Raw genomic sequence first — 53,854 nt, 5'->3', positions numbered from 1 at the left:
ACGCCGTTCTTCACCAACTACCGTCCGCAGTTCTACTTCCGCACGACCGACGTGACGGGCGTGGTGAAGCTGCCGGAAGGTACGGAAATGGTCATGCCGGGCGATAACGTCTCGATGGAAGTCGAGCTGATCGTGCCGATCGCCATGGAAGAAAAGCTTCGCTTTGCTATCCGCGAAGGCGGCCGTACAGTCGGCGCCGGCGTGGTTGCCAGCATCATTAAGTAAATAATACGGGGACGACGGAGCGGGCGCTCCAAAAACGGAGCGCCTCTTCTATTGGGAGTTTGATATGGCAGGCCAAACCATTCGCATCCGGCTGAAGGCGTTCGACCACCGCGTGCTCGACGCCTCCACGAAGGAGATTGTCAATACCGCGAAGCGGACGGGCGCGGATGTGCACGGGCCGATCCCGCTCCCGACACGCATCGAGCGGTACACGGTGAACCGCTCGCCGCACATCGACAAGAAGAGCCGCGAGCAGTTCGAAATGCGCACCCACAAGCGCCTGATCGACATCGTCGATCCGACTCCGCAGACGGTTGATGCGCTCATGAAGCTCGACCTCGCGGCGGGCGTGGATGTTGAGATCAAGCTTTAGCGCGTGTCGCTGAAGGTTTTATGACGCTGCGCCCCGTTTGCGGGGAATTCGGGCCGGGCCCGCGCGGCACGTTGGATGCGCCGGCCGCAGGAGCGGATGGCGGGAGTTGAACAAAGGATTCAGCCGCTTTCGATAGCGGCGAAGGAAACTGAGGCAGACCGATGCGATCGGGATTGTTGGCACAGAAGGTTGGCATGACGCGAATCTTCACCGAAGCGGGCGAGCATGTGCCCGTAACGGTGTTGAAGCTCGATCAATGCCAGGTGATCGCGCACCGGACGCAGGAAGCGAACGGTTACACGGCGATTCAGGTCGGCGCGGGGTCGCGGAAGGTCAAGAACGTGACGCGCGCAGAGCGCGGCCATTTCGCAAAGGCTCAGGTTGAGCCGAAGGCGAAGGTGGTCGAGTTCCGCGTGACGCCGGAAAATGTCATCGAGATCGGCGCTGAGCTGACCGCAGACCATTTTCTGGAAGGTCAGTTCGTCGACGTGATCGGCACGAGCATCGGCAAGGGCTTCGCGGGCGCCATGAAGCGCTGGAACTTCGGCGGCTTGCGCGCGACTCACGGTGTTTCGATCTCGCACCGCTCTCATGGTTCTACCGGTAACCGTCAGGATCCGGGCAAGACCTTCGCGGGCAAGAAGATGGCCGGCCACATGGGCGTCGACCGCGTCACCACGCAAAATCTGCAGGTGGTGAAGACGGACGTCGAGCGCGGCCTTCTGCTCATCCGCGGCGCCGTTCCCGGCGCAAAGGGCGGCTGGGTTCTCGTGAAGGACGCCGTGAAGAAGCCTCTTCCGAAGGACGCCCCCAAGCCGGGTGCGTTCCGCAAAGCCAACAACGACACCGCGGCTGCGGGAGCGGGGGCATAAATGAAGGCGGAAGTCATCACCCTTGACGCTTCCAATGCGGGAAGCGTGGAATTGGACGACGCAGTGTTTGCGCTGGAGCCTCGCGCGGACATCCTGCAACGCATGGTCCGTTATCAGCTGTCGAAGCGCCAGGCCGGTACGCACAAGGCCAAGGCGCGCAGCGAAGTGAACGGTCCGAACAAGAAGATCTACAAGCAGAAGGGCACCGGTCAGGCCCGTCACGGCAACGACAAGCCGCCGCAGTTCCGCGGTGGCGGTCGCTCCGCAGGCCCGGTTCCGCGCAGCCATGCGCACGATCTGCCGAAAAAGGTCCGCGCGCTCGCTCTGAAGCACGCGCTCTCGACCAAGGCGAAGGCGGATGCGCTCGTCGTCCTCGACAAGGCGGAAGTAGCCGAGCCGAAGACCGCGCAGCTTCGCGGCAAGTTCGCCGGTCTTGGCCTGTCGAACGCGCTCATCATCGATGGCGCCGCGCTGCAGGACAATTTCGCGCTCGCCGCGCGCAACATCCCGAACGTGGATGTGCTGCCGGTTCAGGGCATCAACGTGTACGACATTTTGCGTCGGGATAAGCTCGTGCTGACCCGCGCGGCGCTCGAAGCGCTGGAGGAGCGGTTCAAATGAGGGAAGAAGAACTCTACGACGTGATCCGCTCGCCGATCATCACCGAGAAGTCCACGCTGGTTTCCGAAAACAATCAGGTGGTGTTCAAGGTAGCGATCGACGCGACGAAGCCGGACATCAAGGAGGCCATCGAGCGCCTCTTCAATGTCAACGTCGTTGCCGTCAACACCCTGATCCGCAAGGGCAAGGTGAAGCGGTTCAAGGGCGTCAAGGGCCAGCAGAGCGATTTCAAGAAAGCGATCGTGACCCTGAAAGAGGGCCAATCGATCGACATTACGACAACGCTGTAAGGCAGACTTCGGTAAGGGCGCATTCGCCATGGCATTAAAGACATTCAACCCCATAACGCCGGGTCTTCGCCAGCTCGTCCTGGTCGACCGTTCCCAGCTGTGGAAGGGCAAGCCGGTGAAGGCGCTGACCGAGGGGCGCGCCGAGAGCGCCGGTCGGAACGTGCACGGTCGCATCACTTCGCGGCGTCGCGGCGGCGGCCACAAGCGTAATTATCGCATCGTGGACTTCAAGCGGCGCAAGTTCGACGTCGTCGCGACGGTCGAGCGGCTCGAATACGACCCGAACCGCACGGCGTTCATCGCGCTGATCAAGTACGAAGACGGCGAGCTGGCCTACATCCTGGCCCCGCAGCGCCTGAACGTCGGCGACAAGGTCGTTTCCGGCAAGAAGGTCGACGTGAAGCCGGGCAACGCGATGCCGCTGGCCAACATGCCGATCGGCACGATCATCCACAATGTCGAGCTGAAGCTCGGCAAGGGTGGCCAGATCGCGCGCTCCGCCGGGTGCTACGCTCAGCTCGTCGGCCGCGACCAGGGTATGGCTATCCTTCGCCTCAACTCCGGCGAGATGCGCATGGTTCAGGCGGATTGCATGGCGACCGTCGGTGCCGTCTCGAACCCCGACAATTCGAACCAGAATTTGGGCAAGGCGGGCCGCAACCGCTGGCTCGGCAAGCGCCCGAGCGTTCGCGGTGTCGCCATGAACCCGATCGACCATCCGCACGGCGGTGGTGAAGGCCGCACCTCCGGTGGCCGTCATCCCGTCACCCCGTGGGGCAAGGGCACCAAGGGCAATCGTACCCGTAAGAACATTCGCACGGATAAGTTTATCGTCCGCGCCCGCCACGTGAAGAAGAAGTAGAGGCCGCGATGACACGCTCAGTCTGGAAAGGGCCGTTTGTCGACGGCTATGTGATCGCCAAGGCGGATGCCGCCCGCGATAAGAAATCCAACGCGCCGATCAAGATCTGGAGCCGGCGTTCGACGATCCTGCCGCAGTTTGTCGGCCTGACCTTCGCCGTTCACAATGGCCAGAAGCATATCCCGGTGCTCGTCTCCGAGGACATGGTCGGCCACAAGTTCGGCGAGTTCGCGCCCACGCGCACCTATTACGGCCACTCCGCCGACAAGAAGGCGAAGAAGAGGTAGCCATGTCGAAACCGAAAACAGAGCGGCGGATCAAGGATAACGAGGCCCAGGCGGTCGCGCGTTCGCTTCGCGTGAGCCCGCAGAAGCTGAACCTCGTCGCCCAACTCATTCGCGGCAAGAAGGTGGACAAGGCTCTCGCAGACCTCACCTTCTCGCGCAAGCGCATCGCGCAGGACGTGAAGAAGACGCTTCAGTCGGCCATCGCGAATGCTGAGAACAACCACAATCTCGACGTCGATCAGCTCATCGTCGCCGAAGCCTATGTGGGCAAGAACCTCGTGCTGAAGCGCTTTCATGCCCGCGCCCGCGGCCGCATGGGGCGCATCGAGAAGCCGTTTTCGCAACTCACCGTGGTTGTGAGAGAAGTTCAGGAGCAGGCCTAATGGGGCAGAAAGTCAACCCGATCGGGCTGCGGCTCGGCATTAACCGCACCTGGGACAGCCGGTGGTATGCGGACAAGGGCGAATACGGCAAGCTTCTGCATGAAGACTTCCGAATCCGCGAGTTCATCATGAAGCAGCGCCGTCAGGCGGGCATTTCGAAGGTCGTCATCGAGCGGCCGCACAAGAAGTGCCGCGTTACGGTGCACACCGCTCGCCCGGGCATCCTGATCGGCAAGAAGGGCGCGGATATCGAGAAGCTTCGCGGCCAGCTTGCGAAGTTCACCACGTCCGAGGTGTATCTGAACATCGTCGAAGTTCGGAAGCCCGAGCTTGACGCGACGCTCGCTGCGGAGGGTATCGCCCAGCAGCTCGAACGCCGCGTTGCGTTCCGCCGCGCCATGAAGCGCGCGACGCAGTCGGCGCTTCGCCTCGGCGCTCAAGGCGTGCGCATCTACGTTTCGGGCCGTCTCGGCGGCGCTGAAATCGCGCGTATGGAATGGTATCTCGACGGTCGCGTTCCGCTGCATACGCTGCGCGCCGACATCGACTACGGTACGGCCGTTGCAGAGACCGCTTATGGCGTGATCGGCGTGAAGGTCTGGATCTTCAAGGGCGAGATCCTTGAGCATGATCCGATGGCTCAGGAGCGTCGGTCCATGGAAAGCCAGGAGAGCGGCGGTCCGGGCGGCGGGCGTCCGGAAGGGCGCGGACCGCGTCGTGACCGCGGTGATCGGGAACGCGGCGGACGCGATCGCGACCGCTAAACGGAAAAGACATAAGACCCGCAGCCTTGTTGGCGCGGCTTTGGATCATGGTGTGAGCGATGCTGCAACCGAAGAAAACAAAGTTCAGGAAGGCTTTCAAAGGCCGGATGAATGGCAATGCCAAAGGCGGCACCTCGCTTAACTTTGGCAGCTACGGCCTGAAGGCTCTGGAACCGGAACGCGTGACGGCACGGCAGATCGAGGCGGCTCGCCGCGCGATCACCCGCCAGATGAAGCGCGCGGGGCGTGTCTGGATCCGCGTGTTCCCGGACCTGCCGGTTTCTAAGAAGCCGACCGAAGTTCGTATGGGTAAGGGCAAGGGCTCGCCGGAATTCTGGGCGGCGCGCGTCAAGCCGGGCAAGATCATGTTCGAGATCGATGGTGTCGGCGAGGAAACCGCTCGCGAGGCTCTGCGTCTCGGCGCGGCGAAGCTGCCGATCCGCACCCGCGTGGTTGTGCGTCTCGGCGAAATCGCGGCTGTGAAGGAATAAGGCGGCCATGAAACTCGAAGACATTCGCAAATTCACGCTGGACCAGCTTGAAGACGAACTCATCAAGCTCAAGCGCGAGCAGTTCAACCTTCGCTTTCAGAAGGCGTCGTCGCAGTTGAACAACACGGCGCGCGTCAGAGACGTCCGGCGCACCATTGCGCGAATCAAGACGGTCGAGCGCGAGAAGCGCGTCGCCGAAGCGCAAAGTTAAGGAAGAAGAAAATGCCGAAGCGCGTTTTGCAGGGTGTGGTGGTCTCGGACAAGAACGACAAGACCGTTGTCGTGCAGGTCGAGCGCCGTCTAACGCACCCGGTTCTGAAGAAGACAGTGCGCCTGACGAAGAAGTATCACGCGCATGACGAGAACAACACCTTCCATGAGGGCGACGTGGTTCGCATTCAGGAAAGTGCTCCGATTTCGAAGAACAAGCGGTGGGTCGTCCTCGATCCGGCGACATCCGGGCCATCGTCTGAGTGATTGAACGCGGGGCAGGCCAAGAGCTTCCTCGTCTGAAAGGTGAACTGCAATGATACAGATGCAAACTAATCTGGATGTCGCCGACAACAGCGGCGCGCGCCGGGTCATGTGCATCAAGGTGCTCGGCGGCTCGATGCGTCGGACAGCCACGATCGGCGACGTCATCGTCGTCAGCGTGAAGGAAGCCATCCCGAAGGGCCGCGTGAAAAAGGGCCAGGTGATGAAGGCGGTGATCGTGCGCACGTCGTTTCCGGTGCGCCGTCCCGACGGCAGCGTGATCCGTTTCGACTCGAACGCGGCCGTTCTCATCAACAATCAGCGCGAGCCGATTGGTACGCGCATCTTCGGACCGGTGCCGCGCGAACTCCGCGCCAAGCAGCATATGAAAATCATCTCGCTTGCGCCTGAGGTGCTGTAATGACGCAGCCTAAGCTGAAAATCAAAAAGGGCGACAAGGTCGTCGTTCTGGCCGGGCGCGACAAGGGCAAGCGCGGCGAGGTCGTGAAGGTTTTCCCGACCGAAAATCGCGCCGTCGTCCAGGGCGTGAACGTCGTGCAGCGTCACCAGAAGCAGTCGGCAGCGCAGGAAGGCGGTATCGTCGCCAAGGAAGCGCCGATCCACATCTCGAATATCGCGCTGGAAGATCCGAAGGACGGATCGGCTACGCGCGTCGGTTTCAAAATCCTGGAAGACGGGCGCAAGGTGCGAGTTGCCAAGCGCTCGGGCGAGACGATCGATGACTAAGCAAGCGGAAGCCACGAACGGGTACGTGCCCCGGCTCAAGACACGCTACGTCGAGGTCGCGCGTCCGGCCCTGATGGAACAGTTCAAGTACTCCAACCCGATGCGGGTTCCGGAGATTACCAAGGTCGTGCTCAACATGGGCATCGGCGAGGCGACGGCAGACCGCAAGAAGGTCGAGCAGGCGCTGCGCGACATGACGCTTATCGCGGGCCAGAAGCCGGTGATGACCAAGTCGCGCAAGTCCATTGCGGGCTTCAAGCTGCGCGAAAACATGGCGATCGGCGTCAAGGTGACGCTTCGCAAGGCGCGCATGTACGAGTTCCTCGACAGGCTCGTCACCATCGCGCTGCCCCGCGTCAAGGACTTTCGCGGTCTGAATGCGAAGAGCTTCGACGGGCGCGGCAACTATGCGCTTGGCGTCAAGGAGCACATCATTTTCCCGGAAATCGACTACGACAAGGTCGAGCAGATCTGGGGCATGGACATCATCGTGTGCACCACGGCCGAGACGGACGACGAGGCTCGCGCACTCCTGAAACAATTCAACTTCCCGTTCCGGCAGTAGGGCGAGGGAGGAGCACTATGGCTAAGACAGGCATGATCGAGCGCAACAACAAGCGTCGGCGCATAGCAGCGCGCGATGCTGAGAAGCGCTTGGAGCTGAAGGCGATTGCGAACGACAAGAATCTGCCGATCGAGGAGCGCTTCGCGGCCCGCCTCAAGCTTGCGCAGCTTCCGCGGAACGGTTCGCCGACCCGCATCCGCAATCGCTGCGAGGTGACGGGACGTCCGCGCGGTTTCTACCGCAAGCTGAAGATGTCGCGTATTTCGCTGCGTGAACTGGGCAATCAGGGACTTATCCCCGGTTTGGTGAAGTCGAGCTGGTAGGGATCACAGAGCAATGACGGTTTCCGATCCACTGGGCGATATGCTGACGCGGATTCGCAATGCGCAGATGCGTAGCAGGCCCAAAGTCTCGACCCCTGCGTCGAAGCTGCGCGCGCGCGTCCTCGACGTTCTTCGGGAAGAAGGCTATATCCGCGGCTACGCCGAAATCGAGTACGGCGGTGGCAAGACAGAATTCGAGATCGAGCTGAAATATTATGATGGCGCTCCCGTCATTCGTGATATCAAGCGCGTTTCGACCCCTGGCCGCCGCGTCTATTCGAGCGTGCAGGATTTGCCGACCATCGCGAATGGTCTCGGCGTTGCGATCCTCTCCACACCGAAAGGCGTGATGTCGGATACGCGAGCCCGGGCCGAGAATGTCGGCGGCGAAATTTTGTGCAGCGTGTTCTAAGCGAAGGCTGGAGCACGACAGCGAAGTTTTCTGAACGGCCGGCGAGACCCTGATAGGCGGTCTTGGCCGGAGCAGCAGGAAGAAGAAGAAGGTTTTGGACGATGTCCCGAATTGGCAAGAAGCCGGTCCCCGTCCCGAAGAACGTGACGGCGACGGTTGAAGGACAGACAGTGACGGTGAAGGGGCCGAAAGGTCAGCTTTCGCTCACGCTCGTCGATGACGTCGAGGTGAAGCTGGAAGACGGTGCTATTTCCGTCAAGCCCAGAACCGACTCCAAGCGTGCCCGCTCTATGTGGGGCATGTCGCGCTCGCTCGTGGAAAACCTCGTGGTCGGCACGACGAATGGTTTCACCCGTACGCTCGAAATCACGGGCGTCGGTTATCGTGCCGCGCTTGACGGCAAGGCGCTGAAGCTTCAGCTCGGCTACAGCCACGATGTGCTGTATCCCGTGCCGGAGGGCATCAGCATCGCCGTCCCGAAGCCGACCGAGATTACCATCACCGGCATCGAGAAAGACAAGGTCGGCCAGGTAGCGGCTGAAATTCGCGGTTTCCGCGGTCCCGAGCCTTACAAGGGCAAGGGCGTTCGCTATCAGGGCGAGTACATTCAGCGCAAAGAAGGCAAGAAGAAGTAGGGACGAACGATGGCCTCTCCGCTCTCCAGTTACGATCGCCGCAAGGCTCGCGTTCGTCGCAGCCTGCGCCGGGCGCAGGGCGACCGTCCTCGCCTGTCCGTGTTCCGTTCGTCGAAGAATATCTACGCTCAGATCATCGACGACACCAAGGGGCACACACTTGCTTCGGCTTCGAGCCTCGACGCCGAGTTCAAGAGCAGCCTGTCGAAAGGCACCGATGTCGCCGCGGCTGCGGCCGTTGGCAAGCTCGTCGCCGAACGCGCGATCAAGGCCGGCATCAAGGATGTCGTCTTCGATCGCGGCGGCTACATGTATCACGGCCGCGTAAAGGCGCTCGCAGACGCCGCTCGCGAAGCTGGGTTGAACTTCTAATATACGCCTCGGGCCTTCCGGTCTGAGACAAATGAAAGGGTACGCTCGTGGCTCGTGATCCACGTGAAAGAGGCAAGGAACGGGACCGCGATGATCGCGACAGCGAATTCGTGGACAAGCTCGTTCATATCAACCGCGTCGCCAAGGTGGTGAAGGGCGGTCGTCGCTTCGGTTTTGCAGCACTCGTCGTCGTCGGCGACCAGAAGGGCCGGGTCGGCTTCGGGCATGGCAAGGCGCGCGAAGTGCCGGATGCCATCAAGAAGGCGACCGACTCCGCGAAGCGCAACCTCATCCGCGTTCCGTTGCGCGAAGGCCGCACGTTGCATCACGACGTGCACGGTCATCACGGCGCGGGCAAGGTGTTCCTCCGCGCGGCGCCTCCCGGCACCGGCATCATCGCGGGCGGCCCGATGCGCGCCGTCTTCGAGACGCTCGGCGTGCAGGACGTCGTGGCGAAGTCGATCGGCACTTCGAACCCGTACAACATGGTTCGCGCGACGTTCGATGCGCTGAAGCATGAAGACAGCCCGCGCGGTGTCGCGGCGCGTCGCGGCAAGAAGGTGAGCGAGATCGTCACCCGTCGTCGTGACGGCGCGGAAGGCCAGGCCTCCGCTCAGGCTGAGGCGTAAGGGAGGCGATCATGGCGGAAGCGAAGAAGACGCTCACCATCGAGCAGATCGGCAGCCCGATCCGCAGGCCGTTCGACCAGCGCGAGACGCTGGTGGGCCTCGGCCTGAACAAGATGCACCGCCGCAAGGTCGTGGCCGATAATCCGGCCATCCGCGGCATGATCAACAAGGTTTCGCATCTCGTGCGCATCGTTGAAGAAAACGGTGTGCCGGTGGACGCAAAAAAGCGATAAGGGAAGCGCAACGCGCCGACCGGAGACGGAATTATGAAGCTGAACGAGTTGAGAGATAATCCTGGCGCCACGAAGGACCGCATCCGCGTCGGTCGCGGCATCGGCTCCGGCAAGGGCAAGACGGGCGGCCGCGGCGTCAAGGGTCAGAAGGCGCGCTCGGGCGTGGCCATCAAGGGCTTTGAAGGCGGCCAGATGCCCATCCACATGCGTCTGCCGAAGCGGGGCTTCAACAACCCGTTCCGCCTCGAATTCGCGCACATCAACCTCGACCGCGTTCAGGAAGCCATCGACGCCGGGAAGCTCGATGCCTCGAAGGTGATCGACGCCGAGGCACTCGTCCAGAGCGGCGCGCTTCGTCGCGAGCGCGATGGCGTTCGGCTTCTTGCGCGCGGTGAAGTGAAGTCGAAGCTGACCTTCAAGGTCGCCAAGGCTTCCGAAGCGGCGGTGAAGGCGGTCGAAGCTGCGGGCGGATCGGTGGAAATCACCCTGCCGCGCGAGGATCGTCTCGCCGGTGACGGCAAGCGTGCCGTGCGTCGCCGCGAGGCGCTGGCCAAGCGCGAAGCCCGCGCTCCCAAGGCAGACTGATTTGGCCGCGCTACGTTCCACGACACCGGATCGTTCGCACGGCTCTGTGAGCTTAAACAGTGACGAATTAACGAGCTAAACTCGCGCAGACGCTCCGGGCGCCCCCGCGCCCCAAGCGCCGCAACCGGAGTCGCAGTCATGGTTTCCGCAGCGGAACAACTCGCCGCTAACCTCAAATTTTCGACGTTTGCAAAGGCCGGTGAACTCAAGCAGCGGCTTTTGTTCACGCTCGGCGCCCTGCTGATCTATCGGCTCGGCACGTTCATTCCGCTGCCCGGTATCGACACAGCGCTTCTTGCGAAACTGTTCGAAAGCGCCCCGAACACCGTCTTCGGGATGCTGAACGTGTTTTCGGGCGGCGCTCTTTCCCGTTCCGCGATCTTCCTCCTGAACATCATGCCGTACATCACGGCATCGATTATCATTCAGCTGCTGACGTCGGTTATTCCGACGCTTGAAGCGCTGAAGAAGGAAGGCGAGTCCGGCCGCAAGCAGATCAACCAGTATACGCGATACCTTACGGTCGTAATTGCGACGGTACAGGCGACGCTGACCGCGCAGGGGCTCAACAGCTCGGCGCTCGAACCCGGCTGGTTCTTCCAGTTGACGACCGTCGTTTCGCTCGTCGGCGGCACGATGTTCCTCGTGTGGCTCGGCGAACAGATTACGGCGCGTGGCATCGGCAATGGTGCGTCGCTGATCATCTTCGCCGGTATCGTGGCCGAAATGCCCACGGCGCTCTATCGCATCCTCGAACAGGGCCGCAGCGGCGTGCTTTCACCGGCGGTCATCCTCGGGCTGTTCGTCATGATGGTCGCGGTCATTACGGTCGTCGTCTTCTTCGAACGGGCGCAGCGTCGGCTGACGATCCAGTATCCGAAGCGGCAAGTCGGCAACCGCATGTTCCAGGGCGACAGCTCGCATCTGCCGCTGAAGCTGAATGCATCCGGCGTGATCCCGCCCATCTTCGCGTCCACGCTGCTTTATCTGCCCGCGACGATCGAGCAGATCGTCGGAAAGTCCTCCGAGACGCTGAACCAGGTGCTTACCTTGTTCGGGCCGGGGCAGCCTTTGCACATCCTGTTCTATGTGGCTTTGATCGTCTTCTTCTGCTTCTTCTACACGCCGATCGTCATCAATCCGAAGGATACGGCCGAAAACCTCAAGAAGTATGGCGGGTTCATCCCCGGCATCCGTCCGGGCCAGCGAACGGCGGAATACATCGACTATGTGATGACTCGCATCACGCTCGTCGGCGCTGCCTATGTCTCGGCGGTGTGCATCCTGCCTGAAATCCTGTCCTATCAGATGCAGGCGCCCTTCTACTTTGGCGGCACTTCGCTTCTCATCGTTGTCAGTGTTACGATGGATACGGTTGCGCAGGTGCAGAGCCATCTGCTGGCACATCAATACGAGGGCCTCATCAAGAAGGCGAAGCTTAGGGGAGCGAAACGTCGATGAACATCATTTTGCTTGGCCCTCCCGGTTCCGGCAAAGGCACGCAGTCGAAGTATCTGGAAGATAATTTCGGCCTCAAGCAGCTGTCGTCGGGAGACATGCTTCGGGCGGCCGTGGCGAACGGCACCGAAGTCGGCAAGCTGGCGAAATCCTATATGGAGAGCGGCCAGCTCGTGCCGGACGAGGTCGTGATGGGCGTCGTCTTCGAGACACTTGAGAATTTCCCCGCCGACAAGCCGGGCTTCATTCTCGACGGTTTCCCACGGACGAATCAGCAGGCCGAGGAACTCGACGCGTTTCTCACGAAGCACGGCAAGACCATCGGCGCCGTGATCCTTGTGGATGTGCCGGACGACCTGCTCGTCAAGCGCATCGCGGGGCGCTTCACCTGCGGGAGCTGCGGCGAGGTCTACAACGACTTCTTTCGTCTGCCGAAGGCCGAGAACACCTGCGACCGTTGCGGCGGCACGGCGTTCAAGCGGCGCTCTGACGACAAGCCGGAAACGGTGAAGGAGCGTCTTGAGGTCTACCACACCCAGACGAAGCCGCTGGTCGACTTCTACAAGGCGCAGGGAAAGCTCAAGACGGTGAATGGCGACGCGCCCATCGAAACGGTGACGCGTCAGATGAATGACATCCTGGGGGCGGCGGGCTGATGCCTTCGCGCATCAATTCGGGGCGCAAGATCGTTCGCAGACTTTCTTGCGCATTCGCGTCTGGACTTATTAGCAAAGGGTGACTATATTGGCGCCCTTGGCTCATGATCTGCGGTGGTCTGGAGGTTTTTGCCTCACAGGCGCCGTTGTCTTATTTTCGGTATGAGCGGACACCCGCTCGAACTTAGCAACACGACGAGGACCACGTGGCACGTATCGCGGGTGTGAACATCCCTTCCAATAAGCGCGTTGAAATCGGCCTTCGCTACATCCATGGCATCGGCCCGAAATTCGCGAAGGAAATCTGTGACAAGGTCAGCATCCCGGTGGAACGCCGGGTCAACGAGCTGAGCGACGCGGAGATCCTGCAAATCCGTGAGGTCATCGACCGCGATTACGTCGTCGAGGGCGATCTGCGTCGCGAAGTTGCGATGAACATCAAGCGGCTGATGGATTTGGGCTGCTATCGCGGCCTTCGGCATCGTCGCGGCCTGCCGGTGCGCGGTCAGCGGACGCATACGAACGCGCGCACGCGGAAAGGTCCGGCCAAGCCCATCGCCGGTAAAAAGAAGTAAGGGCTGGCTTTGAAGGTGGCGCGGTCCGCGCTCGGCGTCTCGCCGGATCTGTGGATCGCGCTGTAGCTTCGATTTTTTGGGACTGGGACGATGGCGAAGGAAAAAGCGCGCGTCAAACGCCGCGAGAAGAAAAATATTGCATCGGGCGTTGCGCATGTGAATGCGAGCTTCAACAACACGATGATCACGATCACGGACGCGCAAGGCAATGCGATTTCGTGGTCTTCGTCGGGCGCGATGGGATTCAAGGGTTCGCGCAAGTCGACGCCCTACGCAGCGCAGGTGGCCGCCGAAGACGCGGGCCGCAAGGCTCAGGAACACGGCATGCGTACCATCGAGATCGAGGTCAGCGGCCCCGGTTCGGGACGTGAGTCGGCCCTTCGCGCGCTCCAGGCTTGCGGGTTCCAGGTGACGTCGATCCGCGACGTGACGCCGATCCCGCACAACGGGTGCCGCCCGCGCAAGCGTCGCCGCGTATAAAGATCGCCGTTCCGGTCATCCGGGCAGGGCGACCGTTATTTTCGATTTCCGTCGCGCCGCCGCTTCGGCGGGCGCGACGCGAGGCTAGGGCAGGTCTCGCCTGAGTTGAGCGGGCGCGGGGTACCTCGCGCCTGATGCCGCCGTATAAGGAATGAAACGTGCTTAACAAGAATTGGCAGGATCTCATCAAGCCGGGCAAGATCAACGTGATCCCCGGGGCGAATCCGAAATACGTGGCTTCCATCGTCGCGGAGCCGCTTGAGCGCGGTTTCGGCCTGACGCTCGGTAACGCGCTGCGCCGCGTTCTGCTGTCGTCGCTTCAGGGCGGCGCGGTCACGACGATTCACATCGACGGCGTGCTGCACGAATTTTCGTCCATTCCGGGCGTTCGCGAGGATGTCACGGACATCGTGCTGAACGTCAAGGAGATCGCCCTTCGCATCCACTCCGAGGGCGTCAAGCGGATGGTGCTGCGCAAGGAGGGGCCCGGCGTGGCTCGCGCGCGCGACATCGATGCCGGTCCGGACGTTGAAATCCTTAATCCCGATCTCGTTCTCTGCACGCTCGACGAGGGCGCAACGGTTCGGATGGAGCTGACTGCGGCCATCGGCAAGGGCTACGTGCCCGCCGAGCGCAATCGCCCCGACGACGCGCCGATCGGCCTCATTCCGGTCGACAGCCTTTACAGCCCGGTCAAGAAGGTCTCGTACCGCATCGCCAACACGCGCGAAGGTCAGATCCTCGACTATGACAAGCTGACGCTCGACGTCGAAACGAATGGCGCCGTTTCTCCGGAAGACGCGGTGGCGCTCGCGGCACGCATCATTCAGGATCAGCTGTCGATCTTCGTGAATTTCGAAGAGCCGCGCAAGGAAGTCGCCGAGGAGCGTATCCCGCAACTCGAATTCAACGCGGCGTTGCTCAAGAAGGTCGACGAACTCGAGCTTTCGGTGCGTTCGGCGAACTGCCTGAAGAACGACAATATCGTCTACATCGGCGATCTCATCCAGAAGACCGAAGCGGAGATGTTGCGCACGCCGAATTTCGGGCGTAAGTCTCTGAACGAAATCAAAGAGGTGCTTGCCGGCATGGGGCTGCATCTCGGCATGGAAGTCCCGAACTGGCCGCCGGAGAACATCGAAGAACTGGCGAAGCGCTTCGAGGACCATTACTAACAGACCAATCAGACCGCGGGGCGCAGTCCGGCGCGGCGAAGTTTTGAGGACGAGACAATGCGTCACCGTAGATCCGGTCGTAAATTCAATCGTACGGCGAGCCACCGTCAGGCCATGTTCGCCAATATGGCGGCTGCTCTCATCAAGCATGAGCAGATCGTGACCACCCTGCCGAAGGCGAAGGATCTGCGCGGCGTCGTGGAAGCGCTTATCACGCTTGCGAAGCGCGGCGACCTTCACGCCCGCCGCGTCGCCGCCTCTCGGCTTCGCGACGAGACGCAGGTGGCGAAGCTCTTCGCCACGCTCGCTCCGCGCTACGCGGACCGTCCGGGCGGCTATACACGCGTTCTCAAGGCGGGCTTCCGCTATGGCGACAATGCCCCGCTCGCGGTCATCGAGCTTGTGGATCGCGACGTCAACGCCAAGGGACTGGACTCCGGTCCCGTTCAGGACGCCGAGGACGAAGCCGAAGCGGCGTAAGCTTCGCGCGGCTTGTCGCGGAAGCTCGGCGATCGGGCCGAGCTTGAAAGCACCTCGATCAAATGAAATTCCGGGCCGCGCTGTGAAGCGCGGCTTTTTTGTTTCGCGCCTTTACACAGCAGGCAGGCGGGCGCCCGGGAAATGGGTGCAGCCATGGGGACGGTCCAAGCGTGCCGGACGCGCGCCCCGACCGAGCGAGGCGGGGGTGCGTAACCGTCGAGGCGCTCCGGCGATCCGTGTGCGGACTTCGTGCCACTTTCGCAAAATCAGATACATTTTGGCGACACAGAGCCCACGATCTTTCATCACGGATCGGTTATCTTCGGCGCGGCCATCGGCGCGGCGAGCGAATTCGCCCGCCAATCATTATCTTGTGAAGAGAAGCTGGGGCAGGAAACAGTCTCGCGCGGGAGGGAGAACTCCGAGTGGAGCACATCGAAGCCGATATACTGATACTGGGCGCGGGGGGAGCCGGCCTGCGTGCGGCAATCGCAGCCGCCGAAGCCGCGCCGGGTTTGTCGATTGCGCTGGTGTCGAAGGTCTATCCGATGCGTAGCCACACCGTCGCCGCGGAAGGCGGCTCGGCTGGCGTGCTGCAGGATACCGACAGTCTTCAGGCTCATTTCGACGACACCGTTTCAGGCGGCGACTGGCTCTGCGAACAGGACGTGGTTGAGTATTTCGTCGAGCACTGCACGCCGGAGATGATCCAGCTCGAACATTGGGGCTGCCCATGGAGCCGCAAGCCGGATGGCGACATCGCGGTGCGGCGGTTCGGCGGGATGAAGATCGCGCGCACTTGGTTCGCCGCCGATCGCACCGGCTTCCACATCCTTCATACGCTCTATCAGACATCCATGAAGTACCCGTCCATCAAACGGCTGGACGAGTTTTTCTGTACGGACCTTCTGGTGGACGATGGCCGCGCACAGGGCGCGGTGCTGCTCAACATCTCCACCGGCGAATTCACCGCCGTCACCGCGCGCGCCGTCATCATCGCGACGGGAGGCGCGGGCCGCGTCTACCCGCAGAACACCAATGGCGGCATCGTCACCGGCGACGGCATGGCGCTGGCCTTCCGGCACGGCGTGCCCCTGCGCGACATGGAGTTCATGCAGTACCACCCGACCTGCATGCCGGGCAGCGGCGTGCTCTTCACGGAGGGGGCGCGCGGCGAAGGGGGCTTCCTGCGCAACAAGGACGGCTATCGCTACTTGCAGGATTACGGCCTCGGCCCGGCTTTGCCCGAGCCGCGCAACAAGTTCATGGAGCTTGGCCCGCGCGACCGTGTCAGCCAGGCTTTCTGGCATGAGGAGCGCAAGGGGCGCACCATCGAGACGCCGCATGGCGACGCCGTGCTGCTCGATCTGACGCATCTCGGCCGCGACAAGATCCTCGAACGCCTGCCGCAAATCTACGACCTTGCGAAGGATTACATGGGCGTCGACGCGGCGGAGCAGCCGATCCCGGTTCGGCCCGCCATACACTACACGATGGGCGGCATTCTCGTGGATGGCCGAACCGCCGCGCCGCTCCCCGGCCTTTACGCCGCCGGAGAGTGCTCCAGCGTCGGTATTCACGGCGCGAACCGGCTCGGCTCCAACTCGCTCGCGGAACTTTCGGTGTTCGGACGTCTCGCGGGCGAGCAGGCGGCGACGTTCGCGCAAGGCTCATCGAACGGCGACCGTGGCCGTCTTCTCGATCAGGCGCGCGCGGCGGAAGACCGGGCGCTCGCGCTTCTGAACCGGAAGGGCAAAGGTGAGCGACACGCCGCGCTGCGCGATGAGATGGCGTCTGCGATGGAGCGAGGCTGCGGCATCTATCGGCTCGGCGACGAGACGCGGCAAACCTGCGATACGCTCGCCGACCTGAAAAAGCGCTATGCGGATGTCGTGCTCGACGATCATACCCGCGTCTGGAACACTGACTGGACCACCGCCATCGAACTCGGCTTCCAGCTCGACGTGGCGGAGGCCATCGCGTACTCGGCGCTGGAGCGCAAGGAGTCGCGCGGGGCGCATCAGCGGCTCGACGGCTACGAAAACCGCGACGACGAGCATTACCTCGCGCACAGCCTCGCGCATTATCGCGATGGTGCCGCGCCGGAGATCACCTATGCGCCAGTGACCATCACCAAGTCGCCGCCGGGCCAGCGCGCTTACGGCGAAGCGGGCGTCAAACTCGAAGAAGCGAAGGCGCACAAGCATGACTGAGCGCGCGGATAAAACCATCGAGCTGCGCGTGCTGCGCTACAATCCGGAGACGGACGAGAAGCCTCATCATCAGAGCTTCACCGTGCCGTACACGCGCGACATGTCGGTGTTGCAGGGGCTCCAGTGGATCAAGGGCACCGTCGACGGCAGCCTGACGTTCCGCTGGTCGTGCCGCATGGCGATCTGCGGAAGCTGCGGCATGATGATAAACGGCGAGCCGAAACTCGCCTGCCATACGCTGCTGCGCGACCTCGCGCCGGGGCCTGTCACAGTCGAGCCGCTTGCTCATTTCCCCATCGAACGCGACCTCGTTGTGACGGTCGACGACTTCGTGAAGAAGATCGAGAGCGTCACGCCTTGGCTCATTCCCAAGCACCCGAAGCCGGTTTCGGAGGGGCCCTATAATCAGACGCCCGCGCAGCTTGAAGCGTATGAAAACTTCAGCGCCTGCATCAACTGCATGCTCTGCTACGCGGCTTGCCCGCAATATGGCGAGAACCCGAAATTCGTCGGTCCGGCCGCGATGGCGATCCTCCAGCGCTACAACGGCGATTCGCGCGACGGCGGGAGCGCGCTGCGCATCGATGCGGTGCACGGGGAAGACGGCGTCTGGGGCTGCACGGCGGTCGGCGCATGCAGCGATGTCTGCCCGAAGGCCGTGGACCCGATGCACGCCGTCAACCAGAACAAGATGAACACGGCGCTCGATTACTTCCTGCGCTTCTTGAAGAAAAGGGACGCGAAATGAGCGACCGCCGCCCTTATGTGCGCCCCATGCCTCGCGACTGGTGGGCGCGCCGGCCTTTCCGGCATTACACCATCCGCGAGCTTTCGGGCGTTACCATCGCGATCTACGCCGCCGTGCTGCTCTCCGGTCTCGTCGCGCTGGTGCAAGGCCCTGCGGCATGGGACATCTGGCGCGGCTGGCTCGCTTCGCCCGCGTCGCTCGTCCTGCATGCCGCGCTGCTCATCGCCATGATCTGGCACTTGCGAACGTGGTTCCAGATTTTGCCGAAAACGATGCCGAAGCTTGTCGTCAGAGGCTCGCCCGTGCCGCAAAGGCTCATCACGCTGATCGGGACTTCCGTCGCCATCATCTGCTCGACGGCGCTCGTCGCATTCGTTCTGTGGAGGCCGTTCTGATGCCGCACGCTCCCGAAAAGCGCAGCAACGCGCCGATCTTCTGGCTTCTGTTCGGCGCAGGCGGCACGCTGTCGGCGCTGTTTGGCGTCGGCCTGATCCTCGTGACAGGCGTCCTCGCGCCGCAAGGCATCGGCGTTGCGCCCGAGGCGCTGAGTTACGAAAACGCGCTTGCGTTCACGCAAAACTGGCTCGGCAAGGCCGTGATCTGGGCGGTGATCTCGCTGTTCTTCTGGCACGCGGCCGAGCGGCTTTACCTCACGCTGAAGGATATGCATGTGTTCAGCGACATGGGGCGGCGGCTTCTGACCTATGGCGTTGCAGCTTTGGTAACGGCCGTGACGGCGGGGCTTCTCCTCGCCATCGGGTTTTGAGCGGCGGATTTGCAGTCGGCCTCACTGTTGTGGCGAGCGCGTTGCCGATTTCATAGTCATGAGCCGCTCTTGAGCGTTCCGGCCTGATTGATCGCAATCAGATCGGCAGAACGGTCCTTTATTGAAGGTCGACGGCGGATGTGACCCGCAGGCGATCCGCGTGCGTCGCATGCCGGTCCCGTCGCTTGCGTTTGCATGCGGCGACTGGTCCGCTGGCCAATTGCCTAAAATTCGATCAGAGCTGCGTTGCGCCCGATCGCACCCAAACGGGCGCATCGCGCTCCGCCGCTACTCGACTCGCGAACGATCGGGGAGACGGCGGGGCGGCTCCACATCGCTGCCGGGAAGGGCGGCGGGTTCGTTCGTCTCGGGAAGCGCCTTCTGCTCGGCGGCGGATGCGGCATCGGCGGGCAGCCGCCTGAGCGAAAGCGGAAGGCCGCGTTGCGCCGCTGCTCGCCCCGAGATGCTGCCAACCGCCTGGATCAGCAGTTCCGCCCATTTGCCGGGGCGGAAGCGGTATATGCGGAAGGCGTCGGCCTGCGCATACATGCTGCCCTGCCGGTCGAGCTTCCGGCGCACCGCCTCCTCATCGAGACCGCCCACCTCATCGCGGCGAAAACGGCTGCGCCGCTCAACGCCCAGCAGGCGCACCAGCTTTTCGCCTTCGAGGATCGCGAAGACGGCCGCGAGATAGCGAGAGCGCTCCAGCGCGCGCGATGATTCAAAGCTTGGAGCGTTGACTCGCGCGCGCGCCCACAGGTCGTAGTTTTCCTCGCGGAAATCGAGCGGCACCGCCGCGTAGTATTGTCCACCGTGATCGAAGACGACGTCCTGAAGCGGTGCGACAAGCTCGGCGGGCGTCGGCGGCGACTGCGCCTCGAACTGATCCTGAAACACGCGATAGAACGTGTTGAGGACGCCGCGCATCGGCCCGCGCGCCTGCGCCCGCGCCAGATCCTGACCGAGATTGAAAAACGGGCCGAACGGACGGTTGATCGAAACGAGCAGAATGCAGACGTCCACGAAGATGGCGATCAGAAGCGGGATGTAGTCGCGGTCGCTGAGCCCCGCCTCGTCCTGACTGACGGTAGCCGTCGGGTTCGCGGCCTGCTCGGTACGGATGCGCTCCGGCGACGGCGGGGCCTTGCCATGCAGGACGAGCTCCGTCGCGGTGTTCGACAGCCGGCGGAACGCTTCGGTCACGGCCTCGGAGCCCTCAACCGAGCGAAGCTCCGGCTTTTGCAACTGCGGAAGCTCGTCGATAGAACGCACGACACCGTTCAGCGCTGTCTGGAGCTGGCCGTCCGGGCAAGAAAAAGCCACGCCGCGTTCGTCCGTAAACGATGTCTGCCTGCCGCGAGCTTGCAGCTCATCGCGGAGCTGACGGAGCTGCGGATCGGTTCTGAGAGCGTTGAAGCGCTCCGTCACGAGGCCAAGCTTGCGGTCGAGTCCCTCGATGAAGGCGGTGCGCGTGCCGGTTTGCGGATCGATGGTCGCCGGATCTTTCTTCAGGATGCGCTGAAGGTCCGTGTTGAGATCGGCGATGTCGGACTTTACGGCGCTGGTTCGCGACGCGATCAGATCGTTGGCAAACTGGAAGCGCTGCGCGTCGCTTTCGCGCAAGCGGCGGCGCGGTCCGTCGCCCGCGCGGCTCGCGGGGCATGTCCCGCCCGCCGTCCGCTCGATCTGCGCCTTCTGGGAGGAAACGGTGGCGAGCGTCGACAGCGCCGTCTGCAACAGTTCGAGGCGGCTCTGGCCGTTCTGAAGCGACCGCTGCACCTGATAGACCGACGCGCCGGCTGCCTGCGACGTCTGCGCACCCGCTTCGAGAAAACGCCAGTAAAAGCCGAAGGCGAAGGCCACCGATATCAGGAACAGGACGACATAGCCGAGGATGTAGAGTGGGTAGAGGGAAGGGCGAAGCTGGCCCGAGAAAAGCGCGTCGAGGATATAGATAATCATGCCCTGAAGCATGAGGACGGCGAAGGCGATGGCGACCTTCGCCCCGAGCCCGATCTCGCCGGAACCCGCTTCGATCAGGTAGAGCATGCCTGAATAGGTCGAAATCCAGGCAAGGATGGAAAGCCCCGCGAGGAGCAGGATCATCAGGGGTGAATAGGAGCTGTCACGCTGAGCCGGAAGCGCCATGATTTCCCCGCCAGAACTCGACACGATGCGCCCATCTTATATGAGGAGTACGTCAAACAATTTAAATCGAACGCCGACTTTGTGTGAGTGAACGTTTGGTGAAGGCCGCGCTTTTCGCGCCGCGAACAAACTCGGCGGAGCTGCCTCGTGCTCTTCTGCCGGGAGTTTTGAGTAAAGGCGCTTTCCCGTCGACCCCGCGCATCCTAGATTAAGACAAAATCCATTCTCACACCTAAGCCCTACGGTTCCTCCCGATGCCCGATATCCCGACAAAAGAAAATATCCTCTCTGCCCTCAAGAGCGTGCGAACGCCAGGGGGCGTGGATCTCGTCTCGGCAGGCATCCTCTCCGAGATCGCCATCGTGAAGGGGAAGGTGTATTTTGCGCTGAGCGTGCCGCCGAGAGACGCGCGCGCCTATGAAGCCGTGCGGCGCGAGGCGGAAGACACGGTCCGGGGATTGCCGGGCGTGGCGGGCGCGACGGTGGTTCTCACGGCCGATGCGAAAGAAGGCGAGGCCGCGAAGCAGGCCGACGCCGCCATCGGGCGCGGGATCGGCGGCATCCGTCACATCATCGCGGTGGCTTCGGGCAAGGGCGGGGTCGGCAAATCGACGACGGCGGTCAACATCGCGCTCGGCTTTGTCGCGAACGGCCTGAAGGCCGGGCTTCTGGACGCGGATGTTTACGGTCCGTCGGTGCCGAGGCTTCTCGCGATCCGGGAAAAGCCGGATCTGATCGGCGACAATATCCTCGCTCCGATCGAGAAATACGGGCTTGAAACGATGTCGATCGGCTTCCTCGTCGAGGAAGAAACGCCGATGATCTGGCGCGGCCCGATGGTGATTTCGGCGCTGACGCAGATGCTGAACGATGTTGCATGGGGCGAACTCGACGTGCTCGTGGTCGACATGCCGCCGGGCACCGGCGACGCGCAGCTCACCATGGCGCAGAAGGCTTCGCTCTCGGGCGCGGTCGTCGTTTCGACGCCGCAGGATCTGGCGCTGATCGATGCGCGCAAGGGCCTTGAGATGTTCAAGCGCGTGAACGTGCCCGTGCTCGGCATCGTCGAGAACATGAGCTATTTCGTTTGCCCGAAATGCGGGGAGCGGTCGGACATTTTCGGCCATGGCGGCGCTAAAGACGAGGCAGCGAGGCTGGGCGTGCCATTCCTGGGAGGGGTTCCGCTGCATATGGCCGTGCGCGAGACATCCGACGCGGGTCAGCCCATCGTCGTTTCGGACCCCGCGTCGCTGCATGCGAAGCTCTACCGGGAGATCGCCTCTTCGGTCTGGAGCGCCCTCTCCGGCGCTGCCACGGTTCAGGGCCCGAAAATCGTGATCGAGTAGACGGCCGTCGGGCGGCAACCTGCGACGCCGGGCGTGACATACATGCTGCGCATGGAGACATTCTCGCACCGCCGTCTTTCCAACGGGCTGGAGACTCTCTATATTACCTTTTGCTGGTTCGCCAGCTATGGCGATAAACGGATATCGTAATAAGCCTATCGGACCCGGGGGCGGTACCCGGCGCCTCCACCAAAAGCCGTCGAACGGCGAAGCCCAAGCTGCAAGGGCGACGGTTTTTGATGGGGGCGAAATAGGATCGACGAGGGTGTAAAAGGTAGTCTTTCGCTCGGCATGGTACCGCCGTATTGGGCCAAAATGATAGTTGCGAATGACAACTATGCTGGTGCTCGTCCCGTCGCGATTGCGGCGTAACTGCACCGACCTAAAGTCCTGACGGCGTAGCTGCTGTCAGGCGCGGCTGGCGGCGCCGGGCAACAGAAGCCCGCCACTTCCTTCATGGCCGTTGGCCCATCGTGTAGAAGCAGAACATGCCCGAAGATACCATTCCGTACGACGATCTCGTGCTAGAAGCCCTGCGCGGGGTCGTCCGGTCCGTTCTTCTGCGTGTTCTGAAGCGCGGCATTCCCGGCGATCACCACTTCTACATCACGTTCGACACGCGCTCTCCCGGCGTCGGTCTTTCCAAGCGTCTCAAGGATCAGTATCCGAGCGAGATGACGATCGTCCTCCAGCACCAGTTCTGGGATCTCGCTGTGACCGAGGATCGCTTCGAGGTGCGTCTTTCCTTCAACAATATCCCCGAGCGGCTGGTTATTCCGTTCAGTGCGGTGAGGATCTTCCAGGACCCGAGCGTTCATTTCGCGCTCGGGCTGCGTGCGTCCGAGGGCGAGCTGGCCAAGGCTGATGAGGGTCTTTCCCTGGTTCCTGCGCCGCTCGGAGAACCGGAGGTTCAGGCCGTCCCGCATCACGACAATTCGCAACCGGAGATAGTCCGAGAGGCGAATGAGGGTGACGACGACACCGCAGAAACCCACCGGAAGACGGCGGAAGTTGTAAGTCTGGACAAGTTCCGCAAAAAGTGATCGGCTACAGTTGAAACATCCGATTGACTGTCCGCTCACATTAATTTGCCAGTCATCGATACGTGTCATCTTCGCAACATCGATCGCGCAAAGCGGCAAGAAGGCGGCGGTTTAGGGGCTGACGCAAAGTCCCGCGTTGAGTATGTTCTCACAAACGAAAGTTGTGGCCTTCGAAAAGCCGTTAGCGATGGGGAACCCACGGCTCTGCTTCTCCGTTCAGAGAGCAAGCTGAGGCTTCTTCGTTGAACTTGAGATTGGTGAGACGCCGGAGGGATTTGAATGTCACGCCTCATGAAGCAATTTGCGATTGCCAGCCTTGCACTGACAGTCGCCACGTCGAACGTTAACGCGGCCGGGTTTCTCGACAGCTTTTTCAGTGATCTTTTCGGTCCGATGAGCCCACAGGGCCGTCAGGTCGTCAGGGTTCAGGGCAACTACAATGTTGGCGATATCATCGTCAGCTTTGGCGATCGCCGCCTCTACTATATCGAGTCGAAGACTGTCGCTTACAGCTATCCGATCGCGATTCCGAAGGCCGAAGCCAAATGGTCTGGTGTGAGCTATGTCAGCCAGAAGCGCGAAAACCCGACTTGGACGCCTACCGCCGACATGCGCAAGGAGAATCCCAAGCTTCCTGCTTACGTCCCCGGTGGCGATCCGCGCAATCCGCTCGGCACCCGCGCGCTCTATCTCGGCGACTCCCTGTACCGTATCCACGGCACGGACGCACCTTGGCTGATCGGTCAGCAGGTGTCTCATGGCTGCATCCGCATGTATAATGAGGACGCCGCCGATCTCTACCGTCGCGCGAAAGTTGGCGCAAAGGTGGTTGTGACCTGGGATCGCATGCGTACGCTGTAGTTCAGGCGAGACACGCTGCTGGTATGAAAGGCCGGTTTGCCCCGGCCTTTTTTATTTCGCGGGCTTTGCGAAGACCGCATGCCCCGTATTCGCCTCGTTGGTCGGGCAAATTTTCGCCGTTGTTCAGTGAGTGAACATCACGCTGGGTGGCTTCGTCTGGATATGGGCAGGGGGTTTAGACTTTCATCAGGGCAGCTCAGGCATAATCAAGGCTCGCACCCATCATCGGTGTGTCATTCAGGCAACGTCTTTTGGCCCGGCAAGTGCTAGGCAAGAGACGGCGTGTCACTGAGGAAACACAGTTTCGAGATGCGTCCCGTGAAAAGAGGCGTTTGATCTTGATAGCTGGACAGGCACTGTCAAAAAGTGTCAATCGAACTGCCGTTTATTGGGCCGGCTTCGGAACGATGAGTGCAAGCGGCTTGTTTGGCGAGAGGCAATTATAGTGGTTTGCGTGGAAAATGGGCCACGTCATCGATACGGGGTGACCGGGATGCAGAAACTCGCTCGCGACGCTGGCAGCATACAAGTCGTTCTGGTTCAACCGCGGGGGTTTTGTGCCGGCGTCGTCCGGGCGATATCGATCGTCGAACGCGCTCTTGAGAAATACGATGCCCCGGTATTCGTCCGGCATGAGATCGTTCATAACAAGCACGTGGTCGACGATCTGAAGGCCAAAGGCGCCCGTTTCGTGGATGAGATCGACGAGATCCCGGAAGGTGCGGTGACCATTTTCAGCGCGCACGGCGTCGCCAAGGACGTCGAAATCTCCGCCGAGGAACGCGGCCTTCCCGTTATCGACGCAACTTGCCCGCTTGTTACCAAGGTTCACCTGCAAGGAAAACGATATCTCGGGCAGGGGCGCACTCTCATTCTCGTCGGCCACGCCGGACATCCGGAGGTCGAGGGTACAATGGGCCAGATTCCCGGCCCAGTCCATCTTGTGCAGACGGAAGACGATGTCGCAGCATTGCCCATCTCGCCCGATACTCCGGTTGCCTACATCACCCAGACGACGCTGAGCATCGACGACACGCGCGGCATCATAAACGCCATCAAGCGGCGTTTCGCGGATGTCGTAGGCCCCGGAACGAACGACATCTGCTATGCCACTCAAAATCGCCAGACGGCGGTGCGGGAGCTGTCGAAGATCGCGGATGTCATTCTCGTTGTCGGCGCGAAGAACAGTTCGAATTCGAATCGTCTGCGCGAGATCGGAGAGGAAGCTGGCGTGCCGAGCTATCTTCTCGCGGATGGCAGCGAGTTGAAGCCCGATTGGGTGCGTGGTGCACAAATCGTCGGCCTCACTGCGGGAGCCTCTGCACCCGAAGCGATGGTGCAGGATGTGATCGAAGCTCTGCGCAAGCTTGGCCCGGTCGACGTGACAAATTTACCAGGCGTTGAAGAAAACGTGGAGTTTCGCCTCCCCGTTCAGTTACACGCCGTTTGAGATTCCGGGTGATCGAGGCTAAGCCGGTCTCTGATCAATAACAATATGCCAAACGCGCGGTCGCGCGGCGATGAGTGGGAGCAGCGTACGATGGTATTGCCGTTTTTCAAGGAAAGACGGATTGGGGCTTATCTTCTCAAGCAGACACTCAAGGGCCGGAAACATTACCCGCTCGTGCTGATGCTGGAGCCCCTTTTTCGCTGCAACCTCGCCTGCGCGGGCTGCGGAAAGATTGACTATCCCGATCAGATCCTGAACCGTCGGCTGTCGGTGCAGGAATGCCTCGACGCCGCCGAAGAATGCGGCGCCCCCATGGTGGCGATCCCGGGCGGCGAACCGCTGATTCACCGCGAGATCGATCAGATCGTGAAAGGGCTCATCGCGCAGAAGCGCTTCGTCTCGCTCTGCACGAACGCGATGCTGCTTGAGAAGAAGCTGCACCTGTTCGAGCCGTCGCCCTATTTCTTCTTCTCGGTCCACCTCGATGGCCTGCGCGAGCATCACGACGCGTCCGTTTGCCAGAAGGGCGTCTTCGATCGCGCGTTCAATGCAATCCGCCTGGCGAAGGCGAAGGGCTTCGAGGTCAACATCAATTCCACGGTGTTCGACGGTTACGACCCGAAGGAACTCGCGCGCTTCCTCGACTTCTGCAAGGATCTCGGCGTCGGCGTCTCGATCTCGCCCGGCTATGCCTACGAACGCGCGCCCGATCAGGAGCACTTCCTAAACCGTCGCAAGACCAAGGAATTGTTCCGCAAGGTCTTTGCGCTCGGCAAGGGCAAGCGCTGGACGTTCACGCATTCGCCGCTGTTCCTCGATTTCCTTGCAGGCAATCAGGAATTTCATTGCTCGCCGTGGGGCATGCCGACGCGCAACATCTTCGGCTGGCAGAAGCCGTGCTATCTCATAGGCGAGGGTTACGCCCGGACCTACACCGAGTTGATGGAGACCACGAACTGGGACTCCTACGGCACGGGCCGCTACGAGAAGTGCGCAAACTGCATGGCGCATTGCGGATACGAGCCGACGGCGGCGCATGCCAGCATCGCGAACCCGTTGCGCATGCTGAAGCTCATGTGGACGGGCATCCGCACGGAAGGGCCGTTCGCGCCGGAAATCTCGCTGGCAGACCAGAGACCCGCTGCCTACGTGCATTCACTCCACGTGGAGCAGGAACTGAAGCGCATCGCGGACGAAGACGAGAAGCCGCAGCGTCTTTCGGCGGCCGAATAACGTCGATTGCCTCGCGGCCACGCCGCGGGGCGAAGCCAGCTTACACGAAGGCCAGCGTCACTTTCCGACCTACCCGAGCCCACGGGCGAGGTGAGATGACCGGCTGACCGCTCTCCGGCGGTCGCGCGTCGGCTCCCCCGCATGAAGGCGCGCGGTCGCTCTTCTTCATGTGCGGCAGTCGACTGCCTGCGGAGCGCGGGCGAGATCTCAAGGCGCCCCGTTTTTCAAAGGAAAGTCATGCGCGGCGCCGCACTCATGGCGGGCGACGGCGAAGCGCGCCGATAGCGCAGGGCAGTCGCAATGGCGACGGCTTACTCGATGGGTTGCGGCACTTCCACCGGGTCGAGCAGGCCGAACAGCGGGCCCAACGTCTTCCGGCAGTCGGCCAGCGCTTGCCTGGCCTTCTGGCTGTCGCCCGCGAGGCGAATGATGCCGGGAATGTCGCCCGGATGACGCAGAAGCGAGCGCAGAACCGCGCCGACATCCGTCGTTCCGTCTTCCCGGACGCCCGCGATCGCGCTCACCGGAACCGCGCGCTCGGCAGGATCGATCACCACCCGAAGAACGGCGAAAGGCAGGGCGTGATCCGCGGCGACCGCAGCGGCTACTTGCGATTCCATGTCCACGGCTGCCGCGCCCGTGCTCGATGCGAGCGTCTCCTTTTCGAGCGCCGACACGACAGGGGCTTCCGATCCGTAAACCGGCATGGCGTAGGCATGCGGCAGCGCTCTCAGGAGCGACTGCGTCCAGCGTGCGTCCGTGTCGAACACGCCTTCCGCCGTCAGCACGGTCGTCGCGACGACGATGTCGCCCGGTTTCAGAGCAGGCAGAAGCCCGCCAGCCGTGCCGAAGCTCAGAATGCCACGCGCTCCGGCCCGAGCATGCGTGTGCAATTCGTGGAAAAGTCTGGGGCGGCTCTGTCCGTAAACGGCGCGCGCGCCGCCGTGTTTTTCGGCGAGGCGCGCTTCGAAGTCCATTCCGGTCGCCACAATGACGGGCCTGTCGGCCAGCATTTTCATGGAGTGTTCCCGAGAGGGGCGCAGTTGCCGCGCCGGATCATTCTTGCATTGCGAACTGCGGCAACCTTCTCATCGAAGCGTTGCGCCACCGCGCGAGCTTCGCGGGATGGGCGCCGTTAACGCCTGCCACGTGGCGGCAAGCCGATTGTCCCGCCGCGAGAAACGTCGATTGGGCAAAGTTAGCCGAGCGGGCGCGCGAGGGCAAGGAACCCTTGAAGACGAGGTTAAGGCTCGCGGGAAATTTTTGCGCTTGCGTTTATCGATTGGCGACGATTGCGGCGGCTCGAACGCACGCCCCGGCAAGTCGCGCCGACCTTCCGCGCACTTTTGCCACGCGCTCTTGCGCTCACGCCAATGGATGCACAACGCGGCGCGCCCCAGCACGCACCGCGGCCGCGCGGCTGGACAGCGCCGCCGTTCTCTACATCCCGTGCATCACGGGCGCGCGGTTGCCGCTCGTGAGGTTGCGATAGCGCGCCAGCGCCCACAGCGGGAAGTATTTGGAATAGCCGTGGTAGATCAGATAGAACACGCGCGGGAAGCCGGGTGCATTGTGCCGGTCTTCCTTCCAGGTGCCCGCCTCGTCCTGGTTCGCGACGAGCCACGCAATGCCGCGCTTCACAGCCGGATTGTCGACCTCGCCCGCCGCCATCAGACCGAGGAGCGCCCACGACGTTTGCGACGGCGTGCTGGGAGACTTCTCATAGCCCTTGTAGTCGAGCTTGTAGCTGGAGCCGTCCTCGCCCCAGCCGCCATCCTCGTTCTGGATCGACACGAGCCAGGCCACCGCCCGGCGCATCGCAGCGGAATCGTGCGCAACGCCTGACGCGTTCAACGCGCACAGCGCCGACCACGTGCCGTAGATATAGTTGCTGCCCCAGCGGCCGAACCACGAGCCGTCCTTCTCCTGCTCGGAAAGGATGTAATCGATGCCGCGCTTCATGACCGGATTGGTTTCGGGCTTCTCGCCGAGCTGCGCCAGCATCGAAACGCAGCGCGCGCTGACATCCACCGTCGGCGGGTCGAGCAATGCGCCGTGATCCGAAAACGGGATATTGTTCAGGTAGTAATACGTGTTGTCCGCGTCGAACGCACCCCAGCCGCCGTTCCTGCTCTGAAGCCCGGAAACCCACTCCTTGGCGCGTGCGATGGATTGGCCGTTATCGTTGCGGCTGTCGGGCAGGTTCGCCGCGCGGTCGAGCGCCATCGCCACCACCGCCGTATCGTCGACATCGGGATAATGCGGATTGGCGTACTGAAAGGCCCAGCCACCGGGGCGCACGTCCGGCTTCTGGTCGGCCCAGTCGCCCTTCACGTCGAGCACCTGAAGCGGCTTCAGCCACGCAAGTCCACGTTCAGCGGCCTCGCGCTCCGCTTCGCCGCCCGTCTCCATCAGGGCATGCGAGGCAAGCCCCGTGTCCCAAACCGGCGAAACGCAGGGCTGGCAATAGATTTCGTTCTCCGTCTCGAAGAGCAGCTTCTCGATGGAGTAGCGGGCTATGGCGCGGTCAGGGTCGCTTTCCGGCACGCCGAGCGCCTCGTACATCATCACGCTGTTCGCCATGGCCGGGAAGATCGCGCCGAGCCCGTCCTCGCCGTTGAGCCGCTCCTTCACGAAAGCGACGGCCTTGTCGATGGCGCTCTTGCGCGACCGCTTCGGCAGCATCGGATCGACCACGCGCAGGCAGGCGTCAACAGCCGCGAAGAACGTGTACCACGAGCGGCTCTGGCCTTCGGCGCGCGGGCGGGGCCCGACCTTCTTCGGGTCTGCATGAAAAAGCTCGTCCACCGAGATGCCGCGCGGATTCTTTGCGACCGGCTTCTTCGCGCCGAGCACGAACAGCGGCACCATCACCGTGCGCGCCCAATAGGACACCTTCGACATGTGGAAGGGGAACCAGCGCGGCAGATGCATGATCTCGACGGGCATCACCGGCACCGCGCGCCACGTGACGACGCCGAACAACGCGAGCAGGATGCGCGTGAACACGTTCGCCATTTCGGCGCCGCCGCGCGACAGGATCGCCTCGCGGGCGCGCACCATGTGCGGCGCGTTGATATCGTCGCCGATCATCTTCAGCGCGAAGTAGGCCTTCACGCTGGCGCTCATGTCGAACGCGCCCTTGTGGAAGAGCGGCCAGCCGCCGTGTTCGCCCTGGATGCGGCGAAGGTAGTTGGCGATCTTCGCTTCGCGCTCAAGGTTCGGCTCTTCGCCGAGATAATGCACCAGCAGCACATATTCAGCCGGGATCGTGGCGTCCGCCTCGAACTCGAAGCACCAGTGGCCATCTTCGCGCTGATAGGACAGGAGCGCCGTCGACGCGGCATTGATGCGTTCTTCGAGGAAGGCGCGGTCGGCAATGCTGCCGTGGGTACGATCGAAGTCGAAGCGCTCGGCGCTGCCTTCGGCGAAATCGAGGCCGTTGCGGCCGGTCATATCCATCATACTCTAAACCCTCATCGTCAGCAGGGCGGCGCGCTCGCCGGAGCGGATCGCCCCCTCAATGGTCGCGGGAAGGCCGGTCTGCGTCCAATCGCCCGCGAGGAAAAGATTGCGCCACTGCGTTGTCGCATCCGGTCGCATAGCATCCTGGGCGGGAGTGGCGGCGAACGTAGCACGCTTTTCCTTGACGATCTGCCATGGGGGCAGTTCAGCCGGAAGCCCCGTAATTGTAACGACCTCCCGCCACAGATCGGCGGCGAGGTCTTCGCGCGGGCGGTCAACGAGCCGATCCGCGCCACTGATGGTAATAGAGACTCTGTTCTCGAATGCAAAGATCCATTCGATCGTGCCCCGCACCACGCCCAGCAGCGGCGGGAAGCCGGGCGGCGGCGCGACGCGAAAATGCGCATTCAGAATTGAGCGAACCTCGGTCGGCGCTTTGAGGCCGGGGACGAGCGTCGGCGCGATCCACTGCGGCACGGCGAGAATGACCGTTTCGCCGTCCGCCAGCGGAATTTCGCCGTCTCCGAAGTCGAGGGCGGTCGCGCGGCCCTCCGCGAAGGCGAGGCGTTTCAGCCGCCGACCGAATGTCACGTTGTGACCGCGCGCGCGCAGATAGTCGAGCGCCGGATCGATGAACGCCGCGGACAACCCCTCCGCCACCATCGGACGGCAGGCCTCGCCACCCTTCGCCAGCGTCTCGCGCATGATCGTGCCCGCGAGCCTAGCCGACGCCTCGGCCGGATCGGTGTTCAGCGCGGCGATCATCAGCGGCAGCCAGAGCCGCTCATAGAGCGTGCCTTTGGGCGCGATGACATCAGTTACAGTTTTGTCTGCCCCGGCCCACATCAGCCGCGCCGCGCCGAGATAGTCGAGCGGGCTGGTGCCCGGCACGCGCCGCGCGCTGTCGAGCAGCCAGAGCGGCAGCCGCCCGTCATTGATGCTGAGCGTCCAGCGTTCGCCCGTGACGAGATCGGCGAACGGAAATTCCGCCTTCGCCGGAGCGTGCATCTTGTCCGCGCCGCCGATCAGCGAGAGATAACGGAAGGCGGAGTCGTTGCCGGACAGCAGCAGGTGGTTGCCGTTGTCGATCACCTGATCGAGCGTCGCGTCGTAATAGGAGCGGCAGCGGCCGCCAGCGTGAATGCCCGCTTCATATACCGCCACGGGATGACCCCGCTCCGCGAGGCGAACGGCTGCGGACAGGCCCGCCAGCCCCGCGCCGACGACATGCGTGAGCGGCGCGCCGCCGCTTCCGGCGGCAGGCGCTTCGGGCAAACCTTGCGCGGCCCCGCTTTCAGGGCGGGTCTGTGTCGAGTCGGCCTGATCCATCGCTCGTGGTCCGATTCCGACATTTGCAGCCGATTGAGGCGTCCTCGCGAGCAAATGTCGGAATCGCAAGGACGCACCTGATGCCATTTCTTCCAGTGGGGCTGACATTGGGGCGGGAGCTGGGTGCAAACGGCCCTAAAATGTCAAAATCGCTCCATCAGACGACGCAGTGGCGCAGGACGATGTACACTATGCGCGGCTTGGAAAGCTTGACGCGCGTGCGGGGCGGCTTGAAGCCGCGCTTGATGAGGCCGGAGAGGATGGCCTTGTAGGCCTCCGACATCACGCGCGGTGTGCGCACCATGCGGCGCGGGTGCGCCTTCATGATGCGGTCGGCTTCCGCGAAGTGCCAGCGCGCGAGCTTCACGATGCGGTTGCACACCTCGCCCAGCGCCGGATGCGCGAGCACCGTGTCGGGGTCGACGCTTTCGATGCCTTCGTCGACGAGAAACTCGTGCGGCAGATAGAGCCGGCTGATGGCGGCGTCGTCGTCGAGGTCGCGCAGGATGTTGGTCAGCTGGAGCGCGCGGCCGAGATGTTCGGAAAGCTCCCGGCCTTCGTGGTCCGGCATGCGGAATACCTTTACCGACAGGCGGCCCACGGCGCTCGCCACGCGGTCGCAGTACAGGTCGAGTTCGTCGAAACTCGGCGCCCGCACCGGCCCGCGCACGTCGGTTTCCATGCCGTCGATCACGGCGCGGAAGTCCTCTCGCTCAAGCCCGAAATCGCGCACGGCGACGGCGAGGCCGGAAAGCCCGCGCACGCGCACGCCCCGGTATACGGCATCGATGTCGCGCCGCCAGAGATCGAGCTTGCGCAGGCGCGCTTCGGCATCTCCCTCGATGTCGTCGGCGATGTCGTCCACCGCGCGGCAGAAGGAGTAGATTTCAAACATCGCCTCGCGCTGGCCGGGCGGCATGATGCGCATCGCGGCATAGAACGAGCTGCCGAGCGCGCGCTTCGACGCTTCGTCCTCGGGGTGCTGGAGGTCGTCAAGAACTTCGGCGGTCATTTGCCACCTCGCAACGCAGGCTGAGCCGCGCCGGGCATGAAAAGCCGCCGCCCAAGCTCAAGGCCCGCCGCCGCGATCAGATTCGACGCAGATGCGGCCTTCGACAGATGGACGCGCTCGCTCAGCGGGTCGCGTTCCTTGAGGAGATGCACGATCTTCCGGGCGAGCCGCTCGATCCCGGCGACTTCGAGGCTGAGCCGCGTATCGCGGATGCCGCGCGAAAGCTGCGACGAGCCGAGAAGCGCTTCCGTTTTCGCTGCCAGGTCATGAATGACGTCGAGCAGCGCGGGCGAGGCTTTGGGCGCGGCGAGGGCCTCTACGGGGATGCCGCGCCCTTCGAGCAGATCGAGCGGGATGTAAACGCGGTCGAGGCGCCGGTAGTCCGCGCCGCAATCCTGAAGGTGGTTGTTGATCTGAAGCGCGGCGCACAGTGCGTCGTTCGCGGGCCACGTGTCGCGGCTTTCGCCGTGGACGTCGAGCACGAAGCGCCCGACCGGCATGGCGGAATAGCGGCAATAGTCGATGAGGTCGTTCCAGTCGGTGTAGCGGGTCTTGCGCGCGTCCCGGCGGAACGCGATCAGGAGATCCTGGGCATGCTGCGGCGACAGCCCACGCTCGGCGAGTGCGGCCCGCAGGGGCAAGGCGTGCGCGATGGCGTCGGTCTGCCCAAGCAGCGTCGCCTCGAACGCGTCGAGCGTGAACACCTTCTCGTCTTCGGAGAGGTTCGGATCGTCGGCGACGTCGTCGGCGGCGCGCGCGAAACGGTAGAACGCCATGATCGGCGCGCGATGCCGCTTCGACACGAGGTGCGACGCGACCGGGAAGTTTTCGTCCCGATGCGTCTTCTCGCCTGCTTCCCAGACCGGACCCGCCGTCATGATGCCTCCGCGCGCTGCGCTTGAACGCGCCCCTTCCAAAGGCCGCCCTTGCCGCGCCACTGCTGGAGCGCGGAGTCGACCGTGAACGTCATGTAGAGAACCGCGATGGCAGGCAGCGCAGCCGACCACAACGGCGAAAGCCTGTAGAACCGGACAATCGGCCAGAAAGCCGCCGTCATCAAGACAAAGCTTATCGCGCCAGCTGCTTGCGCTAAACCTGTGCCGAAAACAGCGAGCCAAAGCGGAATAAGATAGGTCAGCATCATTCCGATGACGGTGCCGGCGAGCAACAGGGGCGAATAATTGAGCTGATCGTAGGCCGAGCGCGCCACCATCTTGCGGATATCCTCAAAATGAGGGTAGGGGCGCAGGCTGTGGACACTGTCGGTGAGGCCGAGCCAGACCGGTCCCTTGCGTTTCATGGCGCGGCCCAGCGCGCAATCGTCGATCAGCGAGGAGCGGATAGCCCGGATGCCGCCCGCCGCTTCAAGCGCGTCGCGGCGCGCGAGCATGCAGCCGCCCGCCGCCGCCGCCATCGGATGGTCGCGGCGATTCACCCACGAGAATGGGTAGAGCATCTGGAAGAAGAAGACGAAGGCGGGGATCAGCATCCGCTCGGCGAAGCTCTCGCAACGGAGTTTGACCATCAGCGAGTTGAGAACGAGGCCGCGCCCTTCCGACCGGGCCACGAGGCGGCGCACCACGCCCTGATCGTAGGCGATGTCGGCGTCGGTGAGGAGCAGGTAGCGCGAGGGAACCGGGCGCGATGAGGCTTCGGCGATGCCCTGGTTGACGGCCCAGAGCTTGCCTGTCCAGCTGCGCGGCAAGGGTTGGCCTGAGATGATCGTGAGGCGGTCGCTGGCGCCGAGCGCTTCGGCGCCCTTGCGCGCGACTTTGGACGTGCCGTCGTCGCTCTGATCGTCCACGAGAACCACGTCGAGCCGCGCGGGGTAATCCTGCGCCAGGAGCGACGAGATGCACCGGTCGATGACGTCGGCCTCGTTCCGTGCAGGGATGACCGCCGTCACCGAGGGCCATGTCGCTGGCGCGATTGCGCGCTCGCTTTCTTCCCGAACGTTGGCTCGCCAGAACCCCCCGCGAGCAGCCAACAGAAACACCCACGCCGCAAGCGCGACGCCGCCCAAAGTCAACTCGACCGTCATGCCCAGACTCTTGCTTTATCGATGCCGGCCGCGGTGCCCCACTGCAACCAGCATCCGCCCTAAGTACCCTGTCGCTTCGAATAGAAGAGAAAGGACCTTGGAGTCTATTGTTTTTGTTCGTCTTCTCGGCAGGACAAGTCCCCGGTCCCCCGGATGGGTTTCAGGCCCACCTTCCATTCTGCGCGCGGGAGATGCCGTAATTCTTTATTTGCGCACGGAAATTATACGAATACCCCTTGCTTGTGCACGCAACAGGGCTAGTTCGCGTCCATCTTGAGCGCGGCGATGAAGGCCTCTTGCGGGATCTCGACGCGGCCGAATTGCCGCATCTTCTTCTTGCCCTCTTTCTGCTTGTCGAGCAGCTTGCGCTTGCGGCTCACGTCGCCGCCATAGCACTTCGCGGTCACGTCCTTGCGGAGCGCCGAGAGCGTTTCGCGCGCGATGATCTTCGCGCCGATGGCAGCCTGGATCGGGATCTGGAACAGGTGGCGGGGGATCAGCTCTTTCAGCTTCTCGCACATCATGCGCCCGCGCATCTCCGCGCGACCGCGATGCACGATGATCGAAAGCGCGTCCACCGGTTCGGCATTGACGAGGATCGACATCTTCACGAGGTCGCCCTCGCGGTATTCGATGAGCTGATAATCGAAGCTCGCATAGCCGCGCGAGACGGATTTCAACCGGTCGTAGAAGTCGAAAACCACCTCGTTGAGCGGCAGTTCGTAGACCACCATGGCGCGGTTGCCGGCATAGGACAGGTCGATCTGGCGCCCGCGCCGATCCTCGCACAGCTTGAGCACCGCGCCGAGATAATCGTCCGGCACCAGGATCGTGGCCTTGATCCAGGGCTCTTCCATGTGATCGATCTTCACGATGTCCGGCATGTCGGCCGGGTTGTGCATCTCCTCCATCTGCCCGTCGGTCATATAGAGGTGATAGATCACCGAAGGGGCGGTGGTGATGAGATCGATATTGAACTCGCGTTCGAGACGCTCGCGGATGATTTCGAGATGAAGGAGGCCGAGAAAGCCGCAGCGGAAGCCGAAGCCGAGCGCAGCGCTCGTCTCCATCTCATACTGGAAGCTCGCGTCATTGAGGCGCAGCTTTCCCATTGCGTCGCGCAGATCCTCGAATTGCGACGCGTCGACCGGGAAGAGGCCGCAGAAGACCACGGGCTGCACCGGCTTGAAACCCGGCAGCGCCTTGGGCGTGGGCCGCTTTTCTTCCGTAACCGTGTCGCCGACGCGCGTGTCGGCCACTTCCTTGATCGCGGCGGTGAAAAAGCCGACTTCGCCGGGGCGCAGCGCATCGACCATTTCCTGCTTCGGGCGGAAGATGCCGACGCGGTCCACGGGGTAGACGCCGTCGGTGGCCATCAGCTTGATGCGCATGCCCTTCTTGAGCACGCCGTCCACCATGCGCACGAGCACCACCACACCGAGGTAGGGATCGTACCAGCTGTCGATCAGCATCGCCTTCAGCGGCGCCTTCACGTCGCCCTCTCTGGGAGGCGGCAGGCGGTGCACGATGGCTTCAAGCACGGCGTCGATGTTGAGGCCCGTCTTCGCCGAAATCTCCACGGCGTTGGATGCGTCGAGGCCGATCACGTCCTCGATCTGCTGCTTCACGCGGTCCGGTTCGGCGGCGGGAAGGTCGATCTTGTTCAGAACGGGGACGATTTCGTGGTTGTTGTCGAGCGCCTGATAGACGTTTGCGAGCGTCTGCGCTTCCACGCCCTGGCTCGCGTCGACGACAAGCAGCGAGCCTTCGCAAGCGGCGAGGCTGCGGCTGACTTCGTAGGCGAAGTCCACATGCCCCGGCGTGTCCATCAGGTTGAGCTGATAAAACTCGCCGTCCTTTGCCTTGTAGTCGAGCCGCACGGTCTGCGCCTTGATGGTGATGCCGCGCTCCTTCTCGATGTCCATATTGTCGAGAACTTGGGCCTGGCCCGCCATTTCGCGGTCGCTCATACCTCCGCAATATTGAATCAGGCGGTCGGCGAGCGTCGACTTGCCGTGATCGATATGCGCGACGATCGAAAAATTGCGGATGCGCGATAGCGGCGTCACGGGTTTGGGCGCTCCCTTGGCGACCTCCGCTGTTGGCGCGGCTGTGGCGGCAACGGCGTTTGCAGGCACGGTGTTCATCGGCTCGGGCGATTTCGGCTCGGTCATGGCGCCTTACATAATGGAAAAGTCAAAAGGCTGAAAGGGTGGCGGCGAACGTTCGAGGCTCCGCCTGAGGTTTCGAGGCTTCGCCCCAGGTGTCGTATGGTCGCAGGTGTCTTATGGTTGCGCGGTGCGGCGTCAGTCTTTGCCCTGCGGCGCATGGGCGGGGAAATCTGCCAAATCGCGCGTTCCTCCGTTGCATCCGCCGTGCTTACCGCTCACCAAAGGCAGCGCGGCTCACGTGCCATATTCGCTTGCGGTGGACTGCCCCGCGCGATAGCCGCATCGACGTAAGCGAGTGGACAACCCGGGTTGCCAAACCGCAACTTGAGCTGAAGGCAACGAATCACCTCCACCGACTACGCCGCGCCACGCCTGACCCCGCCTGCCCGCAAGCCGCCTACGCGGCGGCAGCCGCGCCTGCGAGACGTTCCGCGATGGCGTTCAGCGCAGCCTCGGCGTTCGCTCCGTTCGGACCGCCGGCCTGCGCCAGATCCGGCCTGCCGCCGCCGCCTTGTCCTCCGACAGCCGCCGCTCCGGCCTTCACGAGATCGACCGCGCTGTAATGCTTGGTGAGATCGTCCGTCACGCCGACGACGATGCCCGCCTTGCCGTCGTCCGTGACGCCTACGATGGCCACGATCCCGGAGCCGATCTGGCGTTTGCCGTCATCCACGAGGCTGCGAAGATCCTTGGGCTGAATGCCCTGGACGGTGCGCGCGAACATGGTCACGTCGCCGACCCGGCGAACCGGATTTTCGGCACCGTCCTGTCCCCCGCCCGTGCCGAGCGCGATCTTCTTCTTCGCCTCGGCCAGTTCGCGTTCAAGCTTCTTGCGCTCTTCTATCAGGCTTTGCAGGCGCGTCGGGACTTCCGATGGCGCCACGCGGAGAAGCTCGGCGGCTTGCCGAAGGGCCGCCTCCTGATGTGCGAGATGCTGGCGGGCCGCATTGGCCGTCAGGGCTTCGATGCGTCTGACACCGGCGGCGACGGCGCTCTCCTGCACCACCTTGACGAGGCCGATTTCGCCCGTCGCCCGCACGTGCGTGCCACCGCACAGTTCCACCGAGAAAGCGCGGCTTCCGCGGTCGTCGTGGCTGGCCTCGCCCATCGAAACGACGCGGACCTCCTCGCCGTATTTTTCGCCGAAAAGCGCCATGGCGCCGGCAGCAATGGCGTCGTCCACCGCCATCAGACGGGTTACCACCGGGCTGTCGCGCAACACGACCGCATTGGCCAGATCCTCGACGGCAGCGAGTTCCTCCCTGGAAAGCGGCTTCGGATGGGAGAAGTCGAAACGCAGCTTGTCCGGATCGACGAGCGAGCCCTTTTGCGTGACATGCGTGCCGAGCGTCTCGCGCAGCGCCTCGTGCAGCAGATGGGTCGCCGAATGGTTCGCGCGAATCGCGGTGCGGCGCGCATGATCGACCTGCATTTCGACGGCGTCGCCAACCTTGAGCGGGCCCTCCTTCGCTATGCCGACATGCGCGAACAGTTTGCCGAGCTTCTTCTGCGTCTCGGACACGTCGAAGCGGGCATTTTTCGGCCCGATGATGACACCCCGGTCACCGACTTGGCCGCCCGATTCGCCATAAAACGGCGTCTGGTTGAGAATAAGAACGCCCTCTTCGCCGGTCTTCAATTGCTTGACCGGCTTGCCATCCTTCAGGATCGCGACAATCTGGCCTTCGGCTACCTCGGTTTCATAGCCGAGAAATTCCGTCGCGCCCGCCTGATCCAGCACGTCGAACCAGACCTTGTCCGTCGCAGCCTCGCCGGAGCCAGCCCACGCCTTGCGCGCTTCGGCCTTTTGCTGCGCCATGGCGGCGTTGAATTGTTCGACATCGACGCGAATGTTGCGGGCCTTCAGCGCATCCTGCGTCAGATCGAGCGGGAAGCCGTAGGTGTCATACAGCCTGAAGGCCACGTCGCCGGAAAACGTGTCGCCCGCGCCAAGCGAACCGGACGCCTCGTCGAGGAGGCTCAGGCCGCGGGCGAGCGTCCTGCGGAAGCGCACCTCCTCGATCTTGAGCGTTTCGCCGATGAGCGCCTGACCGCGCACGAGTTCCGGATAAGCCTGGCCCATCTCCCGCACCAGAACGGGAAGGAGGCGGTACAGCAGCGGTTCTTCGGCGCCCAGCAGATGCGAATGGCGCATCGCGCGTCGCATGATGCGGCGAAGAACATAGCCACGCCCTTCATTCGAGGGCAGCACGCCGTCCGCGATAAGGAAGGCAGAGGCGCGAAGATGGTCGGCGATGACGCGATGGCTCGGAAGCGCTGCGCCCTCGGCCGGCACGCCGGTCGCATCGACCGAAGCGCGGATCAGAGCCTGAAAGAGGTCTGTGTCGTAATTGTTGTGAACGCCTTGCAGCACCGCGGCGACGCGCTCCAGGCCCATGCCCGTGTCGATCGAAGGCCTCGGCAGATCGAGCCGCTCCGTTTTCGAAACCTGCTCGTATTGCATGAAAACGAGGTTCCAGATCTCGATGAAGCGGTCCCCGTCGGCGTCCTCGCTGCCGGGAGGGCCGCCGGGGACTTTCGGACCGTGGTCGAAGAAGATTTCGGAGCAGGGCCCGCACGGACCTGTTTCCCCCATCGACCAGAAATTATCCGATGTGGGAATGCGGATGATGCGGTCGTCGGACAGACCTGCGATCTTCTTCCAGAGGGCATGCGCGTCGTCGTCTTCGGAGAAGACGGTGACGAGAAGCCGCTTCTTGTCGAGCCCGAATTCCTTGGTGACGAGCGTCCAGGCCAACTCTATGGCGCGCTCCTTGAAATAGTCGCCAAAGGAGAAATTGCCGAGCATCTCGAAAAAGGTGTGATGTCGCGCGGTGTAGCCGACATTGTCGAGGTCGTTGTGCTTGCCGCCCGCGCGCACGCACTTCTGGGAGGTGACGGCGCGCTTGAATGGAAGCGTCTCCATGCCGGTGAAGACGTTCTTGAACTGCACCATGCCCGCGTTCGTGAACATCAGCGTCGGATCGTTCCGAGGCACGAGCGGGCTCGATGGCACGTGCTCGTGACCGTTCTTGCGGAAGAAATCGATGAAGGTTCCGCGGATCTCGTTAAGGGTGCTCATAACCAAATTCGTTTCCAGTGGACAAGCGCGGCTTTACCGGCGGCCAAACCGGCCCAAGAGATAAAGCATATCGGCACTCGACAGCGATACCGCAATTTCCCGTTATCGAGCAAGACGCCCACAGCAATCCTGCCACATGCGGTCCGATTTGACACATCGACGTCGGCCTAGCGGCTGGCGCCCTTCCGGCCCGGGCTTGGCGCCTCAACCTCGCCCGGCAGCTCTCCGTCGCCGTTGTCATCGTCGCTATCCGCACCGTCGAGGATTTTTGTCGCGATCAGTCCGGCATTGGCGCGGATGTCTCGTTCAATCGCTTCGGCCACCGCCGGATTGCCGCGCAAGAAGGCCTTTGCGTTTTCCCGCCCCTGTCCAATCCGCTGGCTGTCGTGCGAATACCAGGACCCGGATTTTTCGACGATGTTGGCCTTCACCCCCAGGTCGACGAGTTCTCCGGTCTTCGAGATGCCTTCGCCGTACATGATGTCGAATTCGACCTGTTTGAATGGCGGGGCCACCTTGTTCTTGACGACTTTCACCCGAGTCTGGTTGCCGACGACCTCGTCGCGTTCCTTGATCTGTCCGATACGACGGATGTCGAGGCGCACCGAGGAGTAAAATTTCAAGGCGTTGCCGCCCGTGGTGGTTTCGGGATTGCCGAACATCACGCCGATCTTCATGCGAATCTGGTTGATGAAGATGACAAGGCAATTCGATTTCGAGATCGATCCCGTGAGTTTGCGGAGCGCCTGACTCATGAGGCGGGCCTGCATCCCCGGCAGCACATCGCCCATTTCCCCCTCGATCTCGGCCTTCGGGGTCAAGGCTGCGACCGAATCCACCACGATGACGTCGATTGCGCCGGAGCGCACCAGCGTATCGGTGATTTCGAGAGCCTGTTCGCCCGTGTCGGGCTGCGAGATGATCAGGTCTTCCAGGTTGACGCCCAGTTTTCTCGCATAGACGGGATCGAGCGCGTGCTCGGCGTCCACGAACCCGCAGGAGCCGCCCTTTTTCTGCGCCTCTGCGATAACGTGAAGCGCGAGCGTCGTCTTGCCGGACGATTCCGGCCCGAAAATTTCGATGATGCGGCCTCGCGGTAACCCGCCTATTCCGAGCGCGATGTCGAGGCCCAGGGAGCCGGTGGAAATCGCTTCCACCTCGACGGGCTTGTCGTTCTTGCCCAGCCGCATGACGGATCCCTTGCCGAAATTCCGCTCGATCTGACTCAGGGCGGCTTCGAGGGCTTTCTGTTTGTCCATGCTGTCCCAATTCCCTTCGATCACGCGGAACGGCGTTTCGCTCATGAATCGTTATCCTTCGTTTATTCCATAGCGGTCATGGACTTGCAAACGACACTGAATGTACCCCGTTTGTTCTTGTGCGCAAGTGGTTTTGCTCAACCTTGGATCATTCGTTCTGATTGTTGCAATTGGGGCACTCCCGCTGCAAAAGCGAGATCGATTGCGCCGCATGCGTCGAATTCCGGCGCCCGATCCGACCGAGTCGATCACCCGATCGGCGAATCTGTCTCTGAACCCAGGAAGAACATTTTACCGCAAGGCGTGCCGCCAGCTCCAACGCGTCTGCGAAAGTGTGCCCCGTCGACAAGCTCACCCGAACGACTGCCGCCTCAGACTGTACTCGATCACATGCCCGAGGACATCGGCCTGGCTGAGCCCGTGCTGCGAGGCAGCAAGGCAGATCGAGCCGCTGCGCCCGATATGACAGCAGATATTGAATTCGAGGAAGACGCGCCGTCCGGTCTCGGGATCGAAGCGGTAATCCATCCGGAAATAATCCATCGGGCCGGCGGCGCGCCACAGCGCGTCGACATCGTTGCGGAGAGCTTCCTCGACGTCGCCCGCCTCGAACATCTCATAGCCGAGCGGATCGCTGCGCTTGAGGTCTTCGGTGATGATGCCGCCAGCCTTGTCCGAGCGCGGACGCACGACGCCGAGCACGAGAGGGCCGCCCGCGCTTCCCAGCGACGGAACGGTGATATCGAGTCCGGGCGCATAGCCCTCGACGAGCACGGCCATGCCCCGCGCCATCAGCTTCGCCGCCACGCGCGCGGCGCCCGCCCAATCGTCCTGTATCGACTCGGCGCTGACGCCCTCGGATGCCGCGCCGAACCGCTGCTTGACGAAATACGGGCCGGGAAAGCCGGGGGGCGTTTCGAGCGCCGCCTCGTCGGCGTAGACCGCACCCTCGGAAACCGGAATGCCGATGGCCTTCGCCGCGAGCTTCGCAAGCCACTTGTCCTCGGCGAGAGCGCGAATGTTCGGCCGCGCGCCGACATAAGGGATGCGCAGATATTCGCACAACGATGGGATGAACACTTCGGGATTGTTGATCGGCATGCGGTTGTAGAGCGAGAAGACGATGTCGGTTTCGCCCTTCCCGGCGAGAAGCGCGAGCGGCTCGCTCGTGGTGCGGATGCGATAGCCGAGGTCGCGCAAGGTGCGGAACACGCGCGCGTAATAGCCGGGATAGCCGCCGTCGCCTTCAAAGCCGCGCGCCGCGAAGTCCGGCTCAAGCGGTGCGTGACGTGCGATGAAAAGAATGCGCGTTGACGGTGTCAGAGGGGGGACGAGCAGATGTTCGGAAATCGAAGGACGCATGAGAGGCTCCGTTCGGGGGCGGCCTGCCCGGAGAAAACACCGTCCGAAGGCAGACGATCGACTCCATGAGAAAATAATCCGTTTCGCTAAACAATTCGAATGCTCTCGCAGCGAGGCCGGCTTTCGAGGGAACGAGTTTCTGCTGACTTCTCCGTGAGCAGGCTCCTGTCGCATGGCTGCACCCGCTTTTGCGGATCGTTCGGCTCGGCTGACGCTGTTACCGGATTTGTGCCGGGGCGGATGAACGAAGCCGGGAGGCGCGCCGAGGTTTGCGGGCTCAATCGCTTTCGAGCTGCCACGCCTCTTTCACCGCCGGGTGGACAATGTTCGAATGGAGCGCAAGCAGGATGAGCTTCGCATCGAGGCTTTCCTCGTCGGCAAGCGCCGCCTCGATCCGGCGTTCCGCATCGCCGGCGGCGCCATCCCCGTTCGCGACGGCGAACGCGTCCGCGCCGAGCGCGACATAGCCGACAAGTTCAGCCGCGTGGCGATAATCGGGCTCGCGGGGATTCTCCCCGTGCGCGTCCATCAGGAGCGAGACGACGGTCAGCTTGACGGCTTCCGGCACGAGATTGGGATGGAGGTCGACGGCACGCAACGCCTTGTCGAGTGTACGCAGGCTTTCGGATCGTCCGAACCGGCCGAAAACGCCGAGGAAAGGAGTGCTTCGAGCCATGGTTCCCTGTGCCTTTCGCGATACGCGCCGAAACTGGCGTGCGAACTGTTTTCGTGCCACCGATTGAGGCTCCCTTCAAGCGCGACGCGCCTCGGAGTTTCTCGAACGCAATCCCTTGCGATTTCGGGATCGCCGCTTGCCGGACGCAAGGCTTCGCGCTTAAGCTTTTCCGGTTTCGTGCGAAGCGGGGAGCGGCTTGGACGGGGTCATCTCAGAATGGAGCGGCGCGTTGGCCGAGGGCGCGGCCATGACGGTCGGCCTTGCACTGGCGACGCTTCCCTTTGGGCTCGCGCTGGGGCTCGCCGCGGCGCTGGCCAGAACCTCGCATATCGCCGCCGCGCGCGGCCTCGCCGAAGCCTACACCACCGTTTTTCGCGCGCTGCCCGAACTTCTCACGCTGCTTCTCATTTATTTCGGCGGCCAGATCCTGCTTCAGAAGATCGCCGCCGCCACGGGCTTGCCGGTCGCTGTGCAGGTTTCGCCTTTCGTTGCGGGCCTCGTGGCGCTCGCGCTCGTGTTCGGCGCCTATTCGAGCGAGGTCTTTATCGCGGCGTTGACGGCAGTCGAGCGGGGGCAGATAGAGGCGGCGCGAAGCTTCGGCATGTCGTCCCGTCAGGTTTTTCGCCGCGTGCGGCTGCCTCAGGCGCTCCGTTTCGCCCTCCCCGGCCTCGGCAATAACTGGCTCGTGCTGTTGAAAGACACGTCGCTTGTGTCCGTCATCGCGCTGAACGACCTCCTGCGCGAGACCACCATCGCGGTGCAGGCCACGCGCGAGCCGTTCAAGTTCTACGCGGTGGCTTGCGCGATCTACCTCGCCATGACGGCGCTTTCGACGCTCGCCATCGCGCGGGCCGAACGCGCGGCGGGGCGCGGCTTCAGGGGCGCGCGATGATCAACTGGAGCCTGTTCGAGCGCTTCGGCCCGCGCATGGTGGAAGGGTTCGCCGTAACGCTGGAGCTTGCCTTCGGCTCTGCGCTGCTCGGCCTGCTGATCGCAGCGCCGGTCGCGCTTGGGCGGGCGTATGGCGGCCGGGCGCTGTCGGGCGCGCTGTTCGGCTATACTTATGTGATGCGGGGCACGCCGCTGCTCGCGCAGCTCTTCCTCGTCTATTACGGCTCCGCGCAGTTTCAGGCGAGCCTCGACGCGGCGGGGCTGTGGTGGCTGTTCCGCGATCCGTTCTACTGCTCGCTCCTCACCTTCACGCTGCACACCGCCGCCTATCAGGCGGAAATCCTTGCCGGGGCCGTTCGCGCCGTGCCGCGCGGGCAGGTCGAGGCTGCAAAGGCCGCCGCGATGCCGCCAGCGCTCGTTGCGCGTCGCATCGTGCTGCCGCAGGCCGCGCGGCTCGCACTGCGCCCTCTCGGCAACGAACTGATCCTGATGGTGAAGGCGAGCGCGCTGGCAAGCGTCGTCACGGTCTACGACCTGCTGGCGACAGCAAAGCTCGCGTTCCAGCGCACCTACGACTTTGAAGCCTATATCGCGGCGGCGCTCGTCTATGTGCTCACGGTGGAGATCATCCGCCGTATCTGGAACGCGCTCGACCGGCGGCTGAACCGTCACCTCGTGCGGGCGTAAATCTCGCGGGGTCGGCGCGAGACAGGCGCGCGCAATCCCGATGCAAGGGCCTTACGCCAAAGCCCGGTCACAGCTATGGTTGCGGTGGCGATTTGAATTGCGGATCCGCCCCGGTCAAGCGATTGATGGAGGCGTGAGGGCGGTTTTTTCAGCGGGGATGCGCCGCGGAAAAGACGGGTCGCAGCTCAGGAAGGCGGGCTTGAGGGGTACCGATGCGGGTTTGGCTGAAAGCGCTCTTGTTGTTCGGCCTCATGGTGGCGACACCCTTCGCCATTCAGGCGATGATCGGCCGTCCGCCGCGCTGGTTCGACGCGGCACCCTATATCCCGATCACCGATTACATCCCGAGCGCTCAAACGCTGATCTACATCGTCGGCGTTGCCGGGGTGGTCGCCATCGTTTTCAACTATATCTTTTACAGCACCGAGCTTGAGAAAATACACGGCTGGCTGAAGCTGGCCGAGCGGGAGATGAACGTCATCCTGAAGGGCGTGGACGCAAGCGGCGGCAAGGGCCGGGCGGACGACCGGATCAAGTGGTGGAACGACATTAACAGCAAAAATCCCTTCTCAGAAACGCCGGATAAGATCTTCGATCTGAACGAAAAGGATGCGGCGAACAGAGGTGCGCCCGGCGGCAAGGCGCAAATGACGGCAATCCTCCTGCGCGAAATCTACGACGGCGACATCGAACTCGCGCAAACGAAGATCGAGGCGGAAATGATCGCCAACGACGGCAAGCCGCCCTTCGTCGTCGCGGGTCTGCGAAACATCCTCGGGCTGGACGAATTTCTGGCGGCGAAAGTGCAGTACGAAAAAGACAAGGCAGCCGGGGTGGTCCGTGAAGAACCCCGCTTCAGCGATTTCGGCGTCAACTGGGCGGCTTTGCTGCTCGCCGTGCGCCTCGGCGGCTTCCCGCGCGACATTGCGATGACAACGGGCACGGCTCCCAACAAAACGACCGTGTACAATCGGGATGCGCTGGAACTGCTCACCCGAGTCCCGCGAGTTTAGGCTCGCAACAACGCCCGTGACCTGTGCGTGATCCGCCATACAAGGCAAATTGCCGCGTACGCGTTGGTCGGATCTTCAAGTGAGGATTGTGGTGCGTCCCGCTCGTCCATCGCGAGGCGGCGTTGTCAAAACCGGCATCTCACGAGTGGTCGGGGCGGAGAGATTCGAACTCCCGACCCTCTGGTCCCAAACCAGATGCGCTACCAGGCTGCGCTACGCCCCGACAGATCTGAACCCGTACAGCACAAAGAATTCGAGGGCAAGCGCCGTCTGAAGGGCTCCGGCCGCGAATGCAACCGGAGAACGCACGAAAACGGGATCTTCCCTTGCGTGAATGGCACGCGCGGCTGCCGTGACCGGCTCGCGATCACCTTCCGCGTCATATCGTGCGGCCGCCGTCCACCTCCAGAACGACGCCCGTTACGAAGGCGGCTTCGTCGGAGGCGAGATAAAGCGCGGCGTTCGCGATGTCTACGGGCTCGGACAGCCGACCGAGCGGCACCGTCGCTGTGAATTTCGCGCGATTCTCCGGCGTATCGGGCAGGCCCATGAACTGTTCGAGCAGCCCCGTCACGCCCATCACCGGCGCGATACAATTCACGCGGATCTTCTTCGGCGCAAGCTCCACCGCCATCGAGCGCGACAGCAGGTTCACCGCGCCTTTCGAACCATTGTACCAGGTGAGGCCGGGGCGCGGCCGAATGCCCGCCGTGGAGCCGATGTTGAGGATCACCCCGCCGCCGCGCTTCTCCAGCACCGGCACGGCGGCGAATGCCATGTGATAGATCGACTTCACGTTGATCGCGTAGACGCGGTCGAATTCGTCTTCCGGCACCTCCAGCATGGGCCGGTTCTTGTGGCTCCAGCCCGCGTTGTTCACCACGATGTCGAGGCCGCCGAAGGCGTCGAGCGTTGCGGCCACGGCGGCGTCGATGTCGGCGCGGCTTGTGACGTCGGCCGTGATCGCGATGGCGGAACCGCCGATCTCGCGCGCAACCGCCCGCGCCCCCTCGGCATCGATGTCGAGCACGGCGACCTTCGCGCCTTCTCGGGCGAACACGCGGGCGATTTCCGCGCCGAAACCCGACGCCGCGCCGGTCACGATGGCAATCTTGTTGTGTAGCCGCATCCATTCCTCCCGCTTTTTTTTTGCAAGTCTAGCAGGCGCGAGGGGCGGCGGAAATGGGCGAAGCGGATACGGCGTGGAGAGGGCGGGAGCGTCGCCGTCCCGCCCTCTCCCATGATCCGGTTACAGGCTCTCGCCGAAATCCGCGCGGAACCTGGCGACGAGCTTCTGCTGCCAATCGGATACCGGCTTCAGCCGCCCATAGAAGAAGCGCAGGATCTCCGGCTCTTCGACGAAGACAAGCCCACCGATCAGCTTGCGGTTCTGGTAGAGCCAGTCGATGCGGTCGATGGCGTAGTCGATCTGCGACCGCGTGAACACGCGGCGCGGCAGCGCGAGGCGCAGCAGTTCCATGTTCGAGAAGACTTCGCTGCCATCCGGGTTGCGCTGCTCGGACAGGGTGCCGCGTTCCATGCCACGCACGCCCGACGCGATGTAGCAGGCCGACGCGAGCGCGCCCGCGCGGTACTCCGCCTGCGGAACGTGATCGAGGAAGCGCATCGCGTCGATATGACAGCCGAGACCGCCGGCCGGCGTGATCACAGGCACGCCGCGCTTCACGAGTTCGCCCACCATATAGGCGATGAACTGCGGACCCTGGTTGATCATGTCCTCGTCCATCGTCTCTTCGAGACCGACGGTGAGCGCCTCGATCTCCCGGACCGACATGCCGCCATAGGTGAGGAAGCCTTCATAAAGCGGCACGAGCCCCCGCATGCGCTTGTAAAGGCCCTCGTCGCGGATGCAGATGCCGCCGCCGCGCACGCAGCCGAGCTTGCGGGCGGAGAAGTAGATGATGTCGCAGAGGTCGGCGACGCGGCGGGTGATTTCGCGGATCGAGAGATCCTTGCAGGCGTCCTCGCGCTCCTTCAGGAAGTAGAGGTTGTCCGCGAGCAGGCTCGCGTCGAGCACGAGGATCAGGCCGTACTTGTCGCACACACGGCGGACGTCGGCGAGATTCGCGAGCGAAATCGGCTGGCCGCCGATGAGGTTGGTGCCCGCTTCCATGCGCACGAAGGCGATCTTGTCCGCGCCTTCCTTCTTGACGAGGGCTTCGAGCGCGCCCGTGTCAATGTCGCCCTTGAACGGGAGATCGCTCGTGACTTCGAGCCCCGCCGTCGTGACAAGCTCTTCCACCACGCCGCCGTTCAGCACGATGTGCGCCTTCGTGGTCGTGAAATGATAGTTCATCGGCACAATGGCGCCGGGCTTCACGAAGGTCTGGGCGAGGATATTTTCGCAAGCGCGGCCCTGATGCGCGGGCAGGATGTAGTGCATGCCGAAAAGTTCGCGGAGCTTCGCTTCGAGACGCGTGTAGGTGGCGCTGCCCGCGTAGCTGTCGTCCGCGACCATCATGGCGGCGAGTTGCTGGTCGCTCATGGCATTCACGCCGCTGTCGGTCAGCATGTCCATGAAGACATCGCAGTTCTGCAACAGGAACGTGTTGTTGCCCGCCTCGTCAATCGCCTTGAGCCGGTCCTCGACCGGCAGGAGATTGAGCTTCTGGACGATGCGGACCTTGTGCATCTCGAGCGGAATGCTTTCGCCGCTGTGGAATTTAATTCTGGGCACGGGGACCTCTTGTGAAATTTTTCGTTGACCCGGCGCAAACGTAACAACCTTTGCCTCGGCAATCCCATGTGGAAATAGGACGCGGCGCTTCGACTTTAGCCGGATGCGGGGCATGGTCGTCTGACATGCGCCGCGGACCCGAAAATCCGCCCCGCGGGTTCCCTCGACGAATGAAGCTCCGACGGAGAACCATATGGCTTCGCGCGAACGCATGATCCGCACCTACGACAAGGCGCTGGCGAGCCCGGGCTATCGGCAATATTTCGACAACAGCGGGTTCTACAATTTTGGCCTGTGGGACGGGGAGCCTTCCTCGCAGCGCGAGGCAAGCGAAGCGCTGATCGATGAACTTGTGTCGTTGATCGGGCAAGCGAGTGGCCGGATTCTGGACGTCGCCTGCGGGCCCGGCGCCACCACGCAGAGGCTTTGCCGAACCTATGAGCCGCGCAACGTCACGGCCATCAACATCTCGGACGCGCAACTCGCCTCGGCGCGCGAACGCGCTCCGGGCTGCACGTTCCTCAAAATGGACGCGGCGCATCTCGACTTCCCCGCAGAGAGTTTCGATGCTGTCATGTGCGTCGAGGCGGCTTTCCACTTCAGCACGCGCCAGTCTTTTCTGCGGGAGGCCGCGCGCGTGCTGAAACCCGGCGGAACGCTCGTCATGACCGACATGCTGTTTCGCGGATTCATGAAGCCCATCGGCAATTTCGGGCAGGTGCCGCCCGAAAATTTTCATGCGCGACCTCGATGAATATCGGCGGCGAATGGAGAAAGCCGGGTTTGTGAATATCGTGGTGAAGGATGCAACGCGTGCATGTCTCGGCGGCTTCCGCCGCCACCTCTCTCGCTGGCCAGCGGAGGAACGGCGAAAGCGGCATATGTCCTTCGGGCAATCGGTCGTGGCGGGGGTGGTGAGCCGCTCCATCGCGCGGTACTTCGCGACGGTATGCAGAACCTATGTCATCGCCGCCGCGACAAAGCCGGGCCTGGCGGATGAACAGCGATTGCGCGCCGCCTGAGCGAGCAGGGGCCGATCGCGGCAGCCCGCAGCCGAAAATTGGCGAAGAGCCGTGAAATCGGCTAAGCCCTCGGCGCGCGCAATGAATGAAAGGGCTGGCGGGATGAGCGGCTTCACCGATTACGACGCTTACGACGCGGTGGGCCTCGCGGAGCTTGTGCGGCGGCGCGAGGTTTCGGCGGGCGAGCTTCTCGCCGAGGCACAGGCGCGCGCGGACGCCGTGAACCCGGCGCTGAACGCTATCGTGTTCCGCCGCGATGCGGAAGCCGCACGCGAGGCCGACGCCATGCAGCCGGATGCGCCGCTTGCGGGCGTGCCGTTCCTCGTCAAAGACCTCGGGCCGCCGCTCGGCGGGGCCCCACTCACCTGCGGCTCGAAACTGTTCGCGAATTACGTGCCCACCTATGACGGCGAGATCGTCAAGCGCTTCAAGGCGGCGGGCCTCGTCGCCTTCGGCAAGACGAACGTGCCGGAATTCGGCCTCGTGCCGGTGACGGAACCGGCGCTGTTCGGCCCCTGCCGCAACCCGTGGGATACTGAGCGCACGCCGGGCGGCTCGTCGGGTGGCGCGGCGGCAGCCGTGGCGGCGGGCGTGGTGCCCGTGGCGCATGCGTCGGACGGCGGCGGCTCGATCCGCATCCCGGCGAGTTGCTGCGGGCTTGTCGGCCTCAAGACCTCGCGCGGGCTGAACCCTGTCGAGCCGTTCACGCCGGATTACATCGTCGACCATGTGGTGAGCCGCACCGTGCGCGACAGCGCCGCCGCGCTCGATGCCACCAGCGGGCGCGATGCAAGCTTCCTCGCGGGCCTCGATACGCCGCCGCCGCGCCTTCGCGTCGCGGTGGTGCGTTCCGCGATGCTGGCGGGTGCCGTTTCGCCGGTCGTAAAGGACGCACTGGACGAGGCCGCGCGCCTCCTCGCCTCGCTCGGCCACCACGTCGACGAAGCGGAACCGGCGCTCGATTACGACGCTTTCGCCTCCGCCTTCCTGATCGAATGGGCGGCTGGCGCGCGGGTCATGCTCGACAAGTTTCCGCTAGCCGTACTTGGCCGCGCCGCCACAAGGGATGATGTCGAATTCGGCACCTGGACGCTCGCGACCATCGGCGGCCACCTCATGGCGCAGCGCGCCGAGGCGCAGGCGGTCCTGCGCGCGGAAAGCGCGAAGTTGATCGACTTTTTCACCCGCTACGATGTGTTGCTTTCCCCCGTGCTCGCCACGCCTCCGCTCCACATCAGCGAGGCGGGCGCGCCGTTTCCCGAGAAGACGGCGGCGAAGATCGCAGACGCGGCAGGCTCGGCGCAGCGCATGCGAACCATCGTTCGAGCGGTTGCCCGCAAGAGTTTCGCATTTGCCGCTTTTGCCGCGCCGTTCAACATGTCTGGCCAGCCCGCGATTTCGCTGCCGCTGTGCGAGACGCCGGACGGCCTTCCCATCGGCATTCAGGTTGCGGGACGTGTGGGCGACGACGGCCTTCTGCTTCGCCTCGGGCGCGAACTGGAGCAGGCCGCCCCGTGGACGCGAAGGCGCCCGCGCGTATGGTCGGGCGCGTCCGCTCGCCAACCCGCTTGATCCTTTCGCCGCGCGCGCTAAAAGAACAGGAAAAGGAAAATTCCCATGGAAAAATTCACCACGCTGACGAGCGTCGCCGCTCCGCTTCCGCTGATCAACATCGACACCGACATGATCATTCCGAAGCAGTTCCTGAAGACGATCAAGCGCACGGGTCTCGGCAAGTCGCTGTTCTACGAAATGCGCTATGATGAGGCGGGCAGCGAGAACGCGGATTTCGTGCTGAACAAGCCCGCCTATCGCGCGTCGAAGATCCTCGTTGCGGGCGACAATTTCGGCTGCGGTTCGAGCCGCGAACACGCGCCGTGGGCGCTGCTCGATTTCGGCATCCGCTGCGTGATCTCGACTTCGTTCGCGGACATCTTCTACAACAACTGCTTCAAGAACGGCATCCTGCCGATCAAGGTCAGCCCGGAAGACCTCGCGAAGCTGATGGACGACGCCGAGCGCGGATCGAACGCCACGCTGACGGTGGACCTCGAAGCGCAGGAAATTCGCGGCCCGGACGGCGGCGTGGTGCGCTTCGACATCGATCCGTTCCGCAAGAAGTGCCTGATCGAGGGCCTCGACGACATCGGCCTCACCATGCAGAAGGCCGACAAGATCGAGCTTTATGAAACCACGTCGCAGCTTTCGCGCCCCTGGGCTTGAGCCGCGCGGCATGGAACGATGCAAGGGCCGGGCATTCCCCGGCCTTTTCAGTTGGTAAGCACCGCCGCGCGGATAGCGAAGAACTGCGTGGCCGCGCCCGCGAGCACGAACACGTGCCAGATCACATTGTGGAAGCGCATCCATTCCATGAGATGGAACGGAACGCCCGCAGTGTAGACCACGCCGCCCGCGATGAGGAGCGTCAGCGCGTCATCGGGAAGCGTGCGCACAAGCGGGCGTAACGCCACGAGCACGATCCAGCCTTGCGCGAGATAGAGCGCGACAGACAGCTTGTCGAACCGGCGCGGAAAGCGCAGCTTCACGAAGACGCCGAGAGCCGCGATAGCCCAAACGGCGGCCAGCATGCCCGCGCCCGCTCCGCCGCCGACCACGACCGCGAAGGGTGTGTAGCTGCCGGCGATCATGACGAAGATCGCGGCGTGATCGGCGCGTCGCAGAAACTCCTTCGCGCGCCGTTCCGGTGTGAGATTGTAGGCCGCGGATGCCCCGAACATGGCGATGAGGCCGAGACAATAGACGATCAGGGCGGCAAGGTGCGAATCCGGCACCGTCCCTGCCGCCTCCACGAGGAGCCAGCCGCTCGCGAGCGCGGCAAAGGTCACGCCCGCCGCGTGCACCCCGGCGTCGGCGATCTGTTCGGCCCTGGTGTAGGTGGGGAAAAGGAAACGCGCGTCTTTCATGCGGTCAGCTTGCGCCGGCGAGGAGGCATAGTCATGACGCCCAAGGCGTCCAAGCGAGGTCCAAGCGCCGGCTTACGACAACGCAACCGCCGACGCTCCTACTTCGCCAGATGCGCCTTCACACGGCTCGTGCCCCAGAAGACGAGCGCGGCCACGATCGGAATGCTCGCCCCCATGATGATCTCGGGGTTGAAGGCGATCAGTTCCGCCGTCTTCAGGCCCTTGGCGGCATAACCGACCAGCCCCACGATGTAATAGGTGATGGCCGCGACCGACAGCCCTTCGACCGTTTCCTGCAAGCGAAGCTGAAGCTGCGCGCGGCGGTCCATCGAGGCGAGCACGGCCTGATTTTGCTGTTCGAGGGTTACGTCCACCTTGGTGGAGAGAAGCTGCGTCGCCTGCGCCACGCGCGTCGAGAGCGATTCCTGGCGCGCGGTTGCGGCGGCGCAAGTGCTCATCGCCGGTTCGAGGCGGCGCTCGGTGAACTCCTGGAACATCTGAAGGCCCTCAATGCGGCCCTCGCGCAGTTCGGCGATGCGATGCTTCACGATGTCGTAATAGGCGGCAGCCGCCGCGAAACGGTAGGCGCTGGTGGAGCGGCGATTTTCGATCTCGGCCTGGAGCGTCGTCAGACGTTCCAGAAGCTCCGGCTCGTTGATATCGCCGGGCTTGACGAGCGCCGCCGTGATCCGGGCCAGTTCCGCCTCGCATGTCGACAGGAACGGCGAAAGATCGCGCGCGAGCGGGAAAGCCAGAAGCGCCATCATGCGGTAGCTGTCGATTTCGAGAAGACGCTGGGCGAGGCGCCCCGCCTGCCGGGGCGTCAGCGAGATGTCCTGCATCAGGAAGCGGGTGAAGCCATCGTCGTGAATGCGGAAGTCGGTAAAGACGCGGCCTGCGCCGCTCGCCACGGTCGCGCCGACAAGCACGTTCCCGCCGAAATAGCGCGTCGAGATTTCATCGGGATCGGGCAGCGAATCCGCGCCGCGCACGAGTTCGACATTCGCGGCGACGATCAGCGATCCGGGCAAACCCGCCACCCAGTCATCGGGAAGCGCCTTGATGGCCGGATGGCCGAAAAGCTCGCCGTTCGGACCTTCCGTGAAGACCATGAAACGCGAGAATTCGGAGTGACGCTCATAAGTAAAGCGGAACGAACCGAAGTTTTCGCTGTAGTGGGTCGCCTTGTCGTCGGGCACCGGCCGTCCGAAGCGCTCGGCAAGCTCCTGAACCTTGCGACCGATGTCTCCGCGCGTGGCTTCGTCGGTCTTGAAGGCGAGGTAGGAAATGCGGCACGGGGCGTTCAGCGCCTCGGGCGTGCGGGCGTGCACCTCGTCGTTGAGGACAATGCGCAGGGGATGATTCGTCGGCAGCGTCATAAGCGGTAACTGTGGTATTCGCGCCCGCCCGTCAAGGGCGTCTTTGCTGCGTCGCAGCATTGTGAGGC

Annotated in this window: 59 protein-coding genes, 1 tRNA gene, 1 other RNA gene and 1 pseudogene; 45 read left to right on the top strand and 17 right to left on the bottom strand. The window is 63.1% G+C overall.

Annotation, left to right across the window (positions count from 1 at the left end):
- The 32 genes and pseudogenes from tuf to frdD all read left to right on the top strand — a co-directional run.
- Positions 1-225 (top strand): annotated as a pseudogene (tuf, locus tag QM659_RS11870) (elongation factor Tu); the annotation flags it as partial.
- Between the two features lie 64 nt (positions 226-289).
- Entirely contained in the window at positions 290-598 is a 309-nt protein-coding gene (gene rpsJ, locus QM659_RS11865) for a 30S ribosomal protein S10 (RefSeq protein ID WP_013420552.1), read from the top strand.
- 161 nt (positions 599-759) lie between these two features.
- On the top strand, positions 760-1,470 hold the full coding sequence (gene rplC, locus QM659_RS11860) for a 50S ribosomal protein L3 (RefSeq protein WP_127078751.1): 711 nt from the start codon (positions 760-762) through the stop codon (positions 1,468-1,470).
- Entirely contained in the window at positions 1,471-2,091 is a 621-nt protein-coding gene (rplD, locus tag QM659_RS11855) for a 50S ribosomal protein L4 (RefSeq protein ID WP_127078749.1), read from the top strand.
- On the top strand, positions 2,088-2,381 hold the full coding sequence (locus tag QM659_RS11850) for a 50S ribosomal protein L23 (RefSeq protein WP_127078747.1): 294 nt from the start codon (positions 2,088-2,090) through the stop codon (positions 2,379-2,381). Before rplD ends, QM659_RS11850 begins: the two co-directional genes overlap by 4 nt.
- A gap of 28 nt (positions 2,382-2,409) precedes the next feature.
- On the top strand, positions 2,410-3,243 hold the full coding sequence (gene rplB / locus QM659_RS11845; protein ID WP_127078745.1) for a 50S ribosomal protein L2: 834 nt from the start codon (positions 2,410-2,412) through the stop codon (positions 3,241-3,243).
- Positions 3,244-3,251: 8 nt separating this feature from the next.
- Positions 3,252-3,530, top strand: coding sequence for a 30S ribosomal protein S19 (gene rpsS / locus QM659_RS11840; protein WP_127078742.1), 279 nt, complete (start codon positions 3,252-3,254; stop codon positions 3,528-3,530).
- Between the two features lie 2 nt (positions 3,531-3,532).
- Entirely contained in the window at positions 3,533-3,913 is a 381-nt protein-coding gene (gene rplV, locus QM659_RS11835) for a 50S ribosomal protein L22 (protein ID WP_013420558.1), read from the top strand.
- Positions 3,913-4,677, top strand: coding sequence for a 30S ribosomal protein S3 (gene rpsC, locus QM659_RS11830; RefSeq protein WP_127078740.1), 765 nt, complete (start codon positions 3,913-3,915; stop codon positions 4,675-4,677). The genes rplV and rpsC overlap by 1 nt, the downstream gene beginning before the upstream one ends.
- A gap of 59 nt (positions 4,678-4,736) precedes the next feature.
- The gene (gene rplP, locus QM659_RS11825) at positions 4,737-5,168 is read left to right on the top strand and encodes a 50S ribosomal protein L16 (RefSeq protein ID WP_127078738.1); all 432 of its coding nucleotides are present in this window, start codon (positions 4,737-4,739) and stop codon (positions 5,166-5,168) included.
- 7 nt (positions 5,169-5,175) lie between these two features.
- Entirely contained in the window at positions 5,176-5,379 is a 204-nt protein-coding gene (rpmC, locus tag QM659_RS11820) for a 50S ribosomal protein L29 (protein ID WP_013420561.1), read from the top strand.
- Positions 5,380-5,390: 11 nt separating this feature from the next.
- The gene (gene rpsQ / locus QM659_RS11815; RefSeq protein ID WP_127078736.1) at positions 5,391-5,645 is read left to right on the top strand and encodes a 30S ribosomal protein S17; all 255 of its coding nucleotides are present in this window, start codon (positions 5,391-5,393) and stop codon (positions 5,643-5,645) included.
- 49 nt (positions 5,646-5,694) lie between these two features.
- Positions 5,695-6,063 (top strand): 50S ribosomal protein L14, encoded by a 369-nt coding sequence (rplN, locus tag QM659_RS11810; RefSeq protein ID WP_037232763.1) that lies wholly within the window; start codon positions 5,695-5,697, stop codon positions 6,061-6,063.
- Positions 6,063-6,389 carry a 50S ribosomal protein L24 gene (rplX, locus tag QM659_RS11805; protein WP_127078734.1) on the top strand — a complete coding sequence of 109 codons (327 nt, stop codon included), beginning with the start codon at positions 6,063-6,065 and terminating at the stop codon, positions 6,387-6,389. The genes rplN and rplX overlap by 1 nt, the downstream gene beginning before the upstream one ends.
- Entirely contained in the window at positions 6,382-6,954 is a 573-nt protein-coding gene (gene rplE, locus QM659_RS11800) for a 50S ribosomal protein L5 (protein ID WP_127078732.1), read from the top strand. Before rplX ends, rplE begins: the two co-directional genes overlap by 8 nt.
- Before the next feature lie 17 nt (positions 6,955-6,971).
- On the top strand, positions 6,972-7,277 hold the full coding sequence (gene rpsN, locus QM659_RS11795) for a 30S ribosomal protein S14 (protein ID WP_127078730.1): 306 nt from the start codon (positions 6,972-6,974) through the stop codon (positions 7,275-7,277).
- A gap of 13 nt (positions 7,278-7,290) precedes the next feature.
- A complete protein-coding gene (rpsH, locus tag QM659_RS11790) occupies positions 7,291-7,689 on the top strand; it encodes a 30S ribosomal protein S8 (RefSeq protein WP_013420567.1) in 399 nt (132 codons plus the stop codon).
- Between the two features lie 101 nt (positions 7,690-7,790).
- A complete protein-coding gene (rplF, locus tag QM659_RS11785) occupies positions 7,791-8,324 on the top strand; it encodes a 50S ribosomal protein L6 (RefSeq protein ID WP_127078728.1) in 534 nt (177 codons plus the stop codon).
- 9 nt (positions 8,325-8,333) lie between these two features.
- Positions 8,334-8,696: a 50S ribosomal protein L18 gene (rplR, locus tag QM659_RS11780; RefSeq protein ID WP_127078726.1), complete on the top strand. Its 363-nt coding sequence runs from the start codon at positions 8,334-8,336 to the stop codon at positions 8,694-8,696.
- Positions 8,697-8,743: 47 nt separating this feature from the next.
- Positions 8,744-9,325 (top strand): 30S ribosomal protein S5, encoded by a 582-nt coding sequence (gene rpsE / locus QM659_RS11775; RefSeq protein ID WP_127078724.1) that lies wholly within the window; start codon positions 8,744-8,746, stop codon positions 9,323-9,325.
- A gap of 11 nt (positions 9,326-9,336) precedes the next feature.
- Positions 9,337-9,558: a 50S ribosomal protein L30 gene (gene rpmD / locus QM659_RS11770; RefSeq protein WP_127078722.1), complete on the top strand. Its 222-nt coding sequence runs from the start codon at positions 9,337-9,339 to the stop codon at positions 9,556-9,558.
- Positions 9,559-9,591: 33 nt separating this feature from the next.
- Complete coding sequence (rplO, locus tag QM659_RS11765; protein WP_127078720.1) at positions 9,592-10,143, top strand: 50S ribosomal protein L15; 552 nt, start codon at positions 9,592-9,594, stop codon at positions 10,141-10,143.
- Between the two features lie 138 nt (positions 10,144-10,281).
- Complete coding sequence (gene secY, locus QM659_RS11760) at positions 10,282-11,604, top strand: preprotein translocase subunit SecY (RefSeq protein ID WP_127078718.1); 1,323 nt, start codon at positions 10,282-10,284, stop codon at positions 11,602-11,604.
- Positions 11,601-12,257 (top strand): adenylate kinase, encoded by a 657-nt coding sequence (locus tag QM659_RS11755; RefSeq protein ID WP_415188568.1) that lies wholly within the window; start codon positions 11,601-11,603, stop codon positions 12,255-12,257. Before secY ends, QM659_RS11755 begins: the two co-directional genes overlap by 4 nt.
- Before the next feature lie 206 nt (positions 12,258-12,463).
- Positions 12,464-12,832 carry a 30S ribosomal protein S13 gene (gene rpsM / locus QM659_RS11750; RefSeq protein WP_127078714.1) on the top strand — a complete coding sequence of 123 codons (369 nt, stop codon included), beginning with the start codon at positions 12,464-12,466 and terminating at the stop codon, positions 12,830-12,832.
- A 90-nt stretch (positions 12,833-12,922) separates the two neighbouring features.
- Entirely contained in the window at positions 12,923-13,312 is a 390-nt protein-coding gene (rpsK, locus tag QM659_RS11745) for a 30S ribosomal protein S11 (RefSeq protein ID WP_013420576.1), read from the top strand.
- 158 nt (positions 13,313-13,470) lie between these two features.
- Positions 13,471-14,487, top strand: coding sequence for a DNA-directed RNA polymerase subunit alpha (locus QM659_RS11740; RefSeq protein WP_127078712.1), 1,017 nt, complete (start codon positions 13,471-13,473; stop codon positions 14,485-14,487).
- A 57-nt stretch (positions 14,488-14,544) separates the two neighbouring features.
- Positions 14,545-14,967, top strand: a complete 423-nt coding sequence (rplQ, locus tag QM659_RS11735; protein WP_127078710.1) for a 50S ribosomal protein L17 — start codon at positions 14,545-14,547, stop codon at positions 14,965-14,967.
- 425 nt (positions 14,968-15,392) lie between these two features.
- The gene (frdA, locus tag QM659_RS11730; protein WP_415188567.1) at positions 15,393-17,180 is read left to right on the top strand and encodes a fumarate reductase (quinol) flavoprotein subunit; all 1,788 of its coding nucleotides are present in this window, start codon (positions 15,393-15,395) and stop codon (positions 17,178-17,180) included.
- The gene (locus tag QM659_RS11725; RefSeq protein ID WP_415188566.1) at positions 17,173-17,928 is read left to right on the top strand and encodes a succinate dehydrogenase/fumarate reductase iron-sulfur subunit; all 756 of its coding nucleotides are present in this window, start codon (positions 17,173-17,175) and stop codon (positions 17,926-17,928) included. The genes frdA and QM659_RS11725 overlap by 8 nt, the downstream gene beginning before the upstream one ends.
- Positions 17,925-18,323: a fumarate reductase subunit C gene (locus tag QM659_RS11720; RefSeq protein WP_415188565.1), complete on the top strand. Its 399-nt coding sequence runs from the start codon at positions 17,925-17,927 to the stop codon at positions 18,321-18,323. Before QM659_RS11725 ends, QM659_RS11720 begins: the two co-directional genes overlap by 4 nt.
- Complete coding sequence (frdD, locus tag QM659_RS11715) at positions 18,323-18,694, top strand: fumarate reductase subunit FrdD (RefSeq protein WP_415188564.1); 372 nt, start codon at positions 18,323-18,325, stop codon at positions 18,692-18,694. Before QM659_RS11720 ends, frdD begins: the two co-directional genes overlap by 1 nt.
- 288 nt (positions 18,695-18,982) lie before the next feature.
- Here frdD and QM659_RS11710 read toward each other — a convergent pair whose 3' ends face one another.
- Positions 18,983-20,866, bottom strand: coding sequence for a hypothetical protein (locus QM659_RS11710; RefSeq protein WP_415188563.1), 1,884 nt, complete (start codon positions 20,864-20,866; stop codon positions 18,983-18,985).
- A gap of 230 nt (positions 20,867-21,096) precedes the next feature.
- Here QM659_RS11710 and apbC point away from each other — a divergent pair, with 230 nt between their 5' ends.
- The 6 genes from apbC (at position 21,097) to hpnH (ending at position 26,775) form a co-directional block, all read left to right on the top strand.
- Positions 21,097-22,188 carry an iron-sulfur cluster carrier protein ApbC gene (apbC, locus tag QM659_RS11705; RefSeq protein ID WP_415188562.1) on the top strand — a complete coding sequence of 364 codons (1,092 nt, stop codon included), beginning with the start codon at positions 21,097-21,099 and terminating at the stop codon, positions 22,186-22,188.
- Between the two features lie 72 nt (positions 22,189-22,260).
- Positions 22,261-22,638, top strand: a transfer-messenger RNA (tmRNA) gene (gene ssrA / locus QM659_RS11700).
- A 38-nt stretch (positions 22,639-22,676) separates the two neighbouring features.
- Complete coding sequence (locus QM659_RS11695) at positions 22,677-23,231, top strand: SspB family protein (RefSeq protein WP_415188561.1); 555 nt, start codon at positions 22,677-22,679, stop codon at positions 23,229-23,231.
- Positions 23,232-23,510: 279 nt separating this feature from the next.
- A complete protein-coding gene (locus QM659_RS11690; protein ID WP_303482828.1) occupies positions 23,511-24,092 on the top strand; it encodes a L,D-transpeptidase in 582 nt (193 codons plus the stop codon).
- Between the two features lie 493 nt (positions 24,093-24,585).
- The gene (gene ispH, locus QM659_RS11685; protein ID WP_181952144.1) at positions 24,586-25,542 is read left to right on the top strand and encodes a 4-hydroxy-3-methylbut-2-enyl diphosphate reductase; all 957 of its coding nucleotides are present in this window, start codon (positions 24,586-24,588) and stop codon (positions 25,540-25,542) included.
- Between the two features lie 90 nt (positions 25,543-25,632).
- Positions 25,633-26,775: an adenosyl-hopene transferase HpnH gene (gene hpnH / locus QM659_RS11680; protein WP_127078692.1), complete on the top strand. Its 1,143-nt coding sequence runs from the start codon at positions 25,633-25,635 to the stop codon at positions 26,773-26,775.
- A gap of 311 nt (positions 26,776-27,086) precedes the next feature.
- Here hpnH and QM659_RS11675 read toward each other — a convergent pair whose 3' ends face one another.
- The 11 genes from QM659_RS11675 to QM659_RS11625 all read right to left on the bottom strand — a co-directional run bounded on the left by QM659_RS11675 (position 27,087) and on the right by QM659_RS11625 (position 43,172).
- Positions 27,087-27,794, bottom strand: a complete 708-nt coding sequence (locus QM659_RS11675) for a phosphorylase (RefSeq protein WP_415188560.1) — start codon at positions 27,792-27,794, stop codon at positions 27,087-27,089.
- A gap of 421 nt (positions 27,795-28,215) precedes the next feature.
- Positions 28,216-30,240, bottom strand: coding sequence for a squalene--hopene cyclase (gene shc / locus QM659_RS11670; protein ID WP_415188559.1), 2,025 nt, complete (start codon positions 30,238-30,240; stop codon positions 28,216-28,218).
- Between the two features lie 3 nt (positions 30,241-30,243).
- Complete coding sequence (gene hpnE / locus QM659_RS11665; protein WP_415188558.1) at positions 30,244-31,569, bottom strand: hydroxysqualene dehydroxylase HpnE; 1,326 nt, start codon at positions 31,567-31,569, stop codon at positions 30,244-30,246.
- A gap of 157 nt (positions 31,570-31,726) precedes the next feature.
- On the bottom strand, positions 31,727-32,581 hold the full coding sequence (hpnD, locus tag QM659_RS11660) for a presqualene diphosphate synthase HpnD (protein WP_415188557.1): 855 nt from the start codon (positions 32,579-32,581) through the stop codon (positions 31,727-31,729).
- On the bottom strand, positions 32,578-33,459 hold the full coding sequence (hpnC, locus tag QM659_RS11655) for a squalene synthase HpnC (RefSeq protein WP_415188556.1): 882 nt from the start codon (positions 33,457-33,459) through the stop codon (positions 32,578-32,580). The genes hpnD and hpnC overlap by 4 nt, the downstream gene beginning before the upstream one ends.
- On the bottom strand, positions 33,456-34,622 hold the full coding sequence (locus tag QM659_RS11650; protein WP_415188555.1) for a glycosyltransferase: 1,167 nt from the start codon (positions 34,620-34,622) through the stop codon (positions 33,456-33,458). Before QM659_RS11650 ends, hpnC begins: the two co-directional genes overlap by 4 nt.
- Positions 34,623-34,879: 257 nt before the next feature.
- The gene (gene lepA / locus QM659_RS11645; protein ID WP_415188569.1) at positions 34,880-36,691 is read right to left on the bottom strand and encodes a translation elongation factor 4; all 1,812 of its coding nucleotides are present in this window, start codon (positions 36,689-36,691) and stop codon (positions 34,880-34,882) included.
- Between the two features lie 499 nt (positions 36,692-37,190).
- Positions 37,191-39,875, bottom strand: a complete 2,685-nt coding sequence (gene alaS, locus QM659_RS11640) for an alanine--tRNA ligase (protein ID WP_415188554.1) — start codon at positions 39,873-39,875, stop codon at positions 37,191-37,193.
- Between the two features lie 167 nt (positions 39,876-40,042).
- Positions 40,043-41,179, bottom strand: coding sequence for a recombinase RecA (recA, locus tag QM659_RS11635; RefSeq protein WP_127078677.1), 1,137 nt, complete (start codon positions 41,177-41,179; stop codon positions 40,043-40,045).
- 306 nt (positions 41,180-41,485) lie between these two features.
- On the bottom strand, positions 41,486-42,496 hold the full coding sequence (locus tag QM659_RS11630; RefSeq protein WP_415188553.1) for a hypothetical protein: 1,011 nt from the start codon (positions 42,494-42,496) through the stop codon (positions 41,486-41,488).
- Between the two features lie 277 nt (positions 42,497-42,773).
- Positions 42,774-43,172 carry a hypothetical protein gene (locus tag QM659_RS11625; RefSeq protein ID WP_415188552.1) on the bottom strand — a complete coding sequence of 133 codons (399 nt, stop codon included), beginning with the start codon at positions 43,170-43,172 and terminating at the stop codon, positions 42,774-42,776.
- A gap of 196 nt (positions 43,173-43,368) precedes the next feature.
- Between QM659_RS11625 and QM659_RS11620 the strand changes: the two genes are divergently transcribed.
- From QM659_RS11620 to QM659_RS11610, 3 genes are all read left to right on the top strand, one after another.
- The gene (locus QM659_RS11620; RefSeq protein WP_415188551.1) at positions 43,369-44,064 is read left to right on the top strand and encodes an ABC transporter permease; all 696 of its coding nucleotides are present in this window, start codon (positions 43,369-43,371) and stop codon (positions 44,062-44,064) included.
- Positions 44,061-44,750: an ABC transporter permease gene (locus QM659_RS11615; protein WP_415188550.1), complete on the top strand. Its 690-nt coding sequence runs from the start codon at positions 44,061-44,063 to the stop codon at positions 44,748-44,750. Before QM659_RS11620 ends, QM659_RS11615 begins: the two co-directional genes overlap by 4 nt.
- A gap of 212 nt (positions 44,751-44,962) precedes the next feature.
- Entirely contained in the window at positions 44,963-45,763 is an 801-nt protein-coding gene (locus tag QM659_RS11610) for a hypothetical protein (protein WP_415188549.1), read from the top strand.
- A 146-nt stretch (positions 45,764-45,909) separates the two neighbouring features.
- Here QM659_RS11610 and QM659_RS11605 read toward each other — a convergent pair.
- The 3 genes from QM659_RS11605 to QM659_RS11595 all read right to left on the bottom strand — a co-directional run bounded on the left by QM659_RS11605 (position 45,910) and on the right by QM659_RS11595 (position 48,461).
- Positions 45,910-45,986 (bottom strand) — tRNA-Pro (locus QM659_RS11605).
- A 156-nt stretch (positions 45,987-46,142) separates the two neighbouring features.
- A complete protein-coding gene (locus tag QM659_RS11600) occupies positions 46,143-46,892 on the bottom strand; it encodes an SDR family oxidoreductase (RefSeq protein ID WP_415188548.1) in 750 nt (249 codons plus the stop codon).
- Between the two features lie 120 nt (positions 46,893-47,012).
- Positions 47,013-48,461: a tryptophanase gene (locus tag QM659_RS11595; RefSeq protein ID WP_415188547.1), complete on the bottom strand. Its 1,449-nt coding sequence runs from the start codon at positions 48,459-48,461 to the stop codon at positions 47,013-47,015.
- 193 nt (positions 48,462-48,654) lie between these two features.
- Here QM659_RS11595 and QM659_RS11590 point away from each other — a divergent pair, with 193 nt between their 5' ends.
- The 4 genes from QM659_RS11590 to leuD all read left to right on the top strand — a co-directional run bounded on the left by QM659_RS11590 (position 48,655) and on the right by leuD (position 51,706).
- On the top strand, positions 48,655-49,215 hold the full coding sequence (locus QM659_RS11590) for a class I SAM-dependent methyltransferase (RefSeq protein ID WP_415188546.1): 561 nt from the start codon (positions 48,655-48,657) through the stop codon (positions 49,213-49,215).
- Positions 49,199-49,483: a hypothetical protein gene (locus QM659_RS11585; RefSeq protein ID WP_415188545.1), complete on the top strand. Its 285-nt coding sequence runs from the start codon at positions 49,199-49,201 to the stop codon at positions 49,481-49,483. The genes QM659_RS11590 and QM659_RS11585 overlap by 17 nt, the downstream gene beginning before the upstream one ends.
- A gap of 102 nt (positions 49,484-49,585) precedes the next feature.
- Positions 49,586-51,055 carry an amidase gene (locus QM659_RS11580; protein ID WP_415188544.1) on the top strand — a complete coding sequence of 490 codons (1,470 nt, stop codon included), beginning with the start codon at positions 49,586-49,588 and terminating at the stop codon, positions 51,053-51,055.
- 45 nt (positions 51,056-51,100) lie between these two features.
- Positions 51,101-51,706 (top strand): 3-isopropylmalate dehydratase small subunit, encoded by a 606-nt coding sequence (gene leuD / locus QM659_RS11575; protein WP_303482770.1) that lies wholly within the window; start codon positions 51,101-51,103, stop codon positions 51,704-51,706.
- 47 nt (positions 51,707-51,753) lie between these two features.
- Here the strand turns inward: leuD and trhA are convergent, their stop codons facing one another.
- Together trhA and QM659_RS11565 are read right to left on the bottom strand one after the other, a co-directional pair.
- Positions 51,754-52,407, bottom strand: a complete 654-nt coding sequence (gene trhA, locus QM659_RS11570; RefSeq protein WP_127076909.1) for a PAQR family membrane homeostasis protein TrhA — start codon at positions 52,405-52,407, stop codon at positions 51,754-51,756.
- 98 nt (positions 52,408-52,505) lie between these two features.
- The gene (locus QM659_RS11565) at positions 52,506-53,786 is read right to left on the bottom strand and encodes a DUF3422 family protein (RefSeq protein WP_415188543.1); all 1,281 of its coding nucleotides are present in this window, start codon (positions 53,784-53,786) and stop codon (positions 52,506-52,508) included.
- Positions 53,787-53,854 lie beyond the last annotated feature (68 nt).

This window comes from Rhodomicrobium sp. (assembly GCF_047605405.1).
GTDB classification, from domain to species: Bacteria; Pseudomonadota; Alphaproteobacteria; order Rhizobiales; family Rhodomicrobiaceae; genus Rhodomicrobium; species Rhodomicrobium lacus.
The sequence above is the reverse complement of the archived record's forward strand: the minus strand, read 5'-3'. Positions and strand labels throughout refer to the sequence as shown.

What these genes read in the sequence shown, in the direction of transcription:
- rpsJ (WP_013420552.1), top strand. Translation starts at nt 290, where the DNA reads ATGGCAGGCCAAACCATTCGCATCCGGCTGAAGGCGTTCGACCACCGC.
- rplC (WP_127078751.1), top strand. Translation starts at nt 760, where the DNA reads ATGCGATCGGGATTGTTGGCACAGAAGGTTGGCATGACGCGAATCTTC.
- rplD (WP_127078749.1), top strand. Translation starts at nt 1,471, where the DNA reads ATGAAGGCGGAAGTCATCACCCTTGACGCTTCCAATGCGGGAAGCGTG.
- QM659_RS11850 (WP_127078747.1), top strand. Translation starts at nt 2,088, where the DNA reads ATGAGGGAAGAAGAACTCTACGACGTGATCCGCTCGCCGATCATCACC.
- rplB (WP_127078745.1), top strand. Translation starts at nt 2,410, where the DNA reads ATGGCATTAAAGACATTCAACCCCATAACGCCGGGTCTTCGCCAGCTC.
- rpsS (WP_127078742.1), top strand. Translation starts at nt 3,252, where the DNA reads ATGACACGCTCAGTCTGGAAAGGGCCGTTTGTCGACGGCTATGTGATC.
- rplV (WP_013420558.1), top strand. Translation starts at nt 3,533, where the DNA reads ATGTCGAAACCGAAAACAGAGCGGCGGATCAAGGATAACGAGGCCCAG.
- rpsC (WP_127078740.1), top strand. Translation starts at nt 3,913, where the DNA reads ATGGGGCAGAAAGTCAACCCGATCGGGCTGCGGCTCGGCATTAACCGC.
- rplP (WP_127078738.1), top strand. Translation starts at nt 4,737, where the DNA reads ATGCTGCAACCGAAGAAAACAAAGTTCAGGAAGGCTTTCAAAGGCCGG.
- rpmC (WP_013420561.1), top strand. Translation starts at nt 5,176, where the DNA reads ATGAAACTCGAAGACATTCGCAAATTCACGCTGGACCAGCTTGAAGAC.
- rpsQ (WP_127078736.1), top strand. Translation starts at nt 5,391, where the DNA reads ATGCCGAAGCGCGTTTTGCAGGGTGTGGTGGTCTCGGACAAGAACGAC.
- rplN (WP_037232763.1), top strand. Translation starts at nt 5,695, where the DNA reads ATGATACAGATGCAAACTAATCTGGATGTCGCCGACAACAGCGGCGCG.
- rplX (WP_127078734.1), top strand. Translation starts at nt 6,063, where the DNA reads ATGACGCAGCCTAAGCTGAAAATCAAAAAGGGCGACAAGGTCGTCGTT.
- rplE (WP_127078732.1), top strand. Translation starts at nt 6,382, where the DNA reads ATGACTAAGCAAGCGGAAGCCACGAACGGGTACGTGCCCCGGCTCAAG.
- rpsN (WP_127078730.1), top strand. Translation starts at nt 6,972, where the DNA reads ATGGCTAAGACAGGCATGATCGAGCGCAACAACAAGCGTCGGCGCATA.
- rpsH (WP_013420567.1), top strand. Translation starts at nt 7,291, where the DNA reads ATGACGGTTTCCGATCCACTGGGCGATATGCTGACGCGGATTCGCAAT.
- rplF (WP_127078728.1), top strand. Translation starts at nt 7,791, where the DNA reads ATGTCCCGAATTGGCAAGAAGCCGGTCCCCGTCCCGAAGAACGTGACG.
- rplR (WP_127078726.1), top strand. Translation starts at nt 8,334, where the DNA reads ATGGCCTCTCCGCTCTCCAGTTACGATCGCCGCAAGGCTCGCGTTCGT.
- rpmD (WP_127078722.1), top strand. Translation starts at nt 9,337, where the DNA reads ATGGCGGAAGCGAAGAAGACGCTCACCATCGAGCAGATCGGCAGCCCG.
- rplO (WP_127078720.1), top strand. Translation starts at nt 9,592, where the DNA reads ATGAAGCTGAACGAGTTGAGAGATAATCCTGGCGCCACGAAGGACCGC.
- secY (WP_127078718.1), top strand. Translation starts at nt 10,282, where the DNA reads ATGGTTTCCGCAGCGGAACAACTCGCCGCTAACCTCAAATTTTCGACG.
- QM659_RS11755 (WP_415188568.1), top strand. Translation starts at nt 11,601, where the DNA reads ATGAACATCATTTTGCTTGGCCCTCCCGGTTCCGGCAAAGGCACGCAG.
- rpsK (WP_013420576.1), top strand. Translation starts at nt 12,923, where the DNA reads ATGGCGAAGGAAAAAGCGCGCGTCAAACGCCGCGAGAAGAAAAATATT.
- rplQ (WP_127078710.1), top strand. Translation starts at nt 14,545, where the DNA reads ATGCGTCACCGTAGATCCGGTCGTAAATTCAATCGTACGGCGAGCCAC.
- QM659_RS11725 (WP_415188566.1), top strand. Translation starts at nt 17,173, where the DNA reads ATGACTGAGCGCGCGGATAAAACCATCGAGCTGCGCGTGCTGCGCTAC.
- QM659_RS11720 (WP_415188565.1), top strand. Translation starts at nt 17,925, where the DNA reads ATGAGCGACCGCCGCCCTTATGTGCGCCCCATGCCTCGCGACTGGTGG.
- frdD (WP_415188564.1), top strand. Translation starts at nt 18,323, where the DNA reads ATGCCGCACGCTCCCGAAAAGCGCAGCAACGCGCCGATCTTCTGGCTT.
- apbC (WP_415188562.1), top strand. Translation starts at nt 21,097, where the DNA reads ATGCCCGATATCCCGACAAAAGAAAATATCCTCTCTGCCCTCAAGAGC.
- QM659_RS11695 (WP_415188561.1), top strand. Translation starts at nt 22,677, where the DNA reads ATGCCCGAAGATACCATTCCGTACGACGATCTCGTGCTAGAAGCCCTG.
- QM659_RS11690 (WP_303482828.1), top strand. Translation starts at nt 23,511, where the DNA reads ATGTCACGCCTCATGAAGCAATTTGCGATTGCCAGCCTTGCACTGACA.
- ispH (WP_181952144.1), top strand. Translation starts at nt 24,586, where the DNA reads ATGCAGAAACTCGCTCGCGACGCTGGCAGCATACAAGTCGTTCTGGTT.
- hpnH (WP_127078692.1), top strand. Translation starts at nt 25,633, where the DNA reads ATGGTATTGCCGTTTTTCAAGGAAAGACGGATTGGGGCTTATCTTCTC.
- QM659_RS11675 (WP_415188560.1), bottom strand. Translation starts at nt 27,794, where the DNA reads ATGAAAATGCTGGCCGACAGGCCCGTCATTGTGGCGACCGGAATGGAC.
- shc (WP_415188559.1), bottom strand. Translation starts at nt 30,240, where the DNA reads ATGATGGATATGACCGGCCGCAACGGCCTCGATTTCGCCGAAGGCAGC.
- hpnE (WP_415188558.1), bottom strand. Translation starts at nt 31,569, where the DNA reads ATGGATCAGGCCGACTCGACACAGACCCGCCCTGAAAGCGGGGCCGCG.
- hpnD (WP_415188557.1), bottom strand. Translation starts at nt 32,581, where the DNA reads ATGACCGCCGAAGTTCTTGACGACCTCCAGCACCCCGAGGACGAAGCG.
- hpnC (WP_415188556.1), bottom strand. Translation starts at nt 33,459, where the DNA reads ATGACGGCGGGTCCGGTCTGGGAAGCAGGCGAGAAGACGCATCGGGAC.
- QM659_RS11650 (WP_415188555.1), bottom strand. Translation starts at nt 34,622, where the DNA reads ATGACGGTCGAGTTGACTTTGGGCGGCGTCGCGCTTGCGGCGTGGGTG.
- alaS (WP_415188554.1), bottom strand. Translation starts at nt 39,875, where the DNA reads ATGAGCACCCTTAACGAGATCCGCGGAACCTTCATCGATTTCTTCCGC.
- recA (WP_127078677.1), bottom strand. Translation starts at nt 41,179, where the DNA reads ATGAGCGAAACGCCGTTCCGCGTGATCGAAGGGAATTGGGACAGCATG.
- QM659_RS11630 (WP_415188553.1), bottom strand. Translation starts at nt 42,496, where the DNA reads ATGCGTCCTTCGATTTCCGAACATCTGCTCGTCCCCCCTCTGACACCG.
- QM659_RS11625 (WP_415188552.1), bottom strand. Translation starts at nt 43,172, where the DNA reads ATGGCTCGAAGCACTCCTTTCCTCGGCGTTTTCGGCCGGTTCGGACGA.
- QM659_RS11615 (WP_415188550.1), top strand. Translation starts at nt 44,061, where the DNA reads ATGATCAACTGGAGCCTGTTCGAGCGCTTCGGCCCGCGCATGGTGGAA.
- QM659_RS11610 (WP_415188549.1), top strand. Translation starts at nt 44,963, where the DNA reads ATGCGGGTTTGGCTGAAAGCGCTCTTGTTGTTCGGCCTCATGGTGGCG.
- QM659_RS11600 (WP_415188548.1), bottom strand. Translation starts at nt 46,892, where the DNA reads ATGCGGCTACACAACAAGATTGCCATCGTGACCGGCGCGGCGTCGGGT.
- QM659_RS11590 (WP_415188546.1), top strand. Translation starts at nt 48,655, where the DNA reads ATGGCTTCGCGCGAACGCATGATCCGCACCTACGACAAGGCGCTGGCG.
- QM659_RS11585 (WP_415188545.1), top strand. Translation starts at nt 49,199, where the DNA reads ATGCGCGACCTCGATGAATATCGGCGGCGAATGGAGAAAGCCGGGTTT.
- QM659_RS11580 (WP_415188544.1), top strand. Translation starts at nt 49,586, where the DNA reads ATGAGCGGCTTCACCGATTACGACGCTTACGACGCGGTGGGCCTCGCG.
- leuD (WP_303482770.1), top strand. Translation starts at nt 51,101, where the DNA reads ATGGAAAAATTCACCACGCTGACGAGCGTCGCCGCTCCGCTTCCGCTG.
- trhA (WP_127076909.1), bottom strand. Translation starts at nt 52,407, where the DNA reads ATGAAAGACGCGCGTTTCCTTTTCCCCACCTACACCAGGGCCGAACAG.
- QM659_RS11565 (WP_415188543.1), bottom strand. Translation starts at nt 53,786, where the DNA reads ATGACGCTGCCGACGAATCATCCCCTGCGCATTGTCCTCAACGACGAG.